The organism is Cytobacillus sp. SAFR-174 (assembly GCF_051964675.1).
Taxonomy (GTDB): Bacteria; Bacillota; Bacilli; order Bacillales; family Cytobacillaceae; genus Cytobacillus.
Genome location: NZ_JBQCMZ010000005.1, coordinates 57,672 through 115,342, shown reverse-complemented (window position 1 = coordinate 115,342; position 57,671 = coordinate 57,672). Strand labels below are relative to the sequence as shown.

Sequence of the window (57,671 nt, the reverse complement as noted above, 5' to 3'; positions counted from 1 at the left end):
GGCAGCCCGGACGAAAGCCGGACTCAATGAGAAAAATGCTACTCCTTTCAAGCTGTTTTTACGAAAAATTGCAAGTATCTTCATCCCGCTGATTCCGGCTATTGTTGCTTCCGGTTTGATTGCAGGGATCAATAATGTCATCATCAAATCAGGCGGAGATCCGGAATCTACTCTTGTGCAAATGCTTGATCTAATTGGCTGGGGGTTATTCGGTTACCTGGGCGTATTTGTTGGTATTAACACAGCGAAGGAGTTTGGAGGATCTCCTGCTCTTGGCGGTGCGGCCGGTATTCTATTAATCAATCCAGGCCTTGCCAATATCACTTTATTCGGTGAAGCGCTGGTGCCAGGCCGCGGAGGACTTATCGGAGTCATGCTCGCTGCTGCATTGGTGGCCTTTTTGGAAAAAAGAATCCGCAGGGTCGTTCCTTCAGCTATTGATATAATCGTAACACCGACACTTGCATTATTAATTACAGGCTTTGCGACATTCTTTGTCCTGCAGCCTGTTGGCGGATTCCTTTCTGATATTATTACTAAAGGCCTGCTTGGCATACTTGATTTCGGCGGCATCCTGGCTGGATTAGTACTTGCCGGAACATTCCTTCCTTTAGTTGTAACTGGTTTGCATCAAGGATTAACACCAGTTCACATGGAATTGATTAACTCAATCGGCGATGACCCTCTTCTGCCAATTCTTGCAATGGGCGGAGCCGGCCAGGTAGGTGCAGCATTTGCCATTTATTTCAAAACAAAGAATGCCCGTCTAAAAAGAGTTATTAAAGGCGGACTTCCGGTTGGAATGCTCGGAATCGGCGAACCGCTTATTTTCGGGGTTACCCTGCCGCTGGGGCGCCCGTTCCTGACAGCGTGTCTCGGAGCTGCTGTCGGCGGTGCTTTCCAGGCATTCTTCAAAATTGCTACAGTAGCCATCGGGGTTTCAGGCATACCGCTTGCCTTCCTCGTTCACACCAATCAAATCATACTGTATCTGATCGGCTTATTAATTGCCTATGCTTTCGGGTTCCTGTTCACATGGCTGTTCGGATTCAAAGAGGAAATGGCGAAAAACATATAATAAACAAGGAGAAGGAGGAGCATTCCTCCTTCTTTACTTATGAGTCCTCATTTTTACAAAATTCAGATTTAAAGAGGTGACCAGGATGCTTGGAATATCAATTTACTTATCAGAAGAGCGTCAGTATCAAAATGCGGAATGGATAGAAAGGGCGGCTTCTCACGGCCTCACATCCATTTTCACATCCCTCCATATTCCCGAAGATGACCACAGCACTTATAAACATTTGCTTCAGAATCTTGGGGCCTTGGCAAAGCAGCAGCATATGGAACTCCTCGCAGATGTTTCCCCCCAGTCATTGAGCCATTTAGGATTGGGCTGGGATTCGATTGATACACTTCTCGAATGGGGCCTTACCGGAATCCGGGCTGATTACGGCTTCACTTCTGAACAGATTGTTGAACTCTCAAAAAAAATGAAACTTGGAATCAATGCCAGTACCATCTCTGCTGAAGAATTGCATGAGTGGATGGAAATGGGATTAAACACCAATAATATAGAAGCCTGGCATAACTTTTACCCGCGGCCGGAAACCGGTTTGGATAAAGACTTTTTAATAGAGCGAAATAAGCTCCTAAAAGGCATGGGGATAACTACCATGGCGTTTGTGCCTGGAGACGGGGAACTTCGCGGTCCAATTTTTTCCAGTCTGCCTACTCTTGAAAAACACCGGGGCTCGTCACCTGCTGCTGCTGCGGCTGAACTGTTGAACAGCTGCTGGACAGACAAGGTATTGATTGGTGACCATTCTGTAAAAGACGGGACTCTTGTTCAGCTGGCGAAAATCGCGGAAGGTGTCGTGCCTCTCCGAATCGAGCTGATCGGCGGACAAATCTATGAGGATCTTTTTAATAAAACCCATACAAACCGGATGGATCCTGCCCGGGATGTTGTCAGGTCGGTTGAATCAAGATCCTATGCAGGGCAGGGATCTAATAAATGGGAGCCTGTGAACCAGCTGGAACGCAAAAAAGGCAGTGTCACAGTTGATAATATTCTATATGGCCGATACGCAGGAGAGATGCAAATTACACTGGCAGATCTCCCTCGGGATGAACGCGTGAATGTAATCGCCAGAGTAATAGAAGAAGATATGCCCCTGCTGGATGAGATTAAGGCAGGAACAAAATTTCAATTAACAGTGAGGGATAAATAATGAATATTACAAAGCTGAATACAGAGCAGCGAAACCCAAAAACAATGGAAATCGATTTAATGACAACAGAAGAAATTATTACAATCATAAATCAGGAGGATACAATTGTTCCTAATGCCATCGCAAGAGAAATCCCCCATATTGTAAAAGTGGTGGATGAAATTACGGAGAGCTTTAAAAAAGGAGGCCGCTTGATTTATGTTGGGGCCGGCACCTCAGGACGCCTTGGCATTATCGATGCTTCAGAATGCCCGCCAACCTATGGAACAGACCCTGAAATGGTTGTCGGCATTATCGCCGGGGGCAAGGAAGCCATGACCGAGGCGGTTGAAGGCGCTGAGGATGACAGTGAACAGGGACGCCAGGATGTCGCCGATATTCAATTATCGGACAAGGATGTGCTTGTCGGCATTGCGGCGAGCGGCCGTACGCCATACACGATCGGAGCTCTTCAATACGGAAATGAAGTCGGCGCTGTTACTGTTTCTGTTGCCTGCACCAAAGATTCCGAAATGGGGAAAATCTCTAAATATACGATTGCACCTATCACAGGTCCCGAAGTGGTTACAGGCTCTACAAGAATGAAAGCAGGCACTGCACAAAAGCTCGTCCTGAACATGCTGACGACAGCATCCATGATCAAGTTGGGAAAAGTGTACGGCAATTTAATGGTTGATGTCCAGATGACAAACGAGAAGCTGTTTAAGCGTGCAGAAAATATCGTCAAAATGGCTACAGGCGCATCTGATGAAGAAGCCCGGGACGCACTTAAAGAACAAAACTATCATACAAAGGCAGCCATTCTTCAAATTTTAACAGGATTAAAAGGTGAAGCAGCCGCCGAGCTTCTGAAAAAGCATAATGGCTACTTACGGGAAGCAGCTGCGGATACGAATTAATCATTTTTTGGTATGTATTTCTTTTAACACTCAAATAAATAGGATAGAAAGCGTCCGATCGCCTTCTATCCTTTTTTTAGTTGTATAGACCATAAAGTTTTACAAAGTTAATTCCTTCTACTGGTATAGACATCTAACCACAAACCTTTTATAATAAAAGTATCATTCAAACGGAGATGAACTGAAAATGAGCCGTCTATTACTGAAAAATGCCAGAATTCTTCTGGAAAACAGCACCATTGATAAAGGGTTTATTTTAATAGAAAATGAGCAAATCCTGCAGACTGGAACTTTGGAGGAGCTTCCTGCCATCATCCAGGATACAGAAATTATAGAGCTTTCCCCTGAGCACACCATCAGTCCGGGGTTTATTGATGTCCACATACATGGCGCTGGCGGTTCCGATACGATGGATGCTACATTTGAAGCGCTGAATACGATGGCCGGCGTTTTGCCTGAAGAAGGGACTACAAGTTTCCTTGCCACAACCATCACACAGGAAAAAGAAAAAATAGAAGCTGCACTGGTCAATGCGGCTCACTTTCAAAAAGAACAAAATACTCCCGGCAAAGCGGAAGTGATCGGAATCCACCTGGAAGGCCCGTTTATTAACGAAGCAAGAGGCGGAGCCCAGCCGAAGGGTCACATCCTTGAGCCTGATATTGAACTCTTTAAGCGCTGGCAGGAAGCAGCGGACGGGACGATCAAACTGATCACACTGGCACCAGAAAAAGCAAATGGCTATGAATTTATCCGCTATTTAAGTGAAAATGGCGTTGTCCCTTCAATCGGCCATAGTGATGCCATTTTTACCGAAATGGAAAAAGCTGTTCAGGCTGGAGCTAAACAGATAACCCACCTGTTCAACGGAATGAGAGGCATGCATCACCGTGAACCTGGTGTTGCCGGCGCTGCGCTTTTATTTAAGGAATTGATCGTTGAAATGATCGCTGATGGCATCCATGTCCGTCCAGAGATGATCAAGCTTGCACTGAACGCCAAAGGCGCGGATGGAATGATCCTGATAACAGATTCGATGAGAGCCAAATGCCTGAAAAATGGCCATTATGATCTTGGCGGACAGGATGTAAAGGTCGAAAATGGCCAGGCACTGCTTGCTGACGGCACATTGGCTGGAAGCATTTTAAAAATGAAAGACTCCATAAAAAATATGATTGACTTTACTGATATACAGCTGCATGAAGCTGTCCGGCTTGCAAGCAGCAACCCGGCCAGACAGCTCAATATTTTCGACCGGAAAGGCAGCATTTCAGAAGGCAAGGATGCGGACCTGGTTGTACTTGATGAGAACCTTGAGGTTGCCATGACCTTCTGCCGAGGCGCCAAAGCCTTTGAACGTGAGGTGAAAGGAAATTGAAAATCATTCGAACAGCCGATTATCACGATATGAGCCGAAAAGCTGCCAGGCTGATAATTGATAAAGTCCGCCGGCAGCCTGATATGACATTAGGGCTTGCTACCGGAAGTACACCAAAAGGAGTTTATGCCGAACTGATTAAAGATCATCAGGAAAATGGCACTTCTTATGAAAAAGTCACGACGATTAATTTGGACGAATATATCGGCCTGCCCCTAACTGATCCTAATAGCTACAGGCATTTCATGAATAGCGAACTATTTGATCATCTGGACATCCAGCTCGAAAACACGCATCTTCCCAATGGAGCCGCAGAAGAAATGTCCAGGGAATGCGAACGGTATGAACAGCTGATCAAGGATCTGGCGGATATTGATCTGCAGGTGCTGGGAATCGGACGCAACGGACATATCGGATTCAATGAACCGGGAACTGCCTTTAACAGCCGTACGCATGTTGTGGACCTTGCGGAAAGCACGCGCAAGGCTAACGCAAGATTTTTCAGTTCTATAGAAGACGTTCCAGCCCAAGCCATTACAATGGGAATCGCTTCGATACTTGATAGCAGGGAAATCATCCTGCTCGCATCAGGACCAGCCAAGGCAGAAGCCATCAGACAATTGGTTAACGGAGAGCCTGATGAACAGTTTCCCGCGTCAGCCTTGAAGCTTCATCCGAATGTAACCATCATCGCCGATGAAGAAGCACTTAGCCTCGTCAGTCAGGACTGATAATCAGTACTAATAGTGATAGGAGAATTTCCATGATCGATAAGCAATCACCCATCCCGATATATCACCAATTGGAAGAGTACATTAAACATTTAATAGAAAACGGCAAGTTAAAGCCTGATGAAGCCATTCCTTCTGAGCGCGAGTATTCGGAGCAATATCAGATTAGCCGAATGACAGTCAGACAGGCATTAAATAACCTTGTCAACGATGGCTATTTATACAGGCAAAAAGGACGCGGAACTTTTGTCAACAAGCAGAAGGTCGAACAAAAGCTTCAGGGATTGACCAGCTTTACTGAGGATATGAAAGAGCGCGGCATGGTGCCGAGCAGCCGCTTAATATCCTTTGAAATCATCCCGGCCGAGCCTCAGCTGGCGAGAAAGCTTGATATAAAAGAAAACACACCGGTATATGAAATTAAAAGGGTGAGGATGGCAGATAACCTGCCAATGGCACTGGAAACCACCTACTTGCCTGCTAACCTCGTTAAAGGGCTTACGGAAGAAATCATCAACAAGTCACTTTATCAGCATATCGAAGAAAAATTATCCCTTACCATCAGGGAAGCCACCCAGCAGATTGAAGCCTCAATCGCTAAGGAAACGGAGGTAAACCACCTGCAGGTAGACCCCGGATCTCCTGTACTCCTTATCGCCCGCACTTCCTTTTTAGAGGACGGCACACCTTTTGAGCTTGTAAAATCAGCATACCGTGCAGACCGCTACAAATTTGTTCATACGATGCAGCGCGCTGCAAAATAGGAGAAAGCCCCTGGGGTTTTCTCCTATTTTCATTTTACCATGTCCTTTTGGAAGGTTTGTCCATATTATATAGATGAAGATATTTTTTCAGAAAGGAGCGATCAGATGAAGATCATATTGGATGCCGGACATGGATATAGCACCCCCGGCAAACGTGGCCCTGATGGAATGAGAGAATATGAATTCAACCGTGCAGTCGCCAGCCTGGCAAAGGAGATGCTGGGAAAGTATCAAAACACAGAGGTTTTCCTGGCCCACTCCGATGAACGGGACGTGCCGCTTGCCGAAAGAACCTCCCTGGCAAATACTCAAAACGCTGACTGCTATGTGTCCATCCATGCCAATGCATACGGAACAGGCGAATGGAACAGCGCAGGCGGAATTGAAACATATGTCTATCCTTCCAAGCCTAGAGAAGCATTGGCATTAGCCCAAAAGATCCAGCGAAACTTAATCAGTTCTACAGGTTTGCGGGACCGTGGAGTTAAAACAGCTGATTTCCATGTGCTGCGTGAGACAAAAATGACTGCAGTACTTGTGGAATGCGGGTTTATGACCAATAAAGAGGAAGCCTCCCTTCTCCGGACCCCCATTTACCGAAAACGCTGTGCACAGGCTATTGCAAAAGCAATTGCCGAACAATACGGCTTAAGAAAGCATGATAGAATCAAACAATACAAAGTTCAAGTTGCCTTTTCCGAAAAACAGCTCGCCGAGAAGCTTGCTGGAAATCTGCAGAAGGATGGCTATAATGCGACGATCATTGAATAGGAAAAAGCCAGCATAATGGATGCTGGCTTTTTAACGCATTTATTTTTCCCTCGCCGGTTCCAGGATTGCTTTTTGAATGATCAGGTTAACGATAGACATAATCACCGATACCAGAATCGCTGTGCCAAACCCGGCAATTTCAAAAGAATCACCCATAAATCCATCCGTTATCATAAGCGTGACAGCATTGATGACGAACAGGAACAAACCGAGCGTTAAAACAGTTACGGGAAGAGTTAAAATAATCAGGATTGGCTTCACAAGAATGTTCAGGATGGAAAGCATGAAGCTGGCTCCAACGGCAGCCCCAAAACCCGATAAGTAAAACGAATCCTTAAAAAAACCTGCGATCGCTACAAACAGGACCGCATTTATCAAGATTCCCAGGATCCATCTCATGACCTACAGCCCCTCTTCATTAGGAAGCACAAACACAAGCAGGGCATAAACGAGTGTCATCGGAAAAACGCCAGTTGTAAATAATAAAACAATGAAAATCACCCTGAGTATGGTAGCGTCTATTCCGATCGATTTTGATAAGCCGCCCAATACTCCCGCTAATTTCCGGTTGCTGCGGGAGCGAATTAATTTGTTCATTAAAAATCCCTCCTATCAAGAAAAGCGGAAGGCGCCCGCTTATCGGCGACAAGCATAAGACAAGACGGCTGAAAGGTTGTTCTTTAACCTTTTGGCCGGATTGAAAGAAATGTTGAGGCGACTGCCCAGGGACGACCAGCATAAGACGGTCCCTGTAAGAAGGTGTTTTTTCCTTCTGGAAGGGAACGGCTTATGACCTCGAGTCCCTAGGAGCCGAAACAAGACAAGCTTATGACCTCGAGCCGATGGCGCCTGGAGCTAGACAGTAATCTAACTTCAGAAATAATACATTCTATCAAGAAAAGCGGAAGGCGCCCTTTCCACCCCATTTTACCAGGCAGTTGACCGCTTAATTGTGATGGCACCTGTCTTTGAGTCAGCCCGCAGCTTAAGTCCGCTGCCGCTTTCTTTTACAGATTTAAAACGCATCATTTTCTGAATTACTTCGCTCTTTTCTTCTATTACTTCAATACCCTCAATGTCAGGATGGAAACTGCCCAGATTGGTGCGAAGCTCTCCGCTGACTGCAGCGAAATCCGGAACAAACAGATCGATGCTGCCTGTCGCTGCCTTCGCTTCGATCCATTCGCAGCGCTCATTTTCTGCCCTGCACGTTACATTTCCATTAAAGGATTGCAGTTCAGCTTTTTTGAAGTCTCCATCAGCCAGAATGGCGCCATTTAATGTTTCGGCTTCAACATGATCGATCCGGCTTTTTTGAATGGTAATCTGCCCGTTGGCTGTCTCAGCCTCCACATTACGGCTGTTCAAATCACTAACCGTTATTTTTCCATTAGCCGTTTTCGCTTTAAAATTTTCCACTGATAAGTTTTGGCTTTCAATCGGCCCATTAAACATGCGGATTTTCACATTTTCATATTCAGACTTTGGAATATAGATGACTGCTTCAAGCTTCATCCATTTTTGCTGAGTCGAAAATCTCAGCCTCTGCCCTTCAATGGCAAAAATAACATCCTTCAGAAAATTCCTGCGGGCTTCATCCTGATTATCCACACGATAGACCTTCGCCTTGCATTCAACACGCACATCACTTTGCTCCCACGGAATTACCTTAACTGTTCCATTGGCAACATCAATGTCCAGATCTTTTAAGTATGCGTCTGCATGCTGAAATATATGAGAGATTTCAACACTTTTCCCAAAATTAAAATCAAGATCCAGATCCTTCACTTTCTTAAATGCTGAATCTACAAAATCAATGATTTTCTCCTTGGCACTTTGATGCTTTGAGCTATATGGCTCACCTTTTTTAGCTTCTTCAAACTTAACCTCAGCAGATAGCTCCTTAATTAAGTCCTCCTGCTTCTGTTCCATCGTCTGATTTGTTTGTTCAAGCTGTTCCAGCAGAGTTAAAGCTTCATCAACTGTAAGCTTTCCATCCTCGACCATTTTCAAAATACGTTTGCGTTCCTCTTTCATTTTCTGGCCCTCCTCTATTAGTTCTATTCCTGTATCAGGACTTTTACCCCTTTAATGATATTCCATATAAATACAATTAATAGCAGAATGATTGTGATGCCGACAGCAGCAAGAAAAAATACCGGAATTTCCTGTTCATTCACTGTAAACTGAGTTACCGCTGCAAAAACAATGAATGGAACAGGAACCAGCGGGATCAAATGTGATAAGAATGCACTCTTCGCATGCCGCTTCACTTCCCTGTCTTCTGAAGCAAAAAATACAATAAGCGGAAAAATAAATCCTGCGAACATAATACTAAAATAGCTTAAAGCAGACAGAACCTTTCTTGTTTCCAATGTTCTCAGCTCCTTTATCTGTGTAATACGGAACTGGCGCGGTAAAAGTTTCAGCTTCCTCTTCATTATAGAAAATCATCGGGGCATTTTCCTCCATATTTTTAAAAATACATCTGCAGGCTGATGGGCTCCATGGCCTCAAGTCTCATAGCCTTCTCTATAAGAAAGCGCAAGCGCCTTGTCCACCCCCGACAAGCACAAGACGAGCCTCCCGGAAAGGCGTTCTTTGCCTTTTTGGGAGGATTGCCCGAAATGTGGAGGCGACTGCTCAGGGACGACAAGCATAAGTCGAGCCCTGCAAGAAGGTGTTCTTTCCTTCTGAAAGGGATTGGCTTATGTCTCGAGTCCCTAGGAGCCGAAACAAGCCAAGCTTGTGACCTCGTGGGGGTATGCGCTGGAGCTAGACAGTTATCAAAGTTCAAAAATTATATACTTTCTTATCTATAAAAAAACCGCCTTTTATTCAAAGACGGTTTTATGGCTATTTATAGGCAGCTGCCAGGTCGGTGCGCGGCGCTTCCTTCTTTTTCACTTCGTCGATTTTATTGACAAACATCTGGAAAACTTTTCGTTTTTCATCCAGATCACGTATGTACTCTTTCAATTCGTTATACTTCTCTTCAAAAGGCTTATGATACATTTCACGGATATTATCAATGATCTCTTCGTTCACAGTAGATTGGATAACCTGTTTGGTAATTCCGTATTTGTAGGAATATACTTTCAGTTCTTTTTTAACATCCTCGTATTCATTATTAATCTGGTCTAAAACTTCAGAAATATCTTCTTTCCATTCTTCCAGTGACTTTGCTAAATAATCCTCCATAATGACCTCCCCTTCTGTTTCCAGACAATAGTTTCCCTTATATAGGAGTATAACGCTGCTTGGTTACACTGATTTTGCTGGAACATTACATTGTGTTATCAATTAAAAGGAGGAGATATTGCCTGTTGATGTGGGAGTGTTGATTTCCGCTGCAGGCACTCGCTTTCCGCGGGGCAGGCGGTGAGCCTCCTCGACGCTCTGCGTCTGCGGGGTCTCACCTGTCCCGCTACTCCCGCAGGACTTTGAATAAGCATCCACGAATAATCACCGCACGAAGGAAATGCGGCAGCATTTTCGAGGATCTCGCACCTTCCGCTACAATCAACACACAAAAATATCATATTAGCGTTATCACAGCATATAAGAAAACAAAGTCTGGTTAGAAGACTTTTTATAATGTAAAAAGCCAAGAACTTAAAATGAGTAATTATCTATAATTTTATCAGCAATCAGCTCATATCCCTTTCCGTTTGGATGGAGGGAATCAGCGAAGTATTGTTTTTTGTTTTTTCCCTTGAACAGTTCATTGGTGGAAATGTAGGTGATATGTTTATCTTCTGCCGCTTTTTTTCTGATGGATGTGTTCCAATGGTCAATATATTTTTCGATCCGGTCGCCGTCAGGATAAGGATTGTATAGTCCAATCAGGATAACAGGTGCATCACTATTGGCGGTTTCCAGTGTTTCCAGGATTCCATTCAGTTTATCTTCAAATATGCCCTTAGCTTCAACAAGATTTTCGTGATGGAGCGGATACAGATCCCCCCCATTGCTTTTCAGCAAATCGTTTGTGCCGATATATACTATAAACATGTCTGCATTTTTGATATCCTCTGCCACTTTCGGTTTGAGCATTTGCTGGAGAACATCAGAAGATTTATAACCATACACTCCATGATTTGTTATGCGGTAATTCTTGTCCTGATATGCCTTATCCAGTTTGCTCTGCAGCCTCCCAATATAGCCCTCTTCCGTTTCATCTCCATACCCATAGGTAAGTGAGTCCCCAAATGCAACAATCATTTGGCTGCTTTCCGCTTTTTTCTCATCACCAAGGAATGTGATGGAAAGATAGATGCCAATCCCTAACAGGATAATGCCTGCTAAAAGGTAGATTTTATTTTTCATAGTGTATGTTCCTTTCTAGGTTGAGATAAATGATGGCTGCAGACGCATGTTCTTTACCCCGCATCCCAGCTATCTAATCTTATTTCCATAAAAAAGAAGCAGTACCAAAACGGTACTGCTCCTGTAATTAAGCGTTTGTCACGCCCTCTTTTTCTTTAATTTGCTGTTTCATTCTCTGCCGGTCTCTTTCCAAGATCGGCTTAAGATATTTGCCTGTATAAGATTCCGGTACTTCGGCAATTTTTTCCGGCGTACCTGCAGCTAAAATGGTGCCGCCCTTATCTCCGCCCTCAGGCCCAAGGTCGACGATATAATCGGCGGCCTTGATGACATCGAGATTATGCTCGATAACCAGTACGGTATCCCCATTCTCAACCAGACGCTGAAGGACCACAAGCAGTCTGGAGATATCATCCACATGAAGACCTGTTGTCGGTTCATCAAGAATATATAGGGAGCGGCCTGTTGAACGGCGGTGCAATTCGGAAGCAAGCTTGACACGCTGCGCTTCACCGCCGGACAATGTTGTCGCAGGCTGCCCCAATGTGATGTAGCCCAGGCCAACATCATAAATCGTCTGCAGCTTGCGGCGGATCTTAGGAATATTTTCGAAAAAATCCAGTGCATCTTCCACCGTCATATCGAGAATCTCCGAAATATTTTTCCCTTTGTATTTAACTTCAAGTGTTTCCCTGTTATAGCGCTTGCCATGACAGACTTCACATGGCACATACACATCAGGCAGGAAGTGCATTTCAATCTTAATGATTCCGTCTCCGCGGCATGCTTCACATCGTCCGCCTTTTACATTGAAGCTGAATCGCCCCTTTTTATAGCCCCGAACTTTTGCTTCATTGGTTGAAGCAAACACATCACGAATATCATCAAACACTCCTGTATAGGTTGCCGGGTTGGAACGAGGCGTCCGTCCGATTGGAGACTGGTCGATATCAATGACTTTATCAAGGTGATCAATACCTTTTATCTCTTTATGCTCACCCGGCTTCGCTTTGGCTCTATGAAGCTTCTGGGCAAGCCCTTTATGAAGTATCTCATTGATTAATGTACTTTTCCCTGAACCGGATACACCCGTAACAGAAATAAAGGTGCCGAGGGGGAACTTAACGTTCACATTTTTAAGATTGTTTTCTTTAGCGCCTTTAATTTCGATAAAGCGTCCGTCATTCTTGCGGCGCTCAATTGGAAGCGGAATGAATTTCTTGCCTGACAGATATTGCCCTGTCAGGGAGTTTGGATCATCCATTACCTCCTGAGGCGTACCCGCTGAGACGATTTGCCCTCCATGAACTCCCGCTCCCGGGCCGACATCAATTAAATAGTCGGCCGCCACCATTGTATCTTCATCGTGTTCCACCACGATCAGGGTGTTGCCGATATCACGCATATTTTTGAGCGTATCAATCAACCGGTCATTATCACGCTGATGGAGACCAATGGAAGGCTCGTCCAGAATGTAGAGTACACCCGTCAGGCGCGAGCCGATTTGTGTAGCCAGGCGAATACGCTGGGCTTCACCGCCTGATAAGGTTCCAGCTGCCCTGCTTAATGTCAGGTAATCAAGCCCGACATTGATGAGGAACCCCAGCCTTTCCTTAATCTCACGGAAAATAAGATTGGCAATCTTCATTTCTTTTTCAGACAGTGTCAGGTCCTCAAAGAAGCTGAATGCTTCCTCAATCGAATATTCTGTTACATGGCCGATATGCTTTCCGGATACTAGCACTGCAAGAGTTTCCGGCTTCAGACGGTAGCCTTTGCAGGAAGGACATGGATGCTGGGCCATGTATTTCTCCATTTGCTCCCGGATATAATCAGAGCTTGTTTCTTTATAGCGGCGCTCCACATTGCGGATGACACCTTCAAAACGAATATAATTCTCCCTTACCTGGCCAAAGTCGTTTTCATATCGGAAATAGATGCTGTCCTTGGCGGATCCGTATAAAACTTTCTCAAGCAAGTGTTCAGGGATATCCTTAACCGGCAAATCCATATCAATCCCATAATGATTGCAGACAGCCTCAAGCAGCTGAGGATAATATTGAGAGCTTGTCGGTTCCCAGGGCGCAATGGCATTTTGCTTTAATGAAAGACCCTTATTAGGTATTACCAGATCAACATCAACCTCAAGCTTAGATCCCAATCCATCACATTCCGAACAGGCACCAAATGGACTATTAAATGAGAACATTCTCGGTTCAAGCTCACCGATTGAAAAGCCGCATTGAGGGCAGGCATGATTCTCGCTGAACAGCAGTTCCTCTTCCCCAATGACGTCCACAAGCACCTTGCCATTGCCCAGATTCAAAGCAGTTTCCAATGAATCTGCAAGCCTTGGCGCTACGCCTTCTTTTACGACAATGCGGTCGATTACTACTTCTATAGAATGCTTTTTGTTTTTTTCCAGCTCTATCTCTTCACCGAGATCCATCATTTCTCCGTCGACACGGACGCGGACGAATCCCTGCTTTTTCACATCCTCGAACACTTTTACATGTGTCCCTTTTCGGCCGGAAACAAGGGGAGCCATAACCTGGAGCTTTGTTCTCTCAGGGTAATCCATTATCCGGTCAACCATTTGTTCAATGGTCTGTGAGGAGATTTCGATATTGTGAATCGGGCAGGTGGGACGCCCCACCCGTGCAAATAATAATCGCAGATAATCATAAATTTCTGTCACTGTTCCAACTGTGGAACGAGGATTTCGGCTTGTTGTCTTTTGGTCAATAGAGATTGCCGGAGACAGTCCTTCGATCGCATCCACATCAGGCTTATCCATCTGACCGAGGAATTGCCTTGCGTAAGCAGATAATGATTCCACATAGCGGCGCTGACCTTCAGCGTAAATTGTATCGAAGGCCAGAGAGGACTTTCCTGAACCTGAAAGTCCGGTCAGGACGACAAGCTTATCTCTTGGAATGGTGACATCTATATTTTTCAGATTATGGGCTCTGGCACCCTTTACAATCAGTTTATCCATCGCCATTTTTTCGTCATCCTTCCGCTTTCAGCTCTAATATTAAATCACGAAGCTCGGCAGCCCTTTCGAAGTTGAGGGATTTGGCCGCTTCCTTCATTTCTTTTTCCATATCGCCGATCAGTTTCTCGCGCTCTTTCTTGTTCAGCTTGCCGAGCCTTGCTGACGGCTGGTATTCTTCCTGCTCTTCTGCCGCATGGGTTGCACGGATCGAATCGCGAATATCCTTCTGGATAGTCATTGGTGTGATGCCATGCTTCTCATTGTACTCTTCCTGAATGGAACGGCGGCGCTTTGTTTCACTGATGGCTTTCTCCATACTGTCCGTAATCCGGTCTGCATACATTATGACATGGCCGTTTGCATTACGTGCTGCACGCCCAATCGTCTGGATGAGTGAACGTTCTGAACGGAGGAAACCTTCTTTATCAGCGTCAAGTATGGTAACAAGGGATACTTCAGGAATATCCAGTCCCTCCCGCAGAAGGTTGATCCCGACCAGCACATCGTACTTGCCAAGACGAAGCTCCCGGATAATCTCAATCCGCTCAAGCGTTTTTATCTCTGAGTGCAAGTACTGCACTTTAATGCCGATTTCCTTTAAATAGTCAGTTAAATCCTCGGACATTTTCTTCGTTAAAGTGGTAACAAGAACACGTTCGTTTTTCTCAACACGATCCTGGATTTCGCCAATGAGATCATCAATTTGACCTTCGATTGGACGGACATCAATTGTTGGATCAAGCAGACCGGTTGGGCGAATAATCTGCTCAATCATTTCCGGTGTATGCTCAAGCTCATAAGGACCGGGTGTTGCCGAAACAAAAACAGCCTGCTTCACATGCTTTTCGAATTCAGTAAACGTAAGCGGCCTGTTATCCATCGCTGAAGGCAAACGGAAACCATGGTCCACAAGCACAGATTTTCTTGCCTGGTCACCATTGAACATACCGCGGATTTGCGGCAGAGTTACGTGTGATTCATCAATCACAATCAGGAAGTCTTCCGGGAAGTAATCCAGAAGGGTGTACGGTGTTGAACCAGGAGGTCTTAACGTAAGATGACGGGAGTAGTTTTCAATTCCGGAACAAAAGCCCATCTCCCTCATCATTTCAAGATCATAGCGAGTCCGCTGCTCGAGGCGCTGTGCTTCAAGAAGCTTATCGTTTTCTCTTAATTCAGCAAGGCGCACTTCCAGCTCTTTTTCAATGTTCTGGATGGCGATCCGCATTTTTTCTTCACGCGTTACGAAGTGGGATGCCGGGAAAATCGCAACATGTTCACGTTCACCCATTATTTCACCTGTAAGGGCATCCACTTCACGGATCCGGTCTATCTCGTCTCCGAAAAATTCTACACGGATACAATGCTCATCCCGTGATGCCGGAAAAATCTCGACAACGTCTCCGCGTACACGGAAGGTACCGCGCTGGAAGTCGATATCATTGCGCTCGTACTGAATGTCAACGAGCCTGTGAAGAAGCTGGTTCCTCTCAATCTCCATTCCGGCTCTGAGGGACAGCACCATTTCACGGTATTCTTCAGGTGAACCCAAACCATATATGCAGGAGACACTGGCAATAATAATGACATCATTCCGCTCAAACAGGGAGGAAGTCGCCGAGTGGCGAAGCTTATCAATTTCATCATTGATGCTTGCATCTTTTTCAATAAAAGTATCTGTAGAAGGCACATATGCCTCAGGCTGATAGTAGTCATAATAGCTGACGAAATACTCAACCGCATTGTTTGGAAAAAAGTCCTTAAATTCACTGTATAGCTGTCCTGCGAGTGTTTTATTATGGGCAATAACAAGCGTTGGCTTGTTTACTTCTTTTATGACATTCGAAATCGTGAAGGTCTTACCCGTTCCTGTCGCACCCAGAAGTGTCTGGTGTTTCTTGCCGGAATTGATTCCCTTCACTATTTCTTTAATCGCCCCCGGCTGGTCGCCCTGCGGGGAATATTTTGAGACTAATTCAAATTGATCCTTCACCTAAAAGCCTCCCGTTCAGATTACTTTTATCTATTTATATTAATCACAAACCAGCATTGAGATAATTCAAGATCCGGGATGCACCGCTGATTTGTCAGTTTTTTACTCAAAACTCATATCATCATTCTACCACAAAGAGCCTAAAACAAACCAATAATATGCGAACGGATATTCGTTTTTGTGTTTTCACTGAGAAAATATTGCTTGGGAAATATGCCGAATCATTGAGGGGAGTGTCGAAGAAAGGTTAATCAAACGTTTGATTGATTGCCTTGAGTTCAAACAAACGTTTGATTGAACTTCATTATAAGCTGATATGACGTATGCCTAAATACAGCTTTTAACTCATTAAATAAAAAACCTGTCGATAGGTTTGTTCGACAGGCTCTGCAAATTTCATTCCGCACTTGGCTTTATTTTCGGATTCAATTTTTGGGCATACCAAAACCCGACAGTCAGCGAAAGTGCGTCTATAACGATTAAGGCAAATGAATTGGTGTAGCCTTTATATACAGAAGCAGCAATAAGTCCCACCGTCAGCACCAGCCCGATTACACGATTATAGCTGACTCTCGTAAAAAACAATACCAGCAGTCCAGGAAGCAGAAGAGCTGACAGATATTTTAATCCCATTTAAAACACCTTCTTTTGGTTTTTCACAAAAATTCAAGGTTTCTACCATTAGAATAGCTTTTCACCGAAGGATGTACAAGTTTTTTCAGTGTTATTCCAAGCGTTCTTTCACATAATAAGAAAAAGAATTTATTATGGAGGAATGCATCATGGCCAGAAGAAAAAGACGCCCGCTAGTACCGGAATCAAGAGGTGCATTGGACCAGCTGAAAAATCAGGTAATGGCAAACCAGGGGTATCATGTTGACAGAAAAAATCCGGACGCTGTGAAATATGAAATTGCTGGCGAGGCAGGTGTGCCTTTGAAGCAAGGCTATAATGGCACGCTTACATCCAAACAGGCAGGAACAGTTGGCGGAAAGATTGGCGGCAGCATGGTGAAGGAACTTATCCGGATGGCACAGGAACGGATGAAGGAACAGTAGAAATGTGAACTTTGGGAAAAGAGTGGGGAAATTCGGGAAACGAACACTTATTTTGAGGAAAAGACTCATCAAATTGGGGAAACAACTCTCCAATTTGAGGAAAACACTCACAAAAAAAAGCTATCCCGCAAAAGGATAGCTTTTGTTCTTATTCAGCAGCCTTTCGCTCTAGAAATTCCTGTTTAATGGATTTAAGCAGTTCCGGGTCAGTTACTAGCTGGAAGGCAGTGAGTGCCAGTCCTTTCGCTCCCGTAAGCAGCGCTTCGTCTCCTTTTGCAGATGCGGCCGCTTCCCGGAACGGAACAGTATGGGCAACGAGATTATCCGCACCAATTTTAATATAAGGGTGAATGGTTGGCACCACCTGGCTGATGTTGCCGGCATCCGTCGAACCGATTCCATCCCGGTCCCCTTCCACTACGGTTTCTCCCAAGTCTTCAATCACTTCTTTAAACACCTTGTCATATGTCTTGTTTAACAGCAGGTTATCTACTTCGTTTTGAAATGCGATGACATTCAGCTTTGCTCCTGTTGCCAGTGCAACACCTTCAGCGACAGCTTTAACCTTCCGTGTTACCTCATTTAAATCTGTTCTGGTTGAAGCACGAATGAAAAATCTGGCTTTTGCATACTCAGGGATAATATTTGGAGCATCCCCGCCATGTGTAATAATTCCATGGATTCGCACATCATCCTTCAATTGCTGACGGAGAGCATTTATTCCGTTGAACAGCTGAATAACTGCATCCAGAGCATTGATTCCTTCCTCCGGTGAAGCTGCTGCATGGGCAGGCTTTCCGATAAACTCGAAGTCAAGCGGATCCACAGCCAGTGATGAACTGGTGAGGCGGGTATGGTTTGATGGATGAACCATAAGGGCAGCATCAATGCCTTCAAGCAATCCATGCTTCACAAAGCTTCCTTTTGCACTTCCATTTGGCCCGCCTTCTTCTGCCGGGGTTCCAAGCACTACTGCTTCTCCGCCGGTCTCATCAATAACCTTGCTCAATGCAATGGCTGCCGCCACACTTGTTGTGCCTATAATATTGTGGCCGCATCCATGGCCCAGTCCTGGAAGAGCATCGTATTCTGCAAGGAATGCAATGGACGACCCCGGTTTAGCGGATTTTTTCCGGGCCAGAAAAGCTGTTTCATGCCCGGCCACTGCCCGCTCCACTTCAAATCCTTCCTTCTCAAGAATGCCTGAAAGCAAGCGCGAGGCAAAAAACTCCTCATTCCCTATTTCCGGGTTTGCATGGATCTGATGGCTTGCAGAAAGGTAAAGTTCCTTATTATCATCAACATTCTTCCTGATTGCTTCTTTCAGTTCGGATAGTGCTTTTACAGGTGCCGTCATCATTGTTCCTCCTTTTATAAAGTGAAACTTAAATCAGTGGGGATTTTCCTTATCCCCCACTTATCCTCCTTTGATTCCTCTGAGTCTTGGTGTGGGGGTCTTACTGCCCGTTAGACTGCGATAAATTAATTACCAGCCAATATCACTTAATGGAATGAACGTCGGGATCATGCTTCCGTCATATTCTTTCGTGATGAAATCAGCTACATCATCTTCCTGGTAAAGTTCCGCAATTCTCTTAAGCGTTTTGTTATCCTTGTCTTCTGTTCTTACAGCAATGATATTTACATAAGGTGTAGCGGTTTCGCTTTCAATAAACACTGAATCCTTAGTTGGGTTGAATCCGGCGTCTACGGCAATTCCGTTATTGATGACTGAAGCCGACACATCCGGAAGTGCACGCGGCGTCTGCGCTGATACCATTTCTACAAATTCAAGGTTCTTTTTGTTTTCAACGATTTTATTCAAGTCCAGATTTCCGTCATAGTCCTCGGATAATTTGATCAGGCCGGCTTCCTCCAGTAAAAGAAGGGCTCTTCCGCCATTAGAAGCATCATTTGGAATGGCGATTTTGCCGCCTTCCGGAATGTCTTCTACAGATTTTACTTTCTCAGAATAAAGACCCATTGGTGCTAAAACAGTTGTCGCAATCGGTGTAAGATCCATATTATGCTCTTTAATAAAAGTGTCGAAATAAGCGACAGTCTGGAATGCATTTACATCAAGATCACCTTCTGCAAGGGCTACATTTGGCTGCACATAGTCAGAGAAAGTCACAACCTCAATGTCAATGCCTTCTTTTTCAGCTTTTTCGGCAATAAAGTCCCAGATGCGTGTATCTGATCCGCTGACACCCAATTTAACCTTCTTTGTTTCTTCTCCGCCTGTTGTGCTTGAGCATGCCGCAGTGAACACAGCCAATGCTAAAATAATGAATGATAAAAACAGTTTTTTCATGATGTGTTTCCTCCTAAGTTATCTTCTTCTGATTTTTTTTGATAAAATATTTCCGAATGACTGCAGGCCTTGAACCATGACCACTAAAATTGCAACGGTAATCAGCATGACGGTTGTATCGAATCGCTGGTAGCCGTATGTAATGGCAAGGTCACCAAGGCCGCCTCCTCCGACTGCCCCGGCCATGGCTGAAGCTCCGACCAGACCGATTGTCGCAATGGTAAAGCCTAATACCAGCGAACTGAGTGCTTCCGGTATCAGAAACTTTAAAATGATCTGGCCAGGTGTCGCTCCCATTGCTTCTGCCGCTTCAATAACTCCCGGATCAACCTCAAGCAATGAGTTTTCTATTAATCTCGCAATGTATGGTCCTGCATAAAAGACGAGCGGCACTACGGCTGCAGCAGTTCCAATCGATGTTCCGACAATCATCCGTGTGATTGGGATGATGGCTACCATTAGAATGATGAAGGGGACTGATCTGAAAATATTAATAATGCTGTTTATGATGTTAAAAACAACGGTGTTTTCCAGCAGATGCCCTTTCCTTGTCACAACAAGCAATATGCCGAGCGGCAGTCCGATAAAAGCTGAAAACAGCAAGGAGAATGCCACCATTTGGACCGTTTCGATTAAGGCTTCGATGATTTTTTCCTGGTTAACTAGCACGTGATGTCACTTCCTTTATTGAAACTTTTTCCTGGCTGATATACTGAATAGCACGTTTGATTTCACTGTCCGGACCTTGGAATTCGACAATCAGGTTGCCAAATGGTGTTCCCTGCAGTTCAGTAATATTTCCAAACAGGACGTTGAAGTCGATATTAAACTTTTTGGCAACCTGAGAAAGCAGCGGCTGCCCTGCAGAGTTTCCGACAAAGTTGATTCTGAATACCTTTTGAAGCCCCTGCTGTTTTTCAATTACTTGCTTAATGGAGTCAGGTATTTGATCATTCATAACCGTGCTGACAAAGTTTTTCGCTGTTGGAGTTTTTGGTGAGGAAAAGACATTGAAGACGGTTCCTTCTTCAATAATTTTCCCTGCCTCGATAACAGCGACACGATCACAGATCTCCCTGATAACAGACATTTCATGAGTAATGATCAGAATGGTAATGTTGTATTCTTTATTTATTTTTTTCAGCAGCTGCAGGATCGAGCTGGTGGTCTGCGGATCCAGAGCTGACGTTGCTTCATCACATAATAGAATGGAAGGCTGGGTCGCCAGCGCCCTTGCAATCCCGATTCGCTGCTTTTGCCCGCCTGATAGCTGATCAGGATAGCTGTTCGCCTTATCGGCAAGCCCTACAAAATCTAATAGTTCATGGACACGCTTTTTTATTTCATCCTTAGGGATCTTAGCCAGTGTAAGCGGCATCGCCACATTCGCAAACACGGTTTTGGAGTTTAAAAGGTTAAAATGCTGAAAGACCATACCAATGTTTCTTTTCACTTCGCGAATTTCTTTTACTGATAAAGCCGTCAGATCATGGCCACTTACAATGACCTTTCCTGAAGTCGGCTTCTCCAGCCAATTGACACAGCGGATCAAAGAACTCTTTCCCGCACCACTGAAGCCGATCACCCCGAAAATCTCACCCTTATTAATCTTTAAATCTATTCCATCCAGAGCAGCTACCTGCTGACCTCCGCTTTCATAGACCTTCTTTAAATTCTGAAACTCTATCATGCAGCATCTCTCCTTTGTTGGTGACAGGCACCTATACCACTTTCGTGATGTGGTATAGGTACCTGTCACCGCTTTATAAACAATTATTCCTATGCGAAAACTAAGATTTATATCCTGAAATTTACCCCTTCCGCCAGAAGAGGTTTTTTGAAATCCTCTCCTTATCTTTCAGGCTTTTTGCCTGCTGGATTTGGCACGGTGCGTTCTGCCTGCTGCCGAAGCTTCATTGGGCCAGGTCCCTCTGCTTCTCTCGATAAGAATTATTCATATGTTTATGAATAGAATCTTGATGTATTTTTTCCACATAAAACAAAAACCCTCTTCTAAAGAAAGAAGAGGGCAGCATTTATCAATGGTCCTCTTCTTATCTTTCAAGCAATGCTTGCTGGATTTGGCACGGTACACTTTTGTCCGCTGCCGAGGTGTCATAGGGCCAGTCCCTCAACCTCTCTTGATAAGAAGATTTTTATTATGCGGTTGTTAATATGTTTATTACTTTACCATCTTAAAGAAAAGGATGTCAATCATATTTTTTAAATATTTTCACTTGATCCATTTTCATAAATTTCTGTAAATTTTTAGAGCCATCTTTTCGGTGAATAATCACCACACCTGCTAGAGCGATCATCCCACCCACAATGGATAACATAGCCGGCACCTCCCCCAGCCAAACCCACGCAATGACAAACGCCATTACTGGAGTCAGATATAGAGAACTCACCGCTTCAGACGCTCCCCCTATGGATGCAAGAAAAGCCAGGGCAATATATGGAATTACCGTCGGAAAAATCCCCAAATAGAGGACACTTAAAGTGGATTCAGCCGAAGCATGAAAGATCTCATTTCCGAGCCCGGGAAGATAAACCAGCATAAAAGCAGTCCCTGCCCATACCGTATACGATGTAAATGACAAAAATCCGTATTTATTAAAATATTTAGTCTGAAATACGAAATAGATGCTTTCTGAAATGGAAGCAAGGAGGACGAATAAAATACCGGTTTGGATTTCAAACCCGCCTCCTGTACCAAGCGAAATTAGTGCGGCACCCGCAAAGCTGACAGCGGAACCCGTCCACCTTGCTCTTCCAAACCTTTCGCTTAAAAATAAAGCAGCCAATGCAGCCGAAAAGATTGGAGTCATTGATACAATCAAGCTTGCCGGCCCGGCGCTTACTGTTTTTTCACCCATATTCAGTGCTGTATGATAAACCGTAAAACCAAGGAATCCCAGCATAAAAATGGCAGGAAGATCCCTTATATCCGGAAGGCGCATCTTCGTCACCAGTGCGAGGGCACCAAGTGCAGCGGAGCCAATTAAAAGCCTGAAAAGGGCAAGGTGTTCCGGGGAGTATGATTCCAGCCCAGCCCGGATTCCCGGGAATGCGGATGCCCAGAGAATGATAATAGAACTATGCGCCGCGATAATCATAAATTTTTTATTTGCCAACTTCATCCCCCTTATCAGCATTTCCCAGCCATTATCTATGCTGCTTTTCAGGATAAGCAATAACTGATACAATGTCCTCAACCAATTAGAAAAGAATTTTGCCAGCCAATTTTTATAAAGGCGGTTATATGGATGGATACAGCACAATTGCCAAAATATCAGCAAGTTATGGAAACGATTAAAGGAAAGATTTCCAAAGGCGAATGGCCAATCGGAAGTAAAATTCCAAGCCAGCGGAAACTGGCTGAAGAGTTTGGAGTAAACCGAAGCACTATTATCACTGCTCTGGAAGAACTTGCAGCAGATGGATTAATAGAGGGGAAAACGGGGGTTGGCACTAAGGTTATTAATAATACATGGACTCTGCTCGCTTCAAGGCAGTCTGCCAGCTGGAGCGAGTATATCGATACAGGGATACACAGGGCCAGCGAAAAAATCGTTCAGGAAATTAATGACTTAGAAATGGACCCCGCTTTTATACAGCTCAGCAAAGGAGAGCTTTCCCCAGAAATTTTCCCTGTACAAACAATGCAGAAAGTTCTAAAGGAAGCTGCTGATGAATTGAGTGAGCTCGGTTATGAGGAACCAAAGGGGTATTTCCCATTAAGACAGGCAGTAAGTGAGTATTTGGCAACATCCGGAATCTTCACTTCTCCTTCCTCCATACTTATTGTTTCGGGAGGGCTGCAGGCACTGCAGCTTGTTTCACTCGGACTTGTGCAAAGAGGGGCACCCGTATTTCTGGAAAAGCCCTCTTACCTATATTCTTTACAGCTTTTCCGGTCTTCAGGCATGAATTTAAAGGGGCTGCCAATGGATAAGGAGGGAATTATCACTAAAAGCATCTCTTTGAAGAAATACGAAAAAGGGAAATCCATTTTATACACGATTCCTTCCTATCATAATCCTACTGGAATTTTAATGACAGAAAAAAGAAGGAGGGAACTGCTTGATGTGTGCAGAATAGAACAGCTGCCAATTGTGGAAGACGATATTTACCGTGAGCTATGGCTTGATGAAATGCCTCCGCCACCATTAAAAGCAATGGACAAAAATGGCCAGGTCCTTTATATGGGAAGCTTGTCAAAAACATTGAGTCCCGGACTTCGAATAGGCTGGGTAGCAGCACCTGAACCTGTTATCGACCGGCTTGCCGATCTTAAAATGCAGACTGACTATGGTTCAAGTTCACTTTCACAAAGGGTAGCTGAAAAATGGCTGTCCACCGGCCTCTATCAAAAGCATATGGAAAATGTACGTGAGAAGTTAAGAATTCGCCGTAATACTGCCCTGGATGCATTAGATGCTCACTTGTCCGGGATAGCAGAATGGAATTCTCCAGAAGGCGGTTTTTTTATATGGCTGAAAGTACCGTCCAATATTCCAATTCGAAGTCTCTATCGGCAGGCTATTTCAAGAAAGCTGCTGATGAATCCAGGCAGCATATACAGTGACGGACCGAATCATTATATACGAATTTCGTATGCTTATGCCCCGCTGGAGGAACTGGAGGAAGGGATATTCATCCTTGGAGAGGAAATAAGAAAGCTCCTGTGATCATAGTACCTAACAAGGTATTATTCTTTTCAATTGGCATAGAGTGAAATTTATCCTATATGTCAATCTAAACATGTATTGTATAATGATGGAAAAGTGTCATTTTTCAAAAAAGGAGGGAGAAAATGATTATGACTGAGAATCCGGCAGATTTATTCGCGGACAAAGTCGAAGCGAGGAATCTGCAGCTGGCCATTCAGCATTCCAGCGATGTGATTGCAAGAGTGACAAAAGAAGGCATTGCTTTATATGTATCCCCTTCCTGCCTGCCGACACTGGGGTATTCCCCGCAGGATTTTTACCGGAGCAGTCTTTACACATACTGCCATCCAAATGACCGGGATCTTCTAAGAGATGCACTGGCCGAGCTCGAACAGCTTCCGCATAATCGGGAGACTTTTCGTTTCAGGCACAAGGAAGGACATTATTTGTGGCTGGAAGCCAATTTTTCAGTCATTAATGAGGATAAAGAAGCGATTTGCATAATCCGGGATATGACACAGAGAATTATTATGGAAGAGGAAATTCTTGAGACACAGGAGAAGTACCGTTTTCTGGTGGAGTACTCAAAGGATACGATCGGAATGGTGACTCAAAAGGGGATTTGGACCTATATCAATAATGAAGGGAAGAAGCTCTTCGGGTATACGAGCATCAATGAGATGATCGGCACCTCCCTCCACGACTACACTCCTCCTTCAGAACATTCCACCCTCGATGATTTTCTGCAAACAAAGCTAAGCGTGAATTTTGAGCTTAATTTGATCCGGACTGACGGACAAATAAGAAAAGCCGAAGTCCAGCTGATCCCAACCACTTTTAAGAACAGAAAAGTCTACCAGATCATTATCAAAGATGTAACTGGACAAAAGAAGACTGAAGAAAAGCTGCAGAATGCTGAAAAACTTTCCGTGGTCGGTCAGCTTGCGGCAGGCATCGCCCATGAAATCCGCAACCCGCTTACAGCCATAAAAGGCTTTACACAGCTGTTATACGAAGAACATAAAGACAATTTCGCAGAGGTCATTCTAAATGAGCTGGAGCGGATTGAAGGCATCGTCAATGACCTGCTCGTTCTCGCCAAGCCTCAAATAACCGAAATGGAAAAAACCTGCCTGACAAACATAGTAAAAAGTGTGATTACTCTTTTAAACAGCCAGGCAGTCATGGAAAATATTCTGATCGAATTAACTCAGTCACCTGGCGAATTCTTTGTGAATTGTGAAAAAGATAAAATTAAGCAGGTGCTGATTAACATCATTAAGAACTCGATGGAAGCCATGCCCATGGGCGGCAAAATAAACGTCGATATCCGCCAGGAGGACCATTCTGTCATCATCACTGTCGAGGATGAAGGAATCGGCATACCGGAAGAACGCCTCGCCAAATTGGGAGAGCCGTTTTACAGCACAAAAGAAAAAGGAACAGGCCTTGGCATCATGATCTGCAAAAAAATCATTAAAAACCACGGCGGAAACCTATACATCCACAGCAGGGAAAATGAAGGCACAACAGTCCGGATTACACTGCCGCTTGCCTGAATAAAAGAAGCCAGATCACTGAGCTGGCTTCTTATTTTTTAAGGATAAACTCCTGTTCCTGCCTATCCTCCCCAATATGTACCCTTTCCTTGTAAAAAATCTCATCCTTTGACATCAGCAGCACAGTTGAACTCCTGGTTCCATAGCCATCGCTTTTGATAAATAATGGAGACAGAATCCGTTCCCATTCAAGTGAAACTCCTGTTTTCGGAAGCCTATCATCCGGGGCGGGGTCTGCATTCCGGAGAAGTGTGAACAGGTCTTCTGTTAAGTTTCCCACTGCATTATCTAAGAGAGCAGATAAGCCCTCCTTCCCTTTTTTCACCTTTGGCCATTCGGTATCCAGCACATGATTGCTGACCCCGTACACCCCTGGCTGAAGCTGCTCGATTCTATCCTCCACGTTCGAATAATAAAAAAGCTCGTCCAAATTCCCTGCAAGCAAATTGTAGCCGGGATAGCTGACGCGATGTTCAGATGCCCTGTTCATAAAGTCAGCAGGCGAAGCACTGCCCTTCAAAAAATCCGCCGCCAGATCTCCTCTTGACCTCTTGACTTCTGTCACTTCATTTGGATCGCGGTAATTTGTCAGAGCTGCAAATCTGCCATTTTTAGTGACACCCATCCACGTTCCCATTTTCCTCAAATCGCGTCCGGCGAGAATGTGGGGATGATCCTCCCAAAAATGTGCAGGTGCAGTCGGACGCTCGTAAAATTCGTCGCGATTGGCTGCAACAATCAGCTTATATTTCGGATGGACTTCGTATGCAAAAAGGATTAGACACACGGGGATCACTGCTTTCGTTTTATTTTCATTATAGCTTTACATGCAAATACAGCAAAAAGCCCCTTTCTGCAAAGGAGCTTCCCCATCTTCACGTAACCGTCTCCTCGAGCCGAGCTGCTTTCCTCGCCCTTAAAAACCTTATTGTATTTAAAACAATTGTTTTAGTCACAGCATAGGTAGGAATCGCCAGAATCATGCCAAGAATTCCGGCAAGATTGCCTGCAACCAGCAAGAGGATAATGATGGTGGCCGGATGTGTGTTTAAGGTTTTGCCGAGAATCAGCGGTGACAGCACGTTCCCTTCAACCTGCTGGGCAATCACGATGACCACAACAACCAGAAGGGCTTTAGTCGGCGAGTCAAAAAGTGCGACGATTACGGCAGGTGCACCGCCAAGAAACGGTCCGACATAAGGAATAATATTCGTGATGGCTACAATCAGCGCCATAACCAGCGCATAAGGCAGATCAATGATTAAATAACCGATAAATGACAGTGTCCCTACAAACAGCGCCACAGTAATCTGCCCCTGAATGTAAGAAGAAAGGGTTTCGCCTGTTTCCTTAAGGGTTTTAACCCCTTCTTCCCTGTAAGCAACAGGAAGAAACTTCGAAACGGCGGCAGGAAACTTATCGCCGTCTTTGAACATATAAAACAACAGGAAAGGCACCGTGACAATCGTGATTGCAATATTCGTGACCAGACTGACTATGCCGGCTACTCCCTGCGTCAAACGGCTTGGGAGCGTATTGGCATAATCCATAATGCGGGCTTCAATTTCTTGTATGGATACGTAGTCCTGTGCCAAAAACCACTTAAACTCTTCCGTGTTAGACATTGAATTAACAAAGTCTCTTGTCGTTTTCGCATATCCCGGAAGATCATTGAATAATTCAGTAACCTGTCTGCTGATAAGAGGCGCAATGTTGCCAATAACGAGCATCACTAAACCGATCACCGCTGCATAGATAATTAAAATCGCTGCCGTTCTTGGCACCCTGTAGCGCTGCAGTAGTTTAACTAGCGGATTCAATAAGAAATACAGAAATCCCGATATTATGATTGGAAAAAATAGAGTAGATACAAAGATGCCGACCGGTTCAAACAGAAAAGAAATTTTTGTTGATACATAAATGATTGTTAAGATTATCAGTAATTGCAAAGTCCAGTACTGCAGTTTTTTCTTTGCCACATTGTCACCTTTTTCTTTGAATAGATTAAATAAAGGATACCATATTCGCGTGTTTACTCCTACGAAGATGTTACTTCTTTTACGAATAGGGATTGAAAAGGTTTCGGAAAAATCATTCATATTTTAAGAAATTACACACAATAAGATTAGATATATTTACTCATATAATTCCATTATTTTGTTTAAACCTATCCTTTTAGAGGTATAAAGTACTACAGGACACAAACTTCCCCCTTTAAAGTCAGGAGTGAGCAGACTTATGAATACAATAGACATTTTTAAGAATGAACTCGCATTACTGACAGACGAAATGGATCGCTGTAAGAATGCTAAGATAAAAAAACAAATTCTTAATGATATTCGTCTCATCCAGAGTGCAGTCCAGAACTTACTTAAAGATACAGAACAAAAAAACAACCTCGCAGGCATAATCACCCTCTACTAATAGTAAATTCATTGTGATGTTAATTGGAGTAAACGAATATTATAAAGTATTCATTAGAAAATCTTCATTCAAGGAGGCTGCAGGCATGAGGATTGGAATTAATCTTCTCAATCTCACACAAGATCGATTCGGAGGGGTTGAACAGTATATAAAGAATTTGATTACCCATCTCGCTGACAGCAGGGAAAATCTTACTTTGTTCCTCTTTCTCAGTTCCAATATGAGGAATATCTTTCCCCGTCATGAAAAAATTCAAATCCAAAAGTTAACAGATTCAGCTCATATTTATAAATCCATTCGACAATGTCAGCTGGACCTCTGGTTTTGCCCATTGCATAAATCGTATATATCAAATATTGATGTTCCCAGTGTCGTAACGATTCATGATGTTCTTCACACTGAATATCCCCATTTTGTGCCAGGTGGATTAGATGAAAATAACCGTTACTATCATCAGTTTGCACCTTCTTTTACAAAAGTGATTACAGTCTCAAACTTTTCCAAGAATGCTATAGCTAATCATCTGCCTATCCCAAAAGAAAAGATTCATGCCATTCACCTCAATGCACCCGCCATATTTGAAAGAGCTCCTGCACATGCGCAAAGAAAAAGGGTGAAACAAAAATATCAGCTGCCTGATAGATATGCCCTGTATCCTTCCAGTTATAATCCCCATAAAAATCATCAGAATCTTCTAAAGGCAATTCTGATATTACGGAAAAAGTATAATACCTCCATACCGCTGGTCCTGACTGGCTTTGCAGACAAAAACAATGGGATTTACCAGTCTGTATTGCGGTTTATAAGTGACCATTCATTAGAGGGAGACATTCATGTATTAGGGTATGTAAAGCCGGATGATATGCCTTCTCTTTATTGGAACTCCAGCTTTTTAGTCTTTCCTTCCTTATACGAAGGATTTGGCATTCCACTGGTTGAAGCTCTTAAGGCCAAGAAACCGATCGTCTGTTCAAACAAGGGAAGCATCCCGGAAATCGCAGGCGATGCAGCTCTCTATTTTGATCCGGAAAGTCCTGAGGACATTGCTTCCAAAATGAAAAGCATGTTAAATCCTTCAACAAGAGAAAGACTTAGGAAGATGAGCAGTCTACGGTCAAAGCAATTTTCCTGGAAAAGGACTGCAGCAGAAACGCTGAACGTTTTTCAAAGTGTGGTCAAGAAACGTTGAGAGGAGAAAAATATGGCAAGAAAATTACTTGTTCTTAATATTTTCCCGACGGTTTTCCCGCCTACAAGCGGTGGCACTTTGAGGTATTTTCATATTTATAACGAATTAAGCCGCTATTATGATATTACTCTATTATCCCAGTCGTACGGCATAAGGGGCAAAGTTATCGAATACTCCTCAAAATTCCGGGAGTACCTAACAGAAAAAGATCCTCTCTATCCGCGAATAAGGCAGCAGCTTCATGATGCGGCACACACCTATGAACTTCCTTTACTTATGTGTTTGGAGTCTGCCAATCATCCCGTTTTATACAAGAGGTATTTTAAGAAACTCTATCACAAAAGCGATATTATCATTCATGAATCCCCTTACTTACTGGATTGTGATTTGTATTTTAACAAAGATAAAAAGCCAAGAATTTTTAATAGCCATAACCATGAATATGCACTGGCAAAGCAGCTTTGGAAAAATGAGAAGGCAAGAGAGTACCTTCCCCGGCTTTATCAAGCAGAACAGCGATTAACTTCACTCGCTGATTTGATTTTTGCCACATCCTCTGCCGAGAGGGATGAGTTTATTCGGGCTTATGGCCTGGAGCCTCAAAAGGTAAAGCTTGCTCCAAATGGAATTAATTCCGGTGAGTGGCTTCCACGAAGAAATAGGTCTGCAGGCAGGCCGAAAGCCCTGTTTATTGGAGCACAGTATCCGCCTAACATTCAGGCAGCGGATTTTATCATTCACAAGCTTGCGGACCAATGCCCGAATATCGATTTTATTATTGCAGGCGGATGCTGCAGTTCATTTCAAAATCCAAAGAAAAGAAATATAAAATTACTGGGCTCCGTTCAGCACCAAGAAAAATTAGCCTTATTTGCCGATGCGGATATCGCCATTAACCCAGTTATTACCGGAGCAGGAGTAAATATTAAAACACTTGAATTCCTATCTGCAGGAATCCCCCTGTTTTCCACATTATTCGGTATTCGGGGATTGGAGCTCGTTGATCAAAAACACTATATTCACGCAGAACAGGAAGATTTTGCGGATAAATTGAACGAGTATGCAGGCAGGCCTGAAATGTTGGATAAGATAGCATCAAACGGGCAGAATTATATCAACAGTCATTATTCATGGAAAAGCATTGCGGAAAAAATCTATGAAGCTATAGAAAAGACTCTTTCTATTTAAGAAGCTCTTCTATAGCCTTTTTCATTGAAATCCCCGCCACATCCCATGTAAGCTTCTCCATATCCCATCGCCCTTTTTTTCCTTTCTGCTTACAAAGGTGCGGGTTTTCATAGGCCAATCTCATCTTCCTTTTCGTGTCCTCCAAATCCGCTTCAGCCCATAACTGGCCGCCCTGCCCAAATAAATGGTGATATCGTTTTGATATAGCATTATCGCTGTACATACTTTTCCTCGGGTCCTCAAGCTTATAGTCAATTAAGAAGGAATTTTGTTCGTTTAAAAAATCCATCTGTCCGCCCCAGCCTGTAGCTATAACCGGGGTTCCGCTTGATAAGGCCTCCATGTACGGCAGACCTACTCCTTCCCCTCTTGTGGGAAGAATAAAGGCATTGCCAAGCGTATATAAACCCTTTATCTGTTCTTCCGGCAAAATGCCAGTTAATACATGTATGGGAGCCGTTCCATTTGTAAACCCAAGATTTCTTTTATACTTTGAGATAGCATTTAATATATTTTTGCGGCTTCTTCCGTAGGTTTTAATAATCAGCAGCACATTATCCCTGGAAGTGAATTCACTCCAATACGCTTTTAACAAAGTTTCAGGATTTTTTCTATGCTGAAAATCAAAGATCGAAACAAAAACAAACTTCCCATTTGCTTCTTTTAATGCAAGCTTTTTATTTCCAGGATTGAACGTTTGTATATCTGCTCCATGGGGAGCCAGAAACACGGGGATTTTCACGCCGCTTTTTTTCATTGCATATACATTTTGGCTGCAAGGCACGCATACCCCATCACATGCATTAATGAAAGGCAGCCAGGAACGTGGAATCCTCGCTGTTTCCCAAACCGTATTCAATAGAATCAGATCACATGTTTTTCTTTCCTTTTTAATATCTTCAATATTCCCTGGGGGACAATGATAGATTAAAATTTTTTGTTTGTTTTCTTTGTAAGGGGTATCTATTAATTGTAACAATCTGTCTTTCTTGCCTGGATCATTAAACTGATAGGGGAAATTCCATGTAAATGGCTGAATCTTAATATCGGCACCAAGACGGTCCAATGCAAGAACATACTCTCGGCTCGCAATTCCGTATCCGCTTACATCCAGAACCGGCCCTTTCCAAATGACTTGATAATCTGACACATCTTTCCCTCCCTGCCATCACGAACAATTTGATTAATTCTTTTTCATTCCTAACCTGGTTTTCATAGATTTCAACACCATTTTCCATATCATGCTGGCCCATTGTACAGAAGATGACAGAAACGATCTATTCCTCCCCTTTATACTATGGTTAACCGTATCATCCCAAGAATCCGCAATCCGGATGATATCCTCTTCCAACAGCTTTTCTCCCCACTGGACTTCTATGATTTCAAGGGATGTAATGGCTTTAACTGCATGTTTTGCTCCAAAAGGAATCTGGAGGACGTCCCCCGCCTTTATATAAGAAAGCCGTCCATCCAAAATAAACTTTCCTTCTCCGGAAATGACAGTCCAAGTCTCCTGCCTGAATTGGTGAGTCTGGTAGCTGATATTCTTTCCTGGATTTATTTTGATCAGCTTGGATAGTGAGTGCATACCTTCGTTCGTACTGGTAAAATCTAAAACCTTATAAACACCCCATCTTTTCTCCTCATACATAGGTCTTGCTTTTTCAGCCTGTTCCTTAATAGCATTGCTCTTGTGCTTATTGGCTACCAGAATCCCATCCGGACTGGCAGCTATAATAGTGTCAGAGACTGAAATGGCATGAATCGGAATGGACATTTCATTGACAATCTGTGTATTTTGACAATCCTCAGACAAAGAGCCTTTGCCAAATATCGAATTCGCAAGCTGACCGCTCAATGCTTCCCAGCTGCCAAGGTCCTTCCATTGTCCAGAGTAGGGTATGACAATCGACTTGCTATTCTTCTCGACAACCTGATAATCAAAACTGATATCAGGCAGACGATCATATGTTTTCAGCAGCTGGCTGTAAGATGTAGAAAACTTCTTTTCTTTCAAGTACTCAATCATAAAATTTAAAGAAAATCCAAATATACCACAATTCCAATAAGCATTTTTTTCGATCAGCATCTGGGCTTTGTCTGAGTTTGGTTTTTCTATAAATTCATCGATTAATAGGCAGCCAACTTCTTCCTTTAGAGCCTGCTTAGGTACGATATATCCAAACTGCTCAGACGGAAACTGAGGTAAAGCACCAAAAAGTGCAAGTTCTGCCTGCGATTTCTGAAGAATATCCGGAATGGTTAAGAGCTGTTCATAAAACCGGGGCTCCACATAGGAATCGACCGGAAGCACACAAATGGTTTCATTAATACTGGAATGTTGATGTGAATGAAGATAAGCACAAGCCAAAACAATGGATGGGAATGTACCTCTTTGACTCGGCTCGCAGATAACGGGGATGTGACTGCCTATTTGGTTTTTTATAATATCCATTTGACTCTCACAGGTAATAATATAGGCGGATGATAAAAGCCCAGCGTCAGCAAGCTGCCTGCATACCCGCTGAATCATTGATTCATACTCGCCCTGTTCATTTTTCAAAAGCTTTAAGAACTGCTTTGAACGGACCGAATTGGATAATGGCCAAAGCCTCTTTCCGATTCCTCCGGATAACAGCAAGATTTTCAGCTTCTTCACCCCCTTTTTCAAAGGAAAATACATTTCTTACTATTGTATGGGATTGAGTAAATTCCGATATGGTCATTTATCTCATTGCTTATAACAGGGACGGAAAAAATAAAAAGGTATTCCTTTACTAAAAGGAATACCTCAGAGTGTAGACAAACCCCTTATTCAAAAATTCATCTGATGAAAAAGGGGTTTTGCTTCTTTTTTTGTAGCATATTTGGTAGTTCATGTTCCGAAACAGTACCATATATTGATGAGGTATTAATTACAAAAAACGGCTATCGACTTTGTCGACAGCCTGAGGTATTCCTTTACTAAAAGGAATACCTTGATAACTTATTTTAACTTTTACTTTTAAGGAAGACTGACCCATTCACAGCATTAAATGAAAATTAATCTTCTATACCGCTTCACTATCCCACTTCTTCTCATCCTGTACAAACAGCAGCCCCAGTTCATGATGGTCACCTTCATAAAGAGCACGCTGAACGAAACGAACCTGTCCGTTCACATCAAAGACCTCGAGCTTGCAGTGAGCGCCGTTCTTTTGTAGGGCTTCATAGAAGCCTTTCTCATCATGGATTTTCACGCCATTGACTTTTGTAACAACCTCTCCCACTCCAAGAGACATTTTATCAGCTGGTGAATCGGGAACTACCCCGAGTACCATGATTCCCTGATTGCGCTTGGAAAAATAAAACGGCGCCTGATCCTCTGCCATTCTCTGGCGGAGCGAGATGAATTCCCGCCCGATGATCGCAAGTGCAGATGCACCCACAGCAGCAAGCGGATACCAGTAGCCTGCAGCAGAAATCAGCAATAAAAGTATGCCAAATACGCTGATTCTTTGTCCAAGCAGGGCTGTTGCCTCTTTAGGAAGCGTACCTTGTATTCTCTGATGAAACCCGATTGAAAACGGGACAAGAATGAGTGAATACATTTCATCGCCAATCGGTATCATTGGCCACCACTCAAACGGCAGCTGCAGCGCCTGACCCGGTATCAGCAGAAATACAGGAACCATCCAGATTCTTTTGGATTCATGAATGCCGATGATTTGACCCCGCTTACTCTTTACCAGCCTGGGAGATGTCCCTTTTCGGCCGTTTCTTATAATCAGGAAGCCTTCTGCAATCACCAGAAGAGCAAGGAGAACAGCGATGGATGGAAAGATGGAAGAATCAAGATCTGATGCCGACTGGGCGAATGACGGCAATGGCCACTCCTGTTCAAAAGCAAACATTGTGGCGAAAAAGGCAAAGCCCAGCGTATAAACTGGCGCCATCCATCTCACTTTTGCCGTTAAGCTCCACAGGAACGTAAGTGCAGCGGTAAACACAATCGTCTCCAATGGCAGGACAAGTCCCGCTCCCACCATCACCACGCTTACGGCAAGACCTGCCAGAATCCCCAGCGGAAGAAGCTGCCTCAGCTCAAAATAAGCATTTTCAGCACGGACCGAAAAGTCCTTTCGCTCTCGCTTTACACGGGAAATGCCTAAAAAGGCTGCCACAAAAAACAGGTAATAAAATACCGGATTTAACAGCAGCTTTCCCGTTCCTTTTAAAAACTCAAAAATCCACTCCTCTATCAAAATTGCCACCAGCCTCTATTAATAAATTCTCATGAATTATGTAAACAGCAGAAAACTCTATTACTCTATATTCTACCAAAAGCACCTTGCAAAACCTATTACAATCTCGCTTTAAATAAAAAATAGCAGAAGGAAAATTCCTCCTGCTTCAATCGACAAAATTCGGGTGGTGCCTGTCACTATTTGGCTATATATCTCAAAGCCGTCTGCAGCTGCAAATCGTTCTGCTCTTTTTTCATTTCTTCGATTGCGGCCTGTTCAAGCGCTGCTGCGGTTTTCTTGTCTATCCGGCCGGTTGCTTCAAGCTCTTTTTGCTGCTGAAAGACTTTCACTGCTGCTTCAGTGGAATCATTGAAATAGCCATCTGTCCTGCCCGGGGCATATCCGAGTCCGGCCAGAATTTCCTGTGCATTCTTCACCATTTCATTATTCATATCAATCTCCAAAGGCTTCTCCACCTGCAAAGGATGAGTCTGATAGATATCCGGCTGTTTCACCTCAAGAGTAGGCTTGATTCCTTTATTATGAATCCAGTTTCCGTCTGGTGTCAGCCATTTAAATAAAGTGAGCTTGATATTGCTGCCGTCGCCCATCGGAACAGGCTGCTGAACAGTCCCTTTTCCAAATGATTTCTCACCGATAATGGCATAACCCTCCGCTTCCTTTAATGCGCCGGCCAGAATCTCTGATGCAGAGGCACTTCCTTTATCCACAAGAACGGCAATCGGATAGCTTTTTGGCTTTTCAAGTGTGGAGAAATACCTCATCTTCTCCCCATTCCGTTTCTCAATCTGCAAATATGGTTTGTCAGCTGTAACCAATTCCTTCAGAATTTCCTGAACAGAGGTCAGGAGACCGCCGGGATTTCCACGGACATCAATGACAAGCCCTTCGATCCCTTCCTGTTCCATTTCACTCAGCTGTTTCGCAAATTCTTTGGATGTATCTTCGGAAAAGGAGGTAATCTCCAGATACCCAACCTCTTTTCCTCTTTCCTTCTTGATTTCTGAGTAAACAGTAATTTGAGGAATTTCATCTCTTTTTACTTCCACCTTTAAAGGCTCCTTTAATCCCTGGCGCGCAACTTCAAGCTTTACCTTTGTGCCTTTTTTACCTCGGATCTTCATGGTCGCTTTATATAAATCAAGACCCTTCACACTTTCCCCGTCCACTTTTAAGATTTCATCTTTTGGCTTTAGGCCCGCTTTTTCCGCCGGTGAGTCCTTAAAAGGCGCAACAATGATGATTTTTCCGTCCACCATGCTGACTTCCGCACCGATTCCTTCAAAAGAAGATTCCAATGTATCACTGAATTGTTTTGCCGTTTCTTCATCCATATAAACGGAGTATGGGTCTTCGAGGGTTGCAAGCATGCCCTGGATGGCTCCCTCCACGAGCTGTTTCTCCTCTACTTTTTCCACATAGCTATTCAAAATCAGCTGATAGGCCGTTTCCATCTTTTCCACCTTCTCTTGATCTAACTGTTTTCCGTTTTCCTTGGAATCTAGTAATTGATTTGGGGCTCCTGTCTGCGGAGCTTCCTTTGCCAGCCACTGCATGCCAGCATATGTACCGCCAGCCCCTGTCAGCAATGATCCCGTCATCAGCACGGCGATCCATCCTCTGCTCATCGTCATCTCCCTTTCCAGTTTGCTGCGTTCCTGTATATTTTCAGCGTCTGCGGCCTTCCCCGATTTTTAAATAAATAAAAACAACCCGCAAAGGGAGCGGGATGTCTTCGCTTATTTCATCCTATGTTTGCTATGGACGAGTTATGATTTCTTTTGCTTGAGAGTATTTTAAAAACAGACGTCTAATAGGATTAAAGACCCTCTTTTCGGGTAAAAGAAAAGTGGAAGAAGCTATGCTCCTTCCACTTTACGCTATTTTTATAGAGGCACAATGCCTACAGGATTAATCGCATTTGATTTTGCTGCATTCCAAGAACCTCTGTGAAGTTCAAAGTGCAGATGCTGACCGTAAGATTGTCCAGTATTACCCATGATACCGATTTGCTGGCCTTTAGAAACTGTCTGGCCAGAGCCGACAGAACGGCTTCTCATGTGAGCATATACGGTAGTATACGTTTGTCCGCCTACAGAGTGAGCAATGAAAATCGCATTTCCGTAGCTGCTTGAGTAATATGAACGGATGACAACACCATCTGCTGCTGCCACGATCGGTACTGTACCGCCTGATGCAATATCAACACCATAGTGCTCGCCTAAAGAACGGCCGCCAAATCCTGAAGAAAGTCTTCCTGCAGCTGGTTTTGTCCAGGCACCGCTTGCTACAGAAGGTGCAGATACCTGCGGGCTGCTTGATGATCCGCTGTCAGATGAGGAGCTGCTTCCCGCTGATGAAGAACTGCTCTTCTTAGCCGCTTCTGCTGCCGCCTTTTGTTTTGCCAGTTCAGCTTGTCTTGCTGCCTCAGCTTGTCTTTCCTGCTCAAGCTTGATCGCTTTTTGAATTGCCGCTTCCTGAGCTGCAAGAATCTCATTTTCTTCAGCCAGTTCAAGCTTATGGGCATGCATTTCCTCTTCTTCATGCTTTAAGGATGCAAGCAGCTTATCTTTCTCTGCTTTTTGAGCGTTTAAGCTCTTTTTCATGCTTTCAAGCTCGGCACGCATTGTTTCTAAAGAGGCAAGCTCTTCTTTTACCTGATTCTGTTTTTTCTCAAGCTCGTCTTTATCCGCCTGATGCGCTTGTAAAATTTCCTGGTCAGCTTCTACGATTGTTGCAACTGCTCCAACTCGTTCAACAAAATCTCCAAAGCTCTGCGCACCCATTAAAACATCAATATAGCTCACCATTCCGCCAGTTTCCTGGTAGTTGCGTGCACGGTCTTTTAATAGTTCATTACGCTTTTTGATGCGCTCTACTAATACTTTAATTTCTGCTTCAAGTTTCTCAATTTCCTTTTTTGTATCTGCAATTTCTTGATTCTTTTCTTCAATTTTAGCTAAAGCATCACTGATCGCTTTATCCAGACGCTCAATCTCACTTTGTACAGATTGCTGCTCGCTCTGGTTTTCGCTGATCTTTTTATCTGTATCGTTTAACTTCGATTCTACTCCGGAACGCTGCTGGTTAATTTTTTCCTGCTGGCTGTTTAAATCGTTTAGTTTATTTGCTGCAGACGCCTTTTCAATAGGCATCCCCACTGTTATGCTGCCAAAACCAAGAACGGCAGCTAATGATAATGTGATGATGGATTTCTTCAATTTCCGATTTCTCCTTTCAATGAACACCATATGTACAGGTTAATCGTTCTATATTTCATCCAAGTCTGAAACATTTAGCTTTTCTGAATCGTCTAATATAATGAAGCTTGAAGGCGCCTGGACAGGTTCCCCCCACCGCAGGGCCTTCTAAGCTTGTTTATACTTTCAGGAACTTTCTGACTGACATTAAACTTCCCCATACACCAATGAGGGCACCCATCAGGATAAGAAGCCCGGAAATCTGATAGACAAACGGACTAAACTCCAGCAGCTTGACAAAATGTCCTTCAAGCTTTGGCGCCAAATAATCATAGGCGTAATAATATGCTGATGAAACAAGCGCAATAGGAATAATGGAACCGAGCAGCCCAAGCCATAAACCTTCAAGGAAGAATGGCCACCTGATGAACGAGTTGGTTGCTCCTACCAATCTCATAATCTCAATTTCTTTTCTTCGTGACATAATCGTAATCTTAATGGTATTGGAAATCAGGAACATGGCAGTAAATAATAAGCCGATAATCAGCACAAGGCCAACGTTTCGTCCGGCATTGATAAAGTTGAATAGTTTTTCAACCTGCCCCTGCCCATATTTTACTTTTGCCGCATATTCCATTTTCTCAATCTGCTTTGCAGCTTTCATTGTGTCTGCCGGGTTTTTCGTCTTTACGATAAATACATCGTTCAGCGGATTATCCTGTTCGAACAGTTTGAAGGCTTCGCCTTCTTCACCAAGGCTGTTTATTAAACTATCAAGCTCTTTTTCCTTGGTTGAGTATTCAACTGTTTTGACTTCGGGTATTCCTTCGATTTTTTGCCGTAAAACTTCCTGATCCTGCTCATTTGCAGCAACATCGATGTGAACGCGGATTTCCACGTCCTCTTCAATGGTTGTAGCCACCTTGTTGAGATTCATCATAATGACGAAAAATACGCCAACTAAAATGAGGGTTACTGTGACCGCACTTGCAGAAGCAAATGTCATCCAGCCGTTTCGCCCAAGACTTTTAAAACTTTCGCGGAAGTGCCGGCCCAATGTTCTAGCTTTCATAGCCGTAATCACCTCTTTGCTCGTCACGCACAATTCTTCCGCCTTCAATGGCAATAACGCGGTGCTTAATCGTGTTAACAATTTCTTTATTATGAGTTGCCATGACCACAGTCGTTCCTCTCGTGTTGATTTCATCGAAGATGTTCATGATTTCCCAAGAGGTATCCGGGTCAAGGTTTCCTGTAGGCTCGTCCGCTATCACGACTTTTGGAGAGTTTACAATTGATCTGGCGATGGAAACACGCTGCTGCTCCCCGCCTGACAATTCGGTCGGAAGCATCCTTGCCTTATGTTTTAAACCTACAAGGTCCAATGTTTCCATAACTTGTTTTTTAATATTCTTCGGATGCTCTTCAATAACCTCAAGAGCAAAAGCGACATTCTCATAAACTGTCAGTGTCGGGAGGAGCTTAAAGTCCTGGAAAACGACACCGATTTTACGGCGCATTAGCGGCACCTTTGCATTCTTCAATGTAGCCAGATTCACTCCGTCAATGGTTATCGTTCCGCTTGAAGGCTTTTCTTCCCGGTACATCATTTTGATAAAGGTGGATTTACCTGCACCACTCGGCCCTACTACATAAACAAACTCACCTTGCTTAATATGAATATCTATCCCGCTGGCAGCTGTAACGCCATTGGGGTATCTCTTATATACGTCTTTCATTTCGATCATATATATCACCTAGCATCTAGTGTGTATTAAGAATTTAAATAACAGACGGCTTGTTTCGCTAAAAAACGACATCCTTTCGACATAGAGGATGACAAAATACTTGTAAATACTGCCTAATTAGCCATCTAAAATTCTCACACAACCCATTATAACATCATAAGTTGTCAAAATAACGGAAAAAATTATTACAGTTTCTTTTCAATCCTGATACTAATGTTACTTTTTTCCTGAATTTCTTTAATATTCTAGTGCTTTATTCTCTTAATCGACAGATTTTTCCTTCTTTTTTCATATTGCATTTACTCGATATTTGTCATAAATTGTGTGAAGCCATCCTGGGCTTTGAGATTGGTTATTGCAAATTTTCTTCAATACGGGGAGTTTAACTTAGGTTTTGACGCAGCTTGTTTTCACTTTGGGTGGATAAGCGGTGTCTATATTAAGCCGTAAAACTCTTAGCGAAAAAAATAAAAACGCCCTGGTAAACAGAACGTTTTCATTTGAATCCTCTTATTTCTTGCCTGCCAGCCAAGACGCTACTGCGGAAGCTTCTTCTCCCTGAAGCAATCCTTTAGGCATAGCTCCTTTACCGTTAGCTATCGTGTTTTCAATATCTTCCTGTGATAGGTTTGCACCGATTTTATCAAGCGCAGGTCCTACACCGCCTTCAAGATTTGCACCATGGCAGCTTGAACATTTCTGTTCATAAAGCTTTTGTGCATCACCAGCGTCAGCCGTATCCGTTGTTGTTTCACCGCCGCCGTTTGTAGAAGTGTCCTTGTCTTCAGCAGCATCGTCTCCGCCGCCGCAGGCTGCAAGAACTAAAGATGTACCCATTAGTAGTGCTAGTAGCTTCTTTTTCACCTATAATTCCCCCTCAGGAAAAAATACTAAGTACAGCTATATTATACCAACACTACGCTCGTTTGAAACCCTCGCCCAACACCTCGGAAGCATCCGTAACAATGATAAATGCAGTAGGATCAATGGTTTGAACCAGTTGTTTCAATTTTGTGAACTCTGTCTGATCCACTACACACATCAGGACCGGACGTTCATGGTCGGTATAACCACCGTATGCTGATAGTTTTGTCACACCGCGGTCAATTTTATTCAAAATTCCTTCACGAACTTCACTTTGATTTTCAGTAATGATTAAAGCCATCTTTGTCCGGCTGAAACCAAGCTGGATCAGATCAATTGTTTTACTTGTTACATATAGAGCAATTAAGGCATACAGCCCCTGCTCTATGTCAAAAATAATCGCAGCCGACAATACGATCAATCCATCGATTATCGCAACACAAGTGCCAAGAGACAAACCTGTATATTTGTTAATAATCTGTGCTGCAAGGTCTGTCCCTCCTGTTGATGCTTTACCCCTGAAAACAATTCCTAAACCAAGACCGACGCCAATTCCGCCAAACAGCGATGCCAGCAGCGGATCAGATGTCCATGGCTCATATTCCTTTGTCAGAAAAACAACAAACGGCAGGAAGATTGTCCCGGCCAGAGTCTTGGCTCCAAATTGTTTTCCAAGCAGCAGCACGCCAGCAATAAAAAGCGGTATATTAAATGCCCACTGTACATAAGCAGGCTCCCAGCCAACAACTGCATCCAGAATAGTACTGATCCCGCTTACCCCGCCTGATGCAATCCGGTTGGGCAGTAAAAACACATTAAACGCAACCGCAACAATGCCTGACCCTATCAAAACGTATAAATACTCCAGCAATCTCTCCGCTTTTGTACTATAAGTATATCCTCTTCTATATTTGCCCATTTCTTCTCCCTCCGGTGTCCCGATCTATGCAGAATCTGATATTCCATTTTTACCGTCAGTGAGTATAGCATGGAGTTTGAGGCCTGTAAATGCCATTGAACTGCCGTATTAAAGGACTCTGCTCTGCCTTTTCATTATGTTGCGATAAAAGCGTTCAATTTATCATGCAATATTAATGTGTGAAATGTTTATGAACATTGTGCAAGAATACTTCCAGGCCCCCTTCTCATCAGCATGAAATGCATCGGCATGTGGTATAATGTCGAAAAGGAGGTGAGAAAATTGGAGAAGATTCTTAACGAAATTTTAAGTACATTGAAGGATCATTCAAAGAGGTTTGATGGAATTGACGAGAAGTTCGATTCGTTTGATAAAAGATTCGACTCTATGGACAAGAAATTTGATTCGATTGATGAGAAATTTGAGTCGATTGACCAGAGATTTGAATCGATAGATCAGAAATTTGATTCGATTGATACAAAGTTTGATTTGATTGATCAGAGGTTTGATTCAATAGATAAGAGGTTTGATTCGATTGACCATGAAATCTTTGATGTTAAAAGCAGACTTGGAAATGTTGAGAATAGGCTTGGGAATGTTGAGAACAGGCTTGGGAATGTTGAGAACAGGATTGGAAATGTTGAGAACAGGATTGGGAATGTTGAAAATAAAATTGAAGCACTGTCTGAACAAATAGAGAACAATGCGACCGAATTCAGAAGCCAGTTTAAGCATATTGAAGTAAAGCTGGATCAGCATGAAGAAACTTTTAACATCATCTCTGACGCAATAAAAGGCACAAAAATTGATATCGTTCACCTCAGTGAAAAGAGCGGGGTTCAAGAAATGGAAATAAACCAGCTCAAAAAGCGCATCCACTCCTAGAGCACTCCCCATTCACCGGCTAGCTCAGTTAAAATTCCATAAAAAAAATAAGCCTATGCCGGTAATATGCCAGCATAGGCTTTTGCATTTAATCCTGAGGCAAAATCAATTTTGACCGCAAGTATGCGTTAATAAACGCATCCAGGTCTCCGTCCATAACTCCCTGAACATTACCTGACTCCGTGTTGGTGCGGTGGTCTTTTACCATGGAATATGGGTGGAAAACATAGGAGCGGATCTGGCTTCCCCAGCCGATGTCTTTTTGCTCACCGCGGATTTCGGCCAATTCTGCTTCCTGCTCCTCAATTTTCTTTTGATAAAGCTTGGCTTGGAGCATTTTCATGGCACGTTCGCGGTTCTTGATCTGGGATCGCTCTGTCTGGCAGGTTACCACAACATTTGTCGGCAAGTGGGTGATACGGACAGCAGAGTCAGTTGTGTTGATATGCTGACCGCCGGCGCCGCTTGCACGGTATGTGTCAATTTTAAGGTCTTCGGTACGGATATCGATTTCAATTTCATCATTGAATTCCGGCATCACTTCACAGGAAACGAATGAAGTATGGCGGCGTCCTGATGAATCAAATGGAGAAATCCTGACAAGGCGGTGCACGCCTTTTTCTGCCTTCAAGTAGCCATAAGCATTATGTCCCTTGATGCTAAGCGTAACACTCTTGATCCCTGCTTCATCTCCCGGCAGGTAATCAAGGGTTTCCACCTTGAAGCCTTTCTTTTCAGCCCAGCGTGTGTACATGCGGAGCAGCATGCTGCCCCAGTCCTGTGACTCGGTTCCGCCTGCACCTGGATGCAGTTCAAGAATGGCATTGTTTTTATCATATTCTTCGCTTAAAAGAAGCTGAAGCTCAAAGTCGTTCAGGCGCTTTACCAGGTCCTTGAGCTCTTCCTCAAGATCGGCCTGCAATTCTGCGTCGCTCTCTTCTTTTACGAGCTCATAAGTTAATTCCAGATTCTCAAACACTTCGTATAAATCGTGGAATTCAACTACCTGGTCTTTCAGTGAGTTTGATTCGCTGATAACAACCTGTGCCGCCTGCTGGTCATCCCAGAATCCAGGCTGCAGCATGACATCGTCAAGCTCAGCGATGCGTGCCTCTTTGTTTTCTAAGTCAAAGAGACCCCCTAAAGTCCGCTAAAATCTTAGCTGTTTTTTCAAGTTCATTGCGAATATCTGCTAATTCCATTTTGGTCACCTCGAAAATTATTTTCACCTATTATAGCGTGATTATCTGTAAAAGCCTATATCAGCATATGCCTATACAAGCTTTTTCCAAAGAGAGAAGCCGGCAAAGCTGTTGCCGGCTCGGGTATTTATTTCTCTGCTCCACAGCAGTTCTTATATTTTTTGCCGCTGCCGCAGATGCATTGGTCGTTTCGTCCGACGTCCATCTGTTTGACGACAGGTTTTTTCTTAACCTTTTCACCGTCTTCTTTCGGGTTGACAGCCTGGCCTTTGGCCACTTCCTGGCGCTCGAGATTGTTGCGGATTTCAGCTTTCATGATGTACTTGGCTACATCCTCTTCAATGGATGCAATCATGTTTTCAAACATGGCAAAGCCTTCTCCCTGGTACTCGCGGAGCGGATCTGTCTGGCCATACGCACGCAGGTGGATTCCCTGGCGAAGCTGATCCATTGCGTCGATGTGATCCATCCACTTGGAGTCAACGGCACGAAGCACGATAACTTTTTCAAATTCACGCATTTGTTCAGGGCTAAGCATTTCTTCTTTTTCATTATAACGTTCTTTAACCTTGGCAAAAATGGTTTCAGCAATTTCCTCTGTATCTTTGCCGCGGATATCATTTACAGTAAGGTCGCCTTCATTAAGAAGGTTGCCATTTACATAGTCAATGATACCCTGGAGGTTCCATTTTTCCTCATCTTCATGTCCAGGTGCATATCCTTCTACATTGCGCTGGATGCTGGTCATGATCATCTTTTCTACAATCTCTCTCAAGTTCTCAGACTCCAGAACTTCGTTACGCTGACCGTAAAGAATCTCACGCTGCTGACGAAGAACATCATCGTAAGACAGAAGCTGCTTACGGGCATCGAAATTGTTGCCCTCAACGCGTTTTTGCGCAGATTCAACAGCTCTTGAAACCATTTTACTCTGGATTGGCTGAGTGTCATCCATTCCAAGGCGCTCCATCATCGATTTCATATTGTCAGAACCGAAACGGCGCATCAATTCATCTTCCATGGAAAGGTAGAATTGCGTGACACCCGGGTCTCCCTGACGTCCGGAACGTCCGCGGAGCTGATTATCAATACGTCTGCTTTCATGACGCTCTGTCCCAATAACGCAAAGACCGCCAATTTCTTTTACACCTTCACCGAGCTTGATATCCGTACCGCGTCCTGCCATGTTAGTGGCAATTGTCACAGAACCCTGCTTACCTGCGTCCGCAATGATTTCCGCTTCACGGCCGTGGTTCTTCGCATTTAGGACGTTGTGCGGAACACCTTTTTTGCTCAGGTATTTAGAGATGATTTCAGATGTTTCGATCGCCACAGTACCGACAAGCACAGGCTGTCCTTTTTTGTGGCGCTCGGCAATGTCTTCCACGACCGCACGGAATTTGCCATCCATTGTGGCATAAATTAGATCGGCACGGTCATCACGGGCGATCGGGCGGTTTGTCGGAATCACTACAACATTCATATTGTAGATATTGCGGAATTCCTCTTCTTCCGTTTTCGCTGTACCAGTCATACCGGCGAGCTTTTCGTACATACGGAAATAGTTCTGGAATGTAATCGTTGCAAGGGTCATGCTTTCGTTCTGGATTTCCAGGCCTTCCTTCGCTTCGATAGCCTGGTGAAGCCCATCGCTGTAACGGCGGCCCTTCATCAGACGGCCTGTAAATTGGTCAACGATGACAATTTCATCGTCCTGAACAACATAATCGACATCCAGATGCATGCTGGAATGTGCCTTTAATGCCTGTGTAATATGGTGGTTAAGTGCAACATGCGAAATGTCGAAAAGGTTATCGATTCCAAAAGCCTTCTCTGCTTTCGTCATCCCTTCTTCAGTCAGCTGCACGCCTTTTGTCTTTTCATCATAGGTGAAGTCTTCGTCTTTTTTCAGGCGGCTGACAAACGCATTGGCCTGAATATAAAGCTGTGTAGATTTTTGGGCTGAGCCGGAAATGATCAGCGGTGTACGCGCTTCGTCAATAAGGATGGAGTCAACCTCATCGATTACGGCATAGTGAAGAGGACGCTGAACCTTCTGCTCTTTGTAAAGAACCATGTTATCGCGAAGGTAATCAAACCCAAGCTCATTGTTTGTGCTGTATGTGATATCAGCCGCATAGGCAGCCTGCTTTTCTTCTTTGGAAAGTCCGTTTAAGTTAAGACCAACACTCAGGCCAAGGAATTCATAAAGCTGCCCCATTTCAGTGGCGTCACGGCTTGCAAGATATTCGTTGACTGTAACAACGTGCACGCCTTTGCCAGTTAAGGCATTAAGGTAAACCGGCATAGTTGCAGTCAGGGTTTTACCTTCACCCGTTTTCATCTCGGAAATGTTGCCGTCATGAAGGGAAATCCCCCCCATTAACTGAACCGGATACGGATATAAGCCAAGAACACGCTTTGCTCCTTCACGGACAACCGCAAAGGCTTCAGTCAGCAGATCATCAACGGTTTCGCCCTTTTGATAGCGGGCTTTGAATTCTTCCGTTTTCTCGCGCAGCTGCTCGTCCGATAATTTTTCCATATCAGATGCAAGGGCATCGATTTCCTCTGCCATTTTGGTGAGGCGTTTCAGTTCGCGTTTATTTTGATCAAACACTTTATTTAAAATCCCAAGCATTAAAAACGCTCCTTTATGTTGGATATGACAGCTCTTTATTCAGTGCTGGACATATCTGATTTCATAGTTTTTATCATTGCACAGGTAGTAATAGATTCGCTGTTTCCCGGCTGAATCCTCCTATGAAAATTCACATTATTTCTTATTAATATTACCACTTTGAGAGGGGGGTGACAACTTATGCCGCATGCGGGGTAATTCGGGATTGTTAGTTTGATGATTGGGGTACTGGTTTTCGTTTGGGGGCTGGGTGGCTTATAAGCGGGGCTGATTCCGGAGTTAGCTTGAGTTCTGACTCAGGATGGTTTTTTACCAGGGCTGTGTCCGAAGTTGGGCTGGGTTCTGACACAAAACGGCTTATTACCGGGATTTGTGTCCGTAGTTGGACTGGGTTCTGACACAAAACGGCTTATTACCGGGATCTGTGTCCGAAGTTGGACTGGGTTCTGACACAAAACGGCTTATTGCCGGGATCTGTGTCCGAAGTTGAACTGGGTTCAGACCAAAGATGACTTTTTCCCAGCGTCCTGTGTCCGAAGCTGGCTTTGGTTCTGACTCAGCTTCGCTTTTTACCCAGAGCTGTGTCCAAGATGGCTCCGATCAGACACAACCACATTCCCACTAAAATAAAAATAGAGAGCAGCGATGCTCTCCATTTTATGAATTCGAGGATTCTATCAGTTCTATAATAGTTTTCTCGACTGCATCATAAATCTCGCCATAATAAGTGGAAACCCGGTTTGCATTAATGCCGTACAATTCTCCGAATTTTTTCTGAGTGAGATTTTCCTTTACAGGAGCAATTGTGCTTACAAGGTAACGGAGGCCGGCAACATAGTTATCAGGCTTTTTAACCTGTTTTCCGGTTTTCCCGATGTACTCCATCCAAAGTGAAAGTCCCATGCCGATCAGCCATGGTTCCTCACCGGCTTTTATCATATCGTCCCGGAACATGTCGGCAACCTGCTCTGCACCCTTAGTAGGCCAGTCAAAATTGTCCATATTTGGGCCAGCTGATGATTTTGGCGTGTCATTCATAAGGTCAATGAGGAACTCAGCCAAATATTCTTCAGGATTCTCATATCCAGATTCTTCGAAGGAGTATTGGATGTAATCTGCAAACTGTGCAGCATTATCTCCCGGCAGGTCAAATATAGCAGGAAATGCCACATACTCTTCTCCATAAGGAAGCAGCATGGCAAAGGCAAAGTTCCCTTCCTTAACCTCCATATCACCAAATAGGGAGACATTGTAAACCTTCCCGGTCAGACAATCCTCGATAACTGCTTTGTCTTCAGTCACTTCAATTAAGTTTCCAGCAGCGGCTTTGCTGTCCTCCCACGACTTCAGAATGCTTTTTAAGCGAGGGCGCGTGACGGCTGGCAGCTTAGAATGAATGAACTCATCCATTACGGATTCCACATCATCCAGCGTTCCAAAAAGAACGTACCAGAAAGAGTGTACAAATTCATAGAACTCTTTTTCCTGCGGTTCAATGTCTTCAAGTATATCCAGAAGGTCCTTGAAATCCTCTTTCATGTCATCCGCAAAGTGAGTAAGTGCAAACACCCTTGCTTCCTTTTGAAGCTCAAGGACTTCGTGATTCAATACATCCTTAATTGAAACGGCATCTCTGCTGCCGCAGCATTTTTTATATTTTTTTCCGCTCCCGCATGGGCACGGTTCGTTTCTGCTTACTTTTACTGTTGACATCTTCTAAATCTCTCCTACCAAATTCGTTTAACTATACTATCCTAACATTTATCGTGAAATAAGGCATTATTTCAGTAGATTTAAACACTTGGCAGGTTAAGGAAGTTAAATTAAATAGTCACTTTATGATCTAAAAGCTAATCTGAACCCAAAGAAAAAACGAAGAGCTCCCTCTCCGTTTTCACAGCTTTTTCATATAAGCCAAAACATCCAAGTCAATCTTCCCTGCTTCCTGCTCGCGGGCTTCGAAGTTTTCGGTATGAATAAAGGCCGTTAAAGCTTTCAATAGCTGTTCTTCACCCTGACCAGCCTTTAAATAATCGAGCCGAGTTAATTCCCGAACAAGCTCCTCTTTTATCTCACCATCAATGGCCGCAAGCCGTTCAGCCTTTGACGGTGCAAAATAGAGCTGCTGCAGATGATAAATCCGAATAAGCTCGGTAATTGGTTCCGGATGGTCGTCGACCCTTAAGTCAATGTAGCGGTCGTTAAATCCTCCGTATCCCCCGGCTTCTTTCACTACAAGAAGGGCTGCGGATTGCTGGCCGCGGCTGTCACCGCCGGCTGCCTGGCCAGCATTTAAGGCGGCGAGCAGGCGCTCAGCCAACGGACCTTCCGTGCTGATAAACGTCTGGCCCATTGCCTCAACGGTTTTTTCATCCACCAGGATATTGCCCTGCGCGGCATAGTGAGGCCCGGTCATGCCTCCAGCCCAATCATAGCAGCCTTCCCCTGTGAACGTTGCCGGGGTTCCCATGCTATCCAGCAGTCCGACCTGGCGGAGCTCTTTTTCGGGATCATCTTTAGTAATGATTTCAAGTGCTTCCTCGGCAGTTTTCCCCTCTTCCATCAATTGCAATGCACGCGGTCCATATGAAGTATTGGCGTAGGACTGAGTCGCAACCGCTCCAATACCTGCTTTGGCAAAAGGTACTACTGCGCCGACTCCAAGAAATTTCGATTGAACCGCAATTCCCCATTCTTTTTCTTTCGGATCGTATCCCACGATGGAAAATGTCATAAAAAACCCTCCCCTATCCTAAAACAAGTCCTCCATATACAAGCGCTCCGGCGATCACATAAGCCGGATGGACTTTAAGCCTTTCCATGAGGAAGAAGCTAAGCAGTCCGATGAAAAGTGTCTGCCAGATGCCTGCACCTTCGTATGCAGAGAAAAAGAAGTCATACGTCATAATGCCAAGCAGGACCGCAATAACCGGCCGGATATAAGTAGTCATGCGCTTGACACGCGGCGATTCCTTATACTTCATAAGAAGTCCGAGCAGCGCAATCATCAATATCAGCGATGGAGCTACAGTGGCGAAGACTCCCACGATGGCTCCAAGGATTCCTCCCTGTTCATAGCCAATATAGCCGGCCATTTTTGTGGCAATCGGGCCTGGCAGTGCATTGGCCATTGCCAGCATTTCACTGAATTCATTTGTTGTGAGCCAGCCATAATGGTCGACCACTTCATTCTCAACCAGCGGAATGGATGCCGGTCCCCCGCCGTATCCAAGAATCCCCGGAATGAAGAATGCCAAGAAGATCTGAACGTAAATCATGCGAGATTCCTCTCCTTTTTTGCTTCATTTTTATCCGCTTTATCTTTTTTCAGGAGAGCCGCAATCAGCAAAACAAAAATGATAATCGCAGGATGAATATGAACGAATTCAAGAAGAACTAAGCTTACGGCCGTAAAAAGGATCGTCCAGCCCCAGCCCAGAGATGATTTCGAGGACTTTTTAACAAAGTCCCAAGTGAGTGTTGCCAGCATCACAGCCACAACAGGAACGACTGCCTTTGTCATGCCTGCTACCCATGGCTGGTCTTTGAATGTATTTAATGCGGTAAGAAGAATAATCATAAGGACAATTGTTGGTACCATTGTTGCTGCAAGTGCAGTGACCATTCCCAGAATGCCGCCAACACGATAGCCGATATAGCCGGCCATTTTTGTGGCAATCGGACCCGGGAGCGCGTTGCCCAGCGCCAGCACATCGCCGAATTCATCCGTATCCATCCATTTATATTTATCAACAACTTCTTTATGAACAAGCGGAATCGATGACGGGCCGCCGCCATATCCCAGAATGCCAACTCGGAAAAAAGCCATAAAGATGTCAGCCTGCTTCATGATGCCATCACCTCTTTTAATTTGAAAGTACTCCACCCATGAAAAAGCAGGTGAAGGAGCGGCTTTTGTCTGGTCCGCTCCCCTTTACCTTTTATATGGTTATTTTACTCTAATATGCGTGCTGCTTTCCTCGATTTTTATTACCAGGCTGCAATCGCTCCGTCCGTTCGCGGTTCTGTTCCGCCCATAAGCACGCCTGTTTTCGGGTCACGCCAGATAATCTGGCCGCGGCCGAATCCGCCGGTATCAACAGTTACCTCGATTTGATGGCCCTTGCGCACTAAAGCCTGCGCAATATGATTAGGGAAATGCGGCTCCACCTGGACCTTTTTCCCTTCAACCCACTGCCATCTTGGCGCATCAAGAGCTGCCTGCGGATTCAAGTGGAAATCCACTGTATTCATGACCACCTGCATATGCCCCTGCGGCTGCATATAGCCGCCCATCACACCGAAAGGTCCAACGGCTTTTCCGTCTTTTGTCAGGAATCCTGGGATAATCGTGTGATATGTTTTCTTGCCCGGCTTCAGTGCATTATGGTGCTCCGGATCAAGAGAGAAGTCATGTCCGCGGTTCTGGAGGGCAATTCCCGTTCCAGGGACGACAAGACCTGAGCCAAAGCCCATATAATTGCTTTGAATGAAGGAAACCATATTCCCTTCGCTGTCGGCTGCCGCCAGATACACAGTACCTCCGCGCGGCGGCTGATATGGCTCAGGTGTTATGGCCTCCTCGCCAATCTCACTGCGGCGGGATTCGCCGTACTCCTCTGAAAGCAATTCTTCCACTGTCACTCTCATTTCCGCCGGATCTGTAATAAATGCCTTGCCGTCTGTGAAAGCTAACTTCATCGCTTCGATTTGTTTGTGATAGGTATCCGCTGTTTCTTTATTTCCGAATTCAAAGCCTTTGGCAATGTTTAAACCAAGAAGAGCCACAAGCCCCTGGCCGTTCGGAGGGATTTCCCAAACATCATAGCCGCGGTAATTTACTTGGATGGGATCAACCCATTCCGCCTTGTAATCTGCAAGGTCTTCTTTTGATAAAAAAGCATTGTATTTTTTTGAAAAAGCATCGATTTTATCAGCGATCTCCCCCCGGTAAAAGCTTTCGCCGTCTGTTTCGCCTATGGCTCTTAAAGTGGCAGCATGCCCTTCAGAACGCCAGACCTCGCCAACCTCAGGGGCTTTGCCTTCCGGAGCAAAGGTTTCAAACCAATGCTGGAATTCATCGTCCGTTAGAATCTGTTTGAACTTTTTATACGCATACTGCCAGTACTTGCCGAGAATCGGTGTTAATGGATAGCCTTTTTCCGCATAATCAATGGCGGGCTGAAGGACTTCTTTTAACGGAAGCCTGCCGAATCGCTTGGAAAGCTCAGCCCACGCGGATGGAGCACCAGGCACCGTAACCGGCATCCATCCATGCGCCGGCATCTTTTCAAAGCCTCTTTCCTTTAGAGCTTCTATGCTAATGGACTTTGGAGCAGGGCCGCTTGCATTCAATCCATAAAGCTCTCCTTTCGTCCAGACGAGGGCAAATGCGTCCCCGCCGATTCCGTTGGATGTCGGTTCAACCACAGTTAGAGCTGCTGCTGTGGCGATTGCTGCATCTATGGCATTTCCGCCTTTTTTCATAATATCTAATCCAGCCTGTGCCGCCAGCGGCTGGGAAGTTGCGACCATGCCGTTGTTTGCCATGACGGTCGTTCGCTGGGATGGGTACGGGTGGTTGTGGAAATCGAAATTCATGGAGTTCACCTCTGGAATTATTGTTTAGTTTTGATTATAGCAAATTATTAAACTATTAACGTTTTAATTTGAAAAAATTTCGGATTTAGAAATATCTGCGATGAAAGGAGCCGTACCCGTATGGCTACAGCTCCTTTTTGTGATTGCGTTTTATTCAACCGTAACCTTTTCAAGCATGTACAATCCTGATGGATGCATCCAGAAGCCTTTGACATTGCTGCCGATAACGGCAAGGTCTTCATCATTGCGAAGGAAGACCATTGGCGCTTCTTCCATCTCAATTTTTTGAGCTTCCGCATAAATTTCAAGACGTTTCTTCTCATCTGTTTCCTGACGTCCCTGATCGATCAGCTCATCCACTTTCGGATTGCTGTAGAAAGAACGGTTACCAGGGTTTCCTCGTGCATCACTATGGAATAGGAAGTACTGGTTATAATCCGCATCCCCGGTCATGTTAGACCATCCAAGGATAAACATATCGTGGTCGCCTTTTGCTGTACCTTCAAGGTAAGCGCCCCACTCCACCACTTTTGTTTCCACTTCAATGCCAATACCTTTTAATTGAGATTGAACAACTTCTGCCACATCCATACGGGCTTTATTGTCATTTGTCCAGATGGTTGTTTTGAAGCCGTCCGGGTAACCGGCTTCGGCTAAAAGCTGCTTCGCTTTTTCAAGGTCATATTTGTAGCCTTCAAGATCCGGGTTATGACCCCAGATGGCAGGTCCCATCGGAGCTGTTGCCACTGTACCCACATTGTTATAAACACCTTTTACAATCGCTTCTGTATCAATCGCATAGCTGATAGCCTGACGCACTTTTACATTATTGAATGGTTCTTTTTCTACGTTAAAGCCGATGTAGTCAACACCTAACGCGTCACTGCGGACAAGCTCCATGCTATTGCTGTTTTCAATGCGTTCTACTTCTGTTACTGGCACAGGTTCTGCAATATGCGCTTCCCCTGTTTCAACCATGGCAATACGGGTAGAATCTTCCGGAACCACCTTATATGTGACAGTTTCCATCGAAGGCTTATCGCCCCAGTAATCTTCGAATGCAGTCAATTTAATTTCCTGTCCAGGCTTCCACTCACCAAGCTTGTAAGGGCCTGTCCCAACCGGATTTTGACCAAGGTTTTCTCCTGACTCAATGGCAGCCGGGCTTAGAATGCCTGCTGCATAGTGCGCAAGATTAGCCAGAAGTGGAGCATATGGATATTCTGTAATCAATTGAACGGTGTGATCATCGACTGCTTTTACCTCTTTAATCATTTCAAATAGGTTTGAACGCGGTGAAGCTGTTTCTTCAGAAAGAACACGTTCGATTGTTTTCTGAACAGCCTCTGCAGTAAAATCAGTTCCATCATGGAATTTCACGCCTTCGCGAAGCTTGAATTCCCATGTAAGATCATCAATCTGCTTCCATTCTGTAGCAAGAGCAGGCTGGATTTCCATATTCTCATCCTGCTGCACAAGGCCTTCGTAAATTTTTCCGTGATACACATTTGCAGACGGAATATCTGTGCCAAGATGCGGATCCAATTTGGTCGCATCTGACAGGACAGCAATCACCAGGTCTTTATTTGAAGCATTAGAATCACTGCTGGAAGCTTCCAGGCTCCCAGGGTCGCTGCCGCCTGAGCAGCCGGCTAATAATAAAATCAAGGCTGCTAAACCCAGCCAAAAACTTCTCATTTTCATCTTCCTTACCCCCTGTTTAATATGATATCACTTGCAGGTCCTTCGTTGATTTGGTGAAGTTCACATGGCCATCTTTCGTAATCACAACCAAATCTTCTATTCTAACTCCGCCAAACCCCGGAATATAAATCCCCGGTTCAACAGTGATGACCATCCCTTCTTGAAGAACGGTCTCATCTGTCGATCTCATCGCAGGCTGTTCATGGATGGCCAGACCCAAGGAATGCCCCAGACTATGCCCAAAGTTATCGCCATAACCGGCATCACGGATAATGCCGCGGCCGACTTCATCAAGCTCTCTGCACGTTTTTCCGGGACCGATTGCTTTCAAGGATTCCTCCTGCGCACGGCGGACGATAGTATAAATCTCCACCTGCTTTTCAGACGGCTCTCCCACAACAACTGTTCTTGTAAAATCGGAGAAATAGCCATTTACAATGGCGCCGTAATCCATTTTGACAAAATCCCCGACCTCAACCACCCGGTCAGTAGCCTGTCCATGGGGAAGACAGGAACGCGGACCTGATGCAATCACATGATTGGGCTTAATGCGTTCAGCCCCCTGCCTTTTCATGAAAATCTCAAGTTCCAGTCCGATATCCTTTTCGGTTATGCCTGGGCGGATGAAATCCAAAATGTGTGTGAAAGCCTGATCACATATCTCAATCCCTTGCCGCATGTATTCGATTTCTGCTTCATCTTTAATCATCCGGATTTCGTTTGTTGCAGATGTAACATCAACAAGCTCAGTTTCCGGCAGCCTTGTTTGGATTTCCAGATAAACCGATGCCGGGACATCTCCAATTTCAAGGGCCAGTGTTCCTTTTGAAAACGAATCACAGACCATTTCGATCAGGTTTTGCTGATGCTGGACCACTTCGAAATCGGGTGCCTGATCCTTTGCCTGGTCCACATAGCGGAAATCTGTAAATAGCTTCTGTGAGTCCTCTTCTATTAAAAGAACTCCCGCTGATCCTTTGTATCCGGAGAAATAGTATCTGTTTTCAGGTGAGTATATAAAAACACCCTTCCAGCCATTTTCCGACATTTTCCTTCTGAGCTTTTCAATTCTTTGTTTCATCCCTTCACCCCCTAGTTTGTTTGGAATATGTAGTTCTATGATGCAATGAAGCTGGCTTAATCAGCTCATTTGTTAAGGTTGTGTCCATTATAGGAAAAAAAATTAGCCAATGTTTTCGTTATTTTGTCATGTTTTTGCGAATTTTTTACTTTATCATAAAATTCAGACAAAACAGTCAATAATTTTGATAAATTAGTTCTCAACCAATAAGACACATGGGGGGACTAAATCATGAGCACAATTGCAAATCCTCAGGAAACAGCGAAAGCTCCTGTGCCTATTTCCAAAAGGAAGGCCAAGGGAGCCGAACTGGCAAAAGCTCTTATCAAAAATAAAATGTCGCTGGTGGGCGGCAGCATTGTTCTTATTTACATTATTCTCGCTGTCCTTGCACCGCTTATTTCGCCTTATGATCCATACGAAATTGACCTTGTGAATAAACTGCAGCCTCCATCAGCTGACCATATTATGGGAACTGATGACAAAGGGCGGGATATTTTCAGCCGTATCTTGTACGGTTCACAGCTTTCCCTTGCGGTTGGCTTTGTTTCCGTCTTCATCGGAGCATTATTCGGAATTGTTTTAGGAATTATTTCCGGCTACTACGGAGGCTGGGTGGATACGATTATCATGCGTTTCATTGATGTACTGCTTGCATTCCCCGGGCTGCTGCTTGCATTAGCCATTGTCAGCGCACTGGGACCAAGCCTCATTAACGTCATGATCGCTGTCGGTGTTTTTTCAATCCCTACTTTTGCCCGTATTGTCCGCGGTTCAACGTTAAGTGTTAAGAAAATGGAATACATTGATGCCATACGGGTTTTAGGGGCAAGCGATCCGAAAATTATTTTTGTTCATATCCTGCCTAATATCATGAGCCCGATTATTGTTCAGGGGACATTGCGTCTGGCTACATCGATTTTATCAGTTGCCGGTCTTTCCTTCCTTGGAATGGGAGCACAGCCGCCAACTCCTGAATGGGGAGCCATGCTGAGCGATGGCCGCGACTTCCTGTTCACAGCACCGCATATCGCACTATTTCCGGGCATTGCCATTGCCCTGATCGTTCTGGGCTTTAACCTATTTGGAGACGGACTCCGTGATGCACTGGATCCGCGAATGAAAAACTAAGGAGGTTCTAACATGTTTATTTTTCTATTGCGCAGGCTTGTTCAAATCGTCCCGGTTCTGCTGGGCGTTACTCTTATGGTTTTTCTCATCATGCAAATGGTTCCCGGCGATCCTGCCGTTCTGGTGGCAGGGGAAGGAGCAACAGATGAGCAGGTGGATGCAATCCGGCATGACCTCGGGCTTGATCAGCCTCTCGCTCTGCAATACGTGAGTTATGTTGGGGATGTTGTAAAAGGGGATTTTGGCGAATCCATCCGGACAAGCCGTCCTGTTCTGGATGAAATCCTCGTCCGGTTGCCGATCACACTTGAATTGGCCTTCTGGAGTATTGTGATTACGGTTGTTCTAGGTGTTCTAATCGGAATTATTGCCGCAACGAAGCAAAACAGTTTTACAGATGTTGGATTAATGATGGTAGCCCTTCTTGGTGTATCCCTGCCGAACTTCTGGCTCGGGCTGATGCTGATCATTTATTTTTCAGTCGGCCTTCAGTGGTTTCCGGTTGCCGGCTGGGGAACCTTCAGCCATATCATCCTTCCGGCCATTACACTCGGGACAGGCGGTGCAGCCATCGTTGCCAGGATGACTCGGGCAAGCATGCTCGAGGTTATCCGCCAGGATTATATCCGCACGGCCAAAGCAAAGGGTGTGCGCCAGCGTCTGATCATTTATAAGCACGCTTTAAAAAATGCGCTGATTCCGGTTATAACAGTAGTCGGACTGCAGTTTGGAGCCCTTCTCGGCGGAACGGTTTTAACAGAATCCGTCTTTGCCATCAATGGAGTCGGACGATTGATTATTGATGCCATCCGGATGCGTGATCTGCCGCTTGTGCAGGGATCGATTTTATTCGTATCGGTGCTGTTTGTCATCGTCAACCTGCTTGTTGACCTGTCCTACCGATTCCTGAATAAACGTGTTGAACTGAACTAAAACCATTCCCGATTTGAGAGGAGCAAGAAAAATGGGAACTGAACATAAAGAAACGATACTGGAAGTGAAAAACTTAAAAACTCATTTCTTCTCCGGCAAAAAAGTCATTAAAGCGGTCGACGGCGTAGACTTTGATGTTAAAAGAGGAGAAACGCTCGGCATTGTCGGTGAATCCGGGAGCGGAAAGAGCATCACCTCCCTCTCCATCATGCGGCTGATTGCGGAGCCTCCCGGAAAGATCGTGGACGGTGAAATCAACTTTAAAGGGAAAAACCTGCTTTCAGAAACAGAGGAAGGCATGCGGCAAATGCGCGGAAACAAGATTTCAATGATCTTTCAGGAGCCGATGACTTCACTTAACCCTGTCTATTCCGTAGGAGAACAGATTGCGGAAGCTTTCCGGATTCATCAAAAGCTGCCAAAGAAAGAAGCATGGCAGAAAGCGGTCGAAATGCTGCGATTAGTCGGCATCCCTTCACCTGAAAAAAGAGCTAAGCAGGAGCCACATGAATTAAGCGGCGGGATGCGCCAGCGCGTCATGATTGCGATGGCATTGGCATGCAAGCCGGAGCTGCTGATTGCCGATGAGCCGACGACAGCTCTTGATGTAACGATCCAGGCGCAAATCCTTGATCTATTAAAAAACCTGCAGGAACAGCTCGGAACGGCTGTCATCATGATTACGCATGATATGGGTGTTGTTTCCGAAACCTGTGACCGGGTCGCCGTTATGTATTGCGGAAAAATTGTTGAGCATACAGATGTAGATTCCCTTTTTGAAAACCCCAAGCACCCTTACACACAGGGCTTGCTGAGAAGCATTCCGGCAGTGGACCGGGATGTCGAGGAATTGGAAGCCATTCCAGGTACGGTTCCAAGCCCGGACAACCTTCCCCCTGGCTGCAGCTTTGCGCCAAGATGCCCGTTTGCAACAGATTTGTGCCTGACGGAAGAACCATTATTAATAGAAGATAGCGGAGATAAAGTACGCTGCTGGATGTACTCGGAAA

Annotated in this window: 51 protein-coding genes and 2 riboswitches (2 of these 53 cut by a window edge); of the genes, 17 read left to right on the top strand and 34 right to left on the bottom strand. The window is 44.4% G+C overall.

What is annotated here, in order from left to right; translation table 11 throughout:
* From ACTHRG_RS07210 to ACTHRG_RS07180, 7 genes are all read left to right on the top strand, one after another.
* Nucleotides 1-1,078: the 3' portion of a PTS transporter subunit EIIC gene (locus ACTHRG_RS07210; RefSeq protein ID WP_076257473.1), read on the top strand. The gene continues 302 nt to the left of window position 1, outside the view; the window shows 1,078 of its 1,380 coding nt (coding positions 303-1,380); its start codon lies off the left edge, out of view; the stop codon is at nt 1,076-1,078.
* Between the two features lie 85 nt (nt 1,079-1,163).
* Entirely contained in the window at nt 1,164-2,234 is a 1,071-nt protein-coding gene (locus tag ACTHRG_RS07205; RefSeq protein WP_076257474.1) for a DUF871 domain-containing protein, read from the top strand.
* Nucleotides 2,234-3,133: an N-acetylmuramic acid 6-phosphate etherase gene (murQ, locus tag ACTHRG_RS07200; RefSeq protein WP_076257475.1), complete on the top strand. Its 900-nt coding sequence runs from the start codon at nt 2,234-2,236 to the stop codon at nt 3,131-3,133. Before ACTHRG_RS07205 ends, murQ begins: the two co-directional genes overlap by 1 nt.
* Nucleotides 3,134-3,320: 187 nt before the next feature.
* A complete protein-coding gene (gene nagA, locus ACTHRG_RS07195) occupies nt 3,321-4,511 on the top strand; it encodes an N-acetylglucosamine-6-phosphate deacetylase (RefSeq protein ID WP_076257476.1) in 1,191 nt (396 codons plus the stop codon).
* Nucleotides 4,508-5,242 carry a glucosamine-6-phosphate deaminase gene (nagB, locus tag ACTHRG_RS07190; RefSeq protein ID WP_076257477.1) on the top strand — a complete coding sequence of 245 codons (735 nt, stop codon included), beginning with the start codon at nt 4,508-4,510 and terminating at the stop codon, nt 5,240-5,242. The genes nagA and nagB overlap by 4 nt, the downstream gene beginning before the upstream one ends.
* Nucleotides 5,243-5,274: 32 nt before the next feature.
* On the top strand, nt 5,275-6,006 hold the full coding sequence (locus tag ACTHRG_RS07185; RefSeq protein ID WP_076257478.1) for a GntR family transcriptional regulator: 732 nt from the start codon (nt 5,275-5,277) through the stop codon (nt 6,004-6,006).
* Between the two features lie 105 nt (nt 6,007-6,111).
* Nucleotides 6,112-6,777 carry an N-acetylmuramoyl-L-alanine amidase gene (locus ACTHRG_RS07180; RefSeq protein ID WP_076257479.1) on the top strand — a complete coding sequence of 222 codons (666 nt, stop codon included), beginning with the start codon at nt 6,112-6,114 and terminating at the stop codon, nt 6,775-6,777.
* 39 nt (nt 6,778-6,816) lie between these two features.
* Here ACTHRG_RS07180 and ACTHRG_RS07175 read toward each other — a convergent pair whose 3' ends face one another.
* The 9 genes from ACTHRG_RS07175 to ACTHRG_RS07135 all read right to left on the bottom strand — a co-directional run bounded on the left by ACTHRG_RS07175 (nt 6,817) and on the right by ACTHRG_RS07135 (nt 16,730).
* On the bottom strand, nt 6,817-7,176 hold the full coding sequence (locus ACTHRG_RS07175; protein WP_048009336.1) for a phage holin family protein: 360 nt from the start codon (nt 7,174-7,176) through the stop codon (nt 6,817-6,819).
* A 3-nt stretch (nt 7,177-7,179) separates the two neighbouring features.
* Nucleotides 7,180-7,374, bottom strand: coding sequence for a PspC domain-containing protein (locus tag ACTHRG_RS07170; RefSeq protein WP_048009337.1), 195 nt, complete (start codon nt 7,372-7,374; stop codon nt 7,180-7,182).
* Between the two features lie 330 nt (nt 7,375-7,704).
* A complete protein-coding gene (locus tag ACTHRG_RS07165; protein ID WP_048009338.1) occupies nt 7,705-8,814 on the bottom strand; it encodes a DUF4097 family beta strand repeat-containing protein in 1,110 nt (369 codons plus the stop codon).
* Nucleotides 8,815-8,837: 23 nt separating this feature from the next.
* A complete protein-coding gene (locus tag ACTHRG_RS07160; protein ID WP_076257620.1) occupies nt 8,838-9,152 on the bottom strand; it encodes a DUF4870 domain-containing protein in 315 nt (104 codons plus the stop codon).
* Nucleotides 9,153-9,633: 481 nt separating this feature from the next.
* Nucleotides 9,634-9,978 carry a hypothetical protein gene (locus ACTHRG_RS07155; RefSeq protein ID WP_035329260.1) on the bottom strand — a complete coding sequence of 115 codons (345 nt, stop codon included), beginning with the start codon at nt 9,976-9,978 and terminating at the stop codon, nt 9,634-9,636.
* A gap of 414 nt (nt 9,979-10,392) precedes the next feature.
* The gene (locus ACTHRG_RS07150) at nt 10,393-11,106 is read right to left on the bottom strand and encodes a DUF459 domain-containing protein (protein ID WP_286148062.1); all 714 of its coding nucleotides are present in this window, start codon (nt 11,104-11,106) and stop codon (nt 10,393-10,395) included.
* A gap of 127 nt (nt 11,107-11,233) precedes the next feature.
* Entirely contained in the window at nt 11,234-14,110 is a 2,877-nt protein-coding gene (gene uvrA, locus ACTHRG_RS07145) for an excinuclease ABC subunit UvrA (protein WP_076257480.1), read from the bottom strand.
* A gap of 7 nt (nt 14,111-14,117) precedes the next feature.
* Nucleotides 14,118-16,097, bottom strand: coding sequence for an excinuclease ABC subunit UvrB (gene uvrB, locus ACTHRG_RS07140; RefSeq protein WP_076257481.1), 1,980 nt, complete (start codon nt 16,095-16,097; stop codon nt 14,118-14,120).
* Nucleotides 16,098-16,493: 396 nt separating this feature from the next.
* Complete coding sequence (locus ACTHRG_RS07135) at nt 16,494-16,730, bottom strand: DUF2198 family protein (protein WP_076257482.1); 237 nt, start codon at nt 16,728-16,730, stop codon at nt 16,494-16,496.
* Nucleotides 16,731-16,879: 149 nt separating this feature from the next.
* Between ACTHRG_RS07135 and ACTHRG_RS07130 the strand changes: the two genes are divergently transcribed.
* The gene (locus tag ACTHRG_RS07130; RefSeq protein WP_076257483.1) at nt 16,880-17,155 is read left to right on the top strand and encodes an alpha/beta-type small acid-soluble spore protein; all 276 of its coding nucleotides are present in this window, start codon (nt 16,880-16,882) and stop codon (nt 17,153-17,155) included.
* A gap of 148 nt (nt 17,156-17,303) precedes the next feature.
* On the opposite strand, the gene ACTHRG_RS07125 is transcribed toward ACTHRG_RS07130, so the two are convergent.
* From ACTHRG_RS07125 to ACTHRG_RS07105, 5 genes are all read right to left on the bottom strand, one after another.
* Complete coding sequence (locus ACTHRG_RS07125) at nt 17,304-18,512, bottom strand: M20 family metallopeptidase (RefSeq protein ID WP_076257484.1); 1,209 nt, start codon at nt 18,510-18,512, stop codon at nt 17,304-17,306.
* Between the two features lie 129 nt (nt 18,513-18,641).
* On the bottom strand, nt 18,642-19,469 hold the full coding sequence (locus ACTHRG_RS07120) for a MetQ/NlpA family ABC transporter substrate-binding protein (protein WP_076257485.1): 828 nt from the start codon (nt 19,467-19,469) through the stop codon (nt 18,642-18,644).
* A gap of 18 nt (nt 19,470-19,487) precedes the next feature.
* Nucleotides 19,488-20,138, bottom strand: a complete 651-nt coding sequence (locus ACTHRG_RS07115) for a methionine ABC transporter permease (RefSeq protein ID WP_440230922.1) — start codon at nt 20,136-20,138, stop codon at nt 19,488-19,490.
* Nucleotides 20,128-21,159 (bottom strand): methionine ABC transporter ATP-binding protein, encoded by a 1,032-nt coding sequence (locus ACTHRG_RS07110; protein WP_440230921.1) that lies wholly within the window; start codon nt 21,157-21,159, stop codon nt 20,128-20,130. Before ACTHRG_RS07110 ends, ACTHRG_RS07115 begins: the two co-directional genes overlap by 11 nt.
* Nucleotides 21,160-21,317: 158 nt before the next feature.
* Nucleotides 21,318-21,419, bottom strand: a riboswitch (SAM riboswitch).
* Between the two features lie 101 nt (nt 21,420-21,520).
* A riboswitch (SAM riboswitch) is annotated at nt 21,521-21,620 on the bottom strand.
* A gap of 59 nt (nt 21,621-21,679) precedes the next feature.
* Nucleotides 21,680-22,606 carry a DMT family transporter gene (locus ACTHRG_RS07105; protein WP_440230920.1) on the bottom strand — a complete coding sequence of 309 codons (927 nt, stop codon included), beginning with the start codon at nt 22,604-22,606 and terminating at the stop codon, nt 21,680-21,682.
* A gap of 132 nt (nt 22,607-22,738) precedes the next feature.
* Here ACTHRG_RS07105 and pdxR point away from each other — a divergent pair, with 132 nt between their 5' ends.
* The gene (pdxR, locus tag ACTHRG_RS07100; protein ID WP_440230919.1) at nt 22,739-24,163 is read left to right on the top strand and encodes a MocR-like pyridoxine biosynthesis transcription factor PdxR; all 1,425 of its coding nucleotides are present in this window, start codon (nt 22,739-22,741) and stop codon (nt 24,161-24,163) included.
* Between the two features lie 125 nt (nt 24,164-24,288).
* Nucleotides 24,289-25,704, top strand: coding sequence for a PAS domain-containing sensor histidine kinase (locus ACTHRG_RS07095; protein WP_076257488.1), 1,416 nt, complete (start codon nt 24,289-24,291; stop codon nt 25,702-25,704).
* A 31-nt stretch (nt 25,705-25,735) separates the two neighbouring features.
* Here the strand turns inward: ACTHRG_RS07095 and ACTHRG_RS07090 are convergent, their stop codons facing one another.
* Together ACTHRG_RS07090 and ACTHRG_RS07085 are read right to left on the bottom strand one after the other, a co-directional pair.
* Complete coding sequence (locus ACTHRG_RS07090) at nt 25,736-26,491, bottom strand: NRDE family protein (protein WP_440230918.1); 756 nt, start codon at nt 26,489-26,491, stop codon at nt 25,736-25,738.
* Between the two features lie 88 nt (nt 26,492-26,579).
* Nucleotides 26,580-27,683, bottom strand: a complete 1,104-nt coding sequence (locus ACTHRG_RS07085) for an AI-2E family transporter (RefSeq protein WP_440230917.1) — start codon at nt 27,681-27,683, stop codon at nt 26,580-26,582.
* 259 nt (nt 27,684-27,942) lie between these two features.
* On the opposite strand from ACTHRG_RS07085, the gene ACTHRG_RS07080 reads away from it, so the two are divergent.
* The 3 genes from ACTHRG_RS07080 to ACTHRG_RS07070 all read left to right on the top strand — a co-directional run bounded on the left by ACTHRG_RS07080 (nt 27,943) and on the right by ACTHRG_RS07070 (nt 30,505).
* Nucleotides 27,943-28,128: a hypothetical protein gene (locus ACTHRG_RS07080; protein ID WP_076257491.1), complete on the top strand. Its 186-nt coding sequence runs from the start codon at nt 27,943-27,945 to the stop codon at nt 28,126-28,128.
* Nucleotides 28,129-28,213: 85 nt separating this feature from the next.
* Nucleotides 28,214-29,317: a glycosyltransferase family 4 protein gene (locus ACTHRG_RS07075; RefSeq protein ID WP_440230915.1), complete on the top strand. Its 1,104-nt coding sequence runs from the start codon at nt 28,214-28,216 to the stop codon at nt 29,315-29,317.
* A 12-nt stretch (nt 29,318-29,329) separates the two neighbouring features.
* Entirely contained in the window at nt 29,330-30,505 is a 1,176-nt protein-coding gene (locus ACTHRG_RS07070; RefSeq protein WP_440230914.1) for a glycosyltransferase family 4 protein, read from the top strand.
* On the opposite strand, the gene ACTHRG_RS07065 is transcribed toward ACTHRG_RS07070, so the two are convergent.
* The 9 genes from ACTHRG_RS07065 to ACTHRG_RS07025 form a co-directional block, all read right to left on the bottom strand.
* Nucleotides 30,498-31,655 (bottom strand): glycosyltransferase, encoded by a 1,158-nt coding sequence (locus ACTHRG_RS07065; protein WP_440230913.1) that lies wholly within the window; start codon nt 31,653-31,655, stop codon nt 30,498-30,500. The genes ACTHRG_RS07070 and ACTHRG_RS07065 overlap by 8 nt on opposite strands.
* 33 nt (nt 31,656-31,688) lie before the next feature.
* Nucleotides 31,689-33,164 (bottom strand): sugar phosphate nucleotidyltransferase, encoded by a 1,476-nt coding sequence (locus tag ACTHRG_RS07060; protein ID WP_440230912.1) that lies wholly within the window; start codon nt 33,162-33,164, stop codon nt 31,689-31,691.
* A 391-nt stretch (nt 33,165-33,555) separates the two neighbouring features.
* Nucleotides 33,556-34,749: a PDZ domain-containing protein gene (locus tag ACTHRG_RS07055; RefSeq protein ID WP_076257495.1), complete on the bottom strand. Its 1,194-nt coding sequence runs from the start codon at nt 34,747-34,749 to the stop codon at nt 33,556-33,558.
* A gap of 179 nt (nt 34,750-34,928) precedes the next feature.
* Nucleotides 34,929-36,380 carry a S41 family peptidase gene (locus ACTHRG_RS07050; RefSeq protein ID WP_076257496.1) on the bottom strand — a complete coding sequence of 484 codons (1,452 nt, stop codon included), beginning with the start codon at nt 36,378-36,380 and terminating at the stop codon, nt 34,929-34,931.
* 258 nt (nt 36,381-36,638) lie between these two features.
* A complete protein-coding gene (locus tag ACTHRG_RS07045) occupies nt 36,639-37,973 on the bottom strand; it encodes a murein hydrolase activator EnvC family protein (protein WP_076257497.1) in 1,335 nt (444 codons plus the stop codon).
* A gap of 157 nt (nt 37,974-38,130) precedes the next feature.
* Nucleotides 38,131-39,024 (bottom strand): permease-like cell division protein FtsX, encoded by an 894-nt coding sequence (gene ftsX / locus ACTHRG_RS07040; protein ID WP_048009812.1) that lies wholly within the window; start codon nt 39,022-39,024, stop codon nt 38,131-38,133.
* Nucleotides 39,014-39,700, bottom strand: coding sequence for a cell division ATP-binding protein FtsE (ftsE, locus tag ACTHRG_RS07035; protein ID WP_048009813.1), 687 nt, complete (start codon nt 39,698-39,700; stop codon nt 39,014-39,016). The genes ftsX and ftsE overlap by 11 nt, the downstream gene beginning before the upstream one ends.
* A gap of 510 nt (nt 39,701-40,210) precedes the next feature.
* Complete coding sequence (cccB, locus tag ACTHRG_RS07030) at nt 40,211-40,564, bottom strand: cytochrome c551 (RefSeq protein ID WP_048009814.1); 354 nt, start codon at nt 40,562-40,564, stop codon at nt 40,211-40,213.
* A gap of 52 nt (nt 40,565-40,616) precedes the next feature.
* A complete protein-coding gene (locus tag ACTHRG_RS07025; RefSeq protein WP_076257498.1) occupies nt 40,617-41,483 on the bottom strand; it encodes a YitT family protein in 867 nt (288 codons plus the stop codon).
* Between the two features lie 282 nt (nt 41,484-41,765).
* On the opposite strand from ACTHRG_RS07025, the gene ACTHRG_RS07020 reads away from it, so the two are divergent.
* Nucleotides 41,766-42,368 (top strand): hypothetical protein, encoded by a 603-nt coding sequence (locus tag ACTHRG_RS07020; protein ID WP_076257499.1) that lies wholly within the window; start codon nt 41,766-41,768, stop codon nt 42,366-42,368.
* A gap of 88 nt (nt 42,369-42,456) precedes the next feature.
* Here the strand turns inward: ACTHRG_RS07020 and prfB are convergent.
* The 9 genes from prfB to ACTHRG_RS06975 form a co-directional block, all read right to left on the bottom strand.
* Nucleotides 42,457-43,570, bottom strand: a protein-coding gene (gene prfB, locus ACTHRG_RS07015) for a peptide chain release factor 2 (protein WP_440230911.1) whose coding sequence is annotated in 2 segments (ribosomal slippage) — nt 42,457-43,497 and nt 43,499-43,570 — 1,113 coding nt in all. Because the reading frame shifts where the segments join, the coding sequence is not laid out codon by codon here.
* Nucleotides 43,571-43,697: 127 nt separating this feature from the next.
* Entirely contained in the window at nt 43,698-46,211 is a 2,514-nt protein-coding gene (gene secA / locus ACTHRG_RS07010) for a preprotein translocase subunit SecA (RefSeq protein ID WP_440230910.1), read from the bottom strand.
* 657 nt (nt 46,212-46,868) lie between these two features.
* Nucleotides 46,869-47,924: a YecA family protein gene (locus tag ACTHRG_RS07005; RefSeq protein WP_440230909.1), complete on the bottom strand. Its 1,056-nt coding sequence runs from the start codon at nt 47,922-47,924 to the stop codon at nt 46,869-46,871.
* 181 nt (nt 47,925-48,105) lie between these two features.
* Complete coding sequence (locus ACTHRG_RS07000) at nt 48,106-48,945, bottom strand: DUF1028 domain-containing protein (RefSeq protein ID WP_440230908.1); 840 nt, start codon at nt 48,943-48,945, stop codon at nt 48,106-48,108.
* Between the two features lie 13 nt (nt 48,946-48,958).
* Complete coding sequence (locus tag ACTHRG_RS06995) at nt 48,959-49,489, bottom strand: chromate transporter (protein WP_440230907.1); 531 nt, start codon at nt 49,487-49,489, stop codon at nt 48,959-48,961.
* Nucleotides 49,486-50,061 (bottom strand): chromate transporter, encoded by a 576-nt coding sequence (locus ACTHRG_RS06990; protein ID WP_440230906.1) that lies wholly within the window; start codon nt 50,059-50,061, stop codon nt 49,486-49,488. Before ACTHRG_RS06990 ends, ACTHRG_RS06995 begins: the two co-directional genes overlap by 4 nt.
* Nucleotides 50,062-50,201: 140 nt before the next feature.
* Entirely contained in the window at nt 50,202-51,812 is a 1,611-nt protein-coding gene (locus tag ACTHRG_RS06985) for a gamma-glutamyltransferase family protein (protein ID WP_440230905.1), read from the bottom strand.
* A gap of 150 nt (nt 51,813-51,962) precedes the next feature.
* Entirely contained in the window at nt 51,963-53,516 is a 1,554-nt protein-coding gene (locus ACTHRG_RS06980; RefSeq protein ID WP_076257511.1) for a glutathione ABC transporter substrate-binding protein, read from the bottom strand.
* 16 nt (nt 53,517-53,532) lie between these two features.
* Nucleotides 53,533-54,597 carry a M24 family metallopeptidase gene (locus ACTHRG_RS06975; RefSeq protein ID WP_440230904.1) on the bottom strand — a complete coding sequence of 355 codons (1,065 nt, stop codon included), beginning with the start codon at nt 54,595-54,597 and terminating at the stop codon, nt 53,533-53,535.
* A 231-nt stretch (nt 54,598-54,828) separates the two neighbouring features.
* Here ACTHRG_RS06975 and nikC point away from each other — a divergent pair, with 231 nt between their 5' ends.
* The 3 genes in view from nikC to ACTHRG_RS06960 are tightly spaced (at most 31 nt apart) and all read left to right on the top strand, a layout consistent with a single transcriptional unit that may run on beyond the window.
* Nucleotides 54,829-55,728, top strand: a complete 900-nt coding sequence (gene nikC / locus ACTHRG_RS06970; RefSeq protein ID WP_440230903.1) for a nickel transporter permease — start codon at nt 54,829-54,831, stop codon at nt 55,726-55,728.
* Nucleotides 55,729-55,740: 12 nt separating this feature from the next.
* Entirely contained in the window at nt 55,741-56,661 is a 921-nt protein-coding gene (nikB, locus tag ACTHRG_RS06965) for a nickel ABC transporter permease (RefSeq protein WP_440230901.1), read from the top strand.
* 31 nt (nt 56,662-56,692) lie between these two features.
* Nucleotides 56,693-57,671, top strand: the 5' portion of a protein-coding gene (locus ACTHRG_RS06960; RefSeq protein ID WP_440230900.1) for an ABC transporter ATP-binding protein. It continues 56 nt past the right edge of the window; the window shows 979 of its 1,035 coding nt (coding positions 1-979); the start codon lies at nt 56,693-56,695; its stop codon lies beyond the right edge, outside the window.

Excerpts from the sequence above, each read along its gene's own strand:
- ACTHRG_RS07095 (WP_076257488.1), top strand. The coding sequence starts at position 24,289 with ATGATTATGACTGAGAATCCGGCAGATTTATTCGCGGACAAAGTCGAA.
- ACTHRG_RS07005 (WP_440230909.1), bottom strand. The coding sequence starts at position 47,924 with ATGTCAACAGTAAAAGTAAGCAGAAACGAACCGTGCCCATGCGGGAGC.
- ACTHRG_RS07155 (WP_035329260.1), bottom strand. The coding sequence starts at position 9,978 with ATGGAGGATTATTTAGCAAAGTCACTGGAAGAATGGAAAGAAGATATT.
- pdxR (WP_440230919.1), top strand. The coding sequence starts at position 22,739 with ATGGATACAGCACAATTGCCAAAATATCAGCAAGTTATGGAAACGATT.
- ACTHRG_RS07000 (WP_440230908.1), bottom strand. The coding sequence starts at position 48,945 with ATGACATTTTCCATCGTGGGATACGATCCGAAAGAAAAAGAATGGGGA.
- ACTHRG_RS06980 (WP_076257511.1), bottom strand. The coding sequence starts at position 53,516 with ATGAAAATGAGAAGTTTTTGGCTGGGTTTAGCAGCCTTGATTTTATTA.
- nikC (WP_440230903.1), top strand. The coding sequence starts at position 54,829 with ATGAGCACAATTGCAAATCCTCAGGAAACAGCGAAAGCTCCTGTGCCT.
- ftsX (WP_048009812.1), bottom strand. The coding sequence starts at position 39,024 with ATGAAAGCTAGAACATTGGGCCGGCACTTCCGCGAAAGTTTTAAAAGT.
- ACTHRG_RS07205 (WP_076257474.1), top strand. The coding sequence starts at position 1,164 with ATGCTTGGAATATCAATTTACTTATCAGAAGAGCGTCAGTATCAAAAT.
- nikB (WP_440230901.1), top strand. The coding sequence starts at position 55,741 with ATGTTTATTTTTCTATTGCGCAGGCTTGTTCAAATCGTCCCGGTTCTG.
- murQ (WP_076257475.1), top strand. The coding sequence starts at position 2,234 with ATGAATATTACAAAGCTGAATACAGAGCAGCGAAACCCAAAAACAATG.
- ACTHRG_RS07150 (WP_286148062.1), bottom strand. The coding sequence starts at position 11,106 with ATGAAAAATAAAATCTACCTTTTAGCAGGCATTATCCTGTTAGGGATT.
- ACTHRG_RS07080 (WP_076257491.1), top strand. The coding sequence starts at position 27,943 with ATGAATACAATAGACATTTTTAAGAATGAACTCGCATTACTGACAGAC.
- ACTHRG_RS06985 (WP_440230905.1), bottom strand. The coding sequence starts at position 51,812 with ATGAATTTCGATTTCCACAACCACCCGTACCCATCCCAGCGAACGACC.
- ACTHRG_RS07175 (WP_048009336.1), bottom strand. The coding sequence starts at position 7,176 with ATGAGATGGATCCTGGGAATCTTGATAAATGCGGTCCTGTTTGTAGCG.
- ACTHRG_RS07120 (WP_076257485.1), bottom strand. The coding sequence starts at position 19,469 with ATGAAAAAACTGTTTTTATCATTCATTATTTTAGCATTGGCTGTGTTC.
- ACTHRG_RS07180 (WP_076257479.1), top strand. The coding sequence starts at position 6,112 with ATGAAGATCATATTGGATGCCGGACATGGATATAGCACCCCCGGCAAA.
- ACTHRG_RS07165 (WP_048009338.1), bottom strand. The coding sequence starts at position 8,814 with ATGAAAGAGGAACGCAAACGTATTTTGAAAATGGTCGAGGATGGAAAG.
- uvrA (WP_076257480.1), bottom strand. The coding sequence starts at position 14,110 with ATGGCGATGGATAAACTGATTGTAAAGGGTGCCAGAGCCCATAATCTG.
- secA (WP_440230910.1), bottom strand. The coding sequence starts at position 46,211 with ATGCTTGGGATTTTAAATAAAGTGTTTGATCAAAATAAACGCGAACTG.
- ACTHRG_RS07075 (WP_440230915.1), top strand. The coding sequence starts at position 28,214 with ATGAGGATTGGAATTAATCTTCTCAATCTCACACAAGATCGATTCGGA.
- ACTHRG_RS07110 (WP_440230921.1), bottom strand. The coding sequence starts at position 21,159 with ATGATAGAGTTTCAGAATTTAAAGAAGGTCTATGAAAGCGGAGGTCAG.
- ACTHRG_RS07170 (WP_048009337.1), bottom strand. The coding sequence starts at position 7,374 with ATGAACAAATTAATTCGCTCCCGCAGCAACCGGAAATTAGCGGGAGTA.
- ACTHRG_RS07130 (WP_076257483.1), top strand. The coding sequence starts at position 16,880 with ATGGCCAGAAGAAAAAGACGCCCGCTAGTACCGGAATCAAGAGGTGCA.
- ACTHRG_RS07125 (WP_076257484.1), bottom strand. The coding sequence starts at position 18,512 with ATGACGGCACCTGTAAAAGCACTATCCGAACTGAAAGAAGCAATCAGG.
- ACTHRG_RS07070 (WP_440230914.1), top strand. The coding sequence starts at position 29,330 with ATGGCAAGAAAATTACTTGTTCTTAATATTTTCCCGACGGTTTTCCCG.
- ACTHRG_RS07050 (WP_076257496.1), bottom strand. The coding sequence starts at position 36,380 with ATGAGCAGAGGATGGATCGCCGTGCTGATGACGGGATCATTGCTGACA.
- ACTHRG_RS06995 (WP_440230907.1), bottom strand. The coding sequence starts at position 49,489 with ATGATTTACGTTCAGATCTTCTTGGCATTCTTCATTCCGGGGATTCTT.
- ftsE (WP_048009813.1), bottom strand. The coding sequence starts at position 39,700 with ATGATCGAAATGAAAGACGTATATAAGAGATACCCCAATGGCGTTACA.
- ACTHRG_RS07185 (WP_076257478.1), top strand. The coding sequence starts at position 5,275 with ATGATCGATAAGCAATCACCCATCCCGATATATCACCAATTGGAAGAG.
- ACTHRG_RS06975 (WP_440230904.1), bottom strand. The coding sequence starts at position 54,597 with ATGAAACAAAGAATTGAAAAGCTCAGAAGGAAAATGTCGGAAAATGGC.
- ACTHRG_RS07025 (WP_076257498.1), bottom strand. The coding sequence starts at position 41,483 with ATGGGCAAATATAGAAGAGGATATACTTATAGTACAAAAGCGGAGAGA.
- nagA (WP_076257476.1), top strand. The coding sequence starts at position 3,321 with ATGAGCCGTCTATTACTGAAAAATGCCAGAATTCTTCTGGAAAACAGC.
- ACTHRG_RS07135 (WP_076257482.1), bottom strand. The coding sequence starts at position 16,730 with ATGGGATTAAAATATCTGTCAGCTCTTCTGCTTCCTGGACTGCTGGTA.
- ACTHRG_RS06990 (WP_440230906.1), bottom strand. The coding sequence starts at position 50,061 with ATGAAGCAGGCTGACATCTTTATGGCTTTTTTCCGAGTTGGCATTCTG.